The 55752-nt window shown below is 70.1% G+C and carries 56 protein-coding genes (2 of these 56 cut by a window edge); 27 read left to right on the plus strand and 29 right to left on the minus strand.

The genetic code is table 11. The annotated features are described in order from the left end of the window. Positions 1–270, minus strand: the 5' portion of a protein-coding gene (locus tag ACZ48Z_RS15125; RefSeq protein ID WP_468736270.1) for a type III secretion system chaperone family protein. It extends 222 nt beyond the left edge of the window; the window shows 270 of its 492 coding nt (coding positions 1–270); its start codon is at positions 268–270; its stop codon lies off the left edge, out of view. Beyond that, on the minus strand, positions 263–1600 hold the full coding sequence (mshA, locus tag ACZ48Z_RS15130; protein ID WP_468736271.1) for a D-inositol-3-phosphate glycosyltransferase: 1338 nt from the start codon (positions 1598–1600) through the stop codon (positions 263–265). The genes ACZ48Z_RS15125 and mshA overlap by 8 nt, the downstream gene beginning before the upstream one ends. Before the next feature lie 285 nt (positions 1601–1885). On the opposite strand from mshA, the gene ACZ48Z_RS15135 reads away from it, so the two are divergent. The 3 genes from ACZ48Z_RS15135 to ACZ48Z_RS15145 all read left to right on the plus strand — a co-directional run bounded on the left by ACZ48Z_RS15135 (position 1886) and on the right by ACZ48Z_RS15145 (position 5888). Next, the gene (locus ACZ48Z_RS15135) at positions 1886–2716 is read left to right on the plus strand and encodes a class I SAM-dependent methyltransferase (RefSeq protein ID WP_468736272.1); all 831 of its coding nucleotides are present in this window, start codon (positions 1886–1888) and stop codon (positions 2714–2716) included. Between the two features lie 278 nt (positions 2717–2994). After that, entirely contained in the window at positions 2995–4077 is a 1083-nt protein-coding gene (locus ACZ48Z_RS15140) for a C40 family peptidase (protein WP_468736273.1), read from the plus strand. Positions 4078–4589: 512 nt separating this feature from the next. After that, complete coding sequence (locus tag ACZ48Z_RS15145; protein ID WP_468736274.1) at positions 4590–5888, plus strand: PP2C family protein-serine/threonine phosphatase; 1299 nt, start codon at positions 4590–4592, stop codon at positions 5886–5888. 51 nt (positions 5889–5939) lie between these two features. On the opposite strand, the gene ACZ48Z_RS15150 is transcribed toward ACZ48Z_RS15145, so the two are convergent. The 3 genes from ACZ48Z_RS15150 to ACZ48Z_RS15160 all read right to left on the minus strand — a co-directional run bounded on the left by ACZ48Z_RS15150 (position 5940) and on the right by ACZ48Z_RS15160 (position 7737). Next, positions 5940–6293 (minus strand): DUF2516 family protein, encoded by a 354-nt coding sequence (locus tag ACZ48Z_RS15150; RefSeq protein WP_328753295.1) that lies wholly within the window; start codon positions 6291–6293, stop codon positions 5940–5942. Between the two features lie 137 nt (positions 6294–6430). Continuing rightward, entirely contained in the window at positions 6431–7090 is a 660-nt protein-coding gene (locus ACZ48Z_RS15155; RefSeq protein WP_468736275.1) for a hypothetical protein, read from the minus strand. Positions 7091–7182: 92 nt separating this feature from the next. Then, the gene (locus ACZ48Z_RS15160) at positions 7183–7737 is read right to left on the minus strand and encodes a helix-turn-helix domain-containing protein (RefSeq protein WP_468736276.1); all 555 of its coding nucleotides are present in this window, start codon (positions 7735–7737) and stop codon (positions 7183–7185) included. 418 nt (positions 7738–8155) lie between these two features. Between ACZ48Z_RS15160 and ACZ48Z_RS15165 the strand changes: the two genes are divergently transcribed. From ACZ48Z_RS15165 to ACZ48Z_RS15190, 6 genes are all read left to right on the plus strand, one after another. Next, complete coding sequence (locus ACZ48Z_RS15165) at positions 8156–8617, plus strand: GntR family transcriptional regulator (protein ID WP_468736277.1); 462 nt, start codon at positions 8156–8158, stop codon at positions 8615–8617. A gap of 4 nt (positions 8618–8621) precedes the next feature. Beyond that, positions 8622–9560, plus strand: coding sequence for an ABC transporter ATP-binding protein (locus ACZ48Z_RS15170; protein ID WP_468736345.1), 939 nt, complete (start codon positions 8622–8624; stop codon positions 9558–9560). After that, positions 9557–10636, plus strand: coding sequence for an ABC transporter (locus ACZ48Z_RS15175; RefSeq protein ID WP_468736278.1), 1080 nt, complete (start codon positions 9557–9559; stop codon positions 10634–10636). Before ACZ48Z_RS15170 ends, ACZ48Z_RS15175 begins: the two co-directional genes overlap by 4 nt. A 157-nt stretch (positions 10637–10793) precedes the next feature. Next, the gene (locus tag ACZ48Z_RS15180) at positions 10794–14114 is read left to right on the plus strand and encodes a S8 family peptidase (protein WP_468736279.1); all 3321 of its coding nucleotides are present in this window, start codon (positions 10794–10796) and stop codon (positions 14112–14114) included. Between the two features lie 161 nt (positions 14115–14275). Beyond that, on the plus strand, positions 14276–15139 hold the full coding sequence (locus tag ACZ48Z_RS15185) for an alpha/beta fold hydrolase (RefSeq protein ID WP_468736280.1): 864 nt from the start codon (positions 14276–14278) through the stop codon (positions 15137–15139). Between the two features lie 460 nt (positions 15140–15599). After that, complete coding sequence (locus tag ACZ48Z_RS15190; protein ID WP_468736281.1) at positions 15600–16127, plus strand: lamin tail domain-containing protein; 528 nt, start codon at positions 15600–15602, stop codon at positions 16125–16127. 183 nt (positions 16128–16310) lie between these two features. On the opposite strand, the gene ACZ48Z_RS15195 is transcribed toward ACZ48Z_RS15190, so the two are convergent. Genes ACZ48Z_RS15195 through ACZ48Z_RS15205 form a run of 3 tightly spaced genes read right to left on the minus strand, consistent with a single transcriptional unit; the run spans position 16311 to position 18199 of the window. Continuing rightward, positions 16311–17036, minus strand: a complete 726-nt coding sequence (locus ACZ48Z_RS15195) for a class I SAM-dependent methyltransferase (protein ID WP_468736282.1) — start codon at positions 17034–17036, stop codon at positions 16311–16313. Continuing rightward, entirely contained in the window at positions 17029–17574 is a 546-nt protein-coding gene (locus tag ACZ48Z_RS15200; protein WP_468736283.1) for an HAD domain-containing protein, read from the minus strand. The genes ACZ48Z_RS15195 and ACZ48Z_RS15200 overlap by 8 nt, the downstream gene beginning before the upstream one ends. A gap of 1 nt (position 17575) precedes the next feature. After that, positions 17576–18199 (minus strand): RraA family protein, encoded by a 624-nt coding sequence (locus ACZ48Z_RS15205; protein ID WP_468736284.1) that lies wholly within the window; start codon positions 18197–18199, stop codon positions 17576–17578. A gap of 157 nt (positions 18200–18356) precedes the next feature. Here ACZ48Z_RS15205 and ACZ48Z_RS15210 point away from each other — a divergent pair, with 157 nt between their 5' ends. Then, positions 18357–19208, plus strand: coding sequence for a nitroreductase/quinone reductase family protein (locus tag ACZ48Z_RS15210; RefSeq protein WP_468736285.1), 852 nt, complete (start codon positions 18357–18359; stop codon positions 19206–19208). A 25-nt stretch (positions 19209–19233) separates the two neighbouring features. Here the strand turns inward: ACZ48Z_RS15210 and ACZ48Z_RS15215 are convergent, their stop codons facing one another. The 7 genes from ACZ48Z_RS15215 to ACZ48Z_RS15245 all read right to left on the minus strand — a co-directional run bounded on the left by ACZ48Z_RS15215 (position 19234) and on the right by ACZ48Z_RS15245 (position 27843). Then, positions 19234–21255, minus strand: coding sequence for a HelD family protein (locus tag ACZ48Z_RS15215; protein ID WP_468736286.1), 2022 nt, complete (start codon positions 21253–21255; stop codon positions 19234–19236). A gap of 61 nt (positions 21256–21316) precedes the next feature. Further along, complete coding sequence (locus ACZ48Z_RS15220; protein WP_468736287.1) at positions 21317–21925, minus strand: TetR family transcriptional regulator; 609 nt, start codon at positions 21923–21925, stop codon at positions 21317–21319. A 35-nt stretch (positions 21926–21960) separates the two neighbouring features. Then, positions 21961–23814 carry an aminoglycoside phosphotransferase family protein gene (locus tag ACZ48Z_RS15225; RefSeq protein ID WP_468736288.1) on the minus strand — a complete coding sequence of 618 codons (1854 nt, stop codon included), beginning with the start codon at positions 23812–23814 and terminating at the stop codon, positions 21961–21963. 281 nt (positions 23815–24095) lie between these two features. Then, positions 24096–24965: a winged helix-turn-helix domain-containing protein gene (locus tag ACZ48Z_RS15230; RefSeq protein WP_468736289.1), complete on the minus strand. Its 870-nt coding sequence runs from the start codon at positions 24963–24965 to the stop codon at positions 24096–24098. A gap of 147 nt (positions 24966–25112) precedes the next feature. Then, positions 25113–25997 (minus strand): GntR family transcriptional regulator, encoded by an 885-nt coding sequence (locus ACZ48Z_RS15235; protein WP_468736290.1) that lies wholly within the window; start codon positions 25995–25997, stop codon positions 25113–25115. Positions 25998–26230: 233 nt separating this feature from the next. Beyond that, positions 26231–26935 (minus strand): HAD family hydrolase, encoded by a 705-nt coding sequence (locus tag ACZ48Z_RS15240; RefSeq protein WP_468736291.1) that lies wholly within the window; start codon positions 26933–26935, stop codon positions 26231–26233. A 29-nt stretch (positions 26936–26964) separates the two neighbouring features. After that, the gene (locus ACZ48Z_RS15245) at positions 26965–27843 is read right to left on the minus strand and encodes a winged helix-turn-helix domain-containing protein (protein ID WP_468736292.1); all 879 of its coding nucleotides are present in this window, start codon (positions 27841–27843) and stop codon (positions 26965–26967) included. A 166-nt stretch (positions 27844–28009) separates the two neighbouring features. Here ACZ48Z_RS15245 and ACZ48Z_RS15250 point away from each other — a divergent pair, with 166 nt between their 5' ends. After that, positions 28010–28198, plus strand: coding sequence for a hypothetical protein (locus ACZ48Z_RS15250; protein WP_053851924.1), 189 nt, complete (start codon positions 28010–28012; stop codon positions 28196–28198). A 35-nt stretch (positions 28199–28233) separates the two neighbouring features. On the opposite strand, the gene ACZ48Z_RS15255 is transcribed toward ACZ48Z_RS15250, so the two are convergent. Then, positions 28234–29151 carry a winged helix-turn-helix domain-containing protein gene (locus ACZ48Z_RS15255; RefSeq protein ID WP_468736293.1) on the minus strand — a complete coding sequence of 306 codons (918 nt, stop codon included), beginning with the start codon at positions 29149–29151 and terminating at the stop codon, positions 28234–28236. A 185-nt stretch (positions 29152–29336) separates the two neighbouring features. Between ACZ48Z_RS15255 and ACZ48Z_RS15260 the strand changes: the two genes are divergently transcribed. Beyond that, positions 29337–29522, plus strand: coding sequence for a hypothetical protein (locus ACZ48Z_RS15260; RefSeq protein WP_468736294.1), 186 nt, complete (start codon positions 29337–29339; stop codon positions 29520–29522). A 283-nt stretch (positions 29523–29805) separates the two neighbouring features. Here ACZ48Z_RS15260 and ACZ48Z_RS15265 read toward each other — a convergent pair whose 3' ends face one another. Both ACZ48Z_RS15265 and ACZ48Z_RS15270 read right to left on the minus strand, forming a co-directional pair. After that, a complete protein-coding gene (locus tag ACZ48Z_RS15265) occupies positions 29806–31059 on the minus strand; it encodes a GNAT family N-acetyltransferase (RefSeq protein ID WP_468736295.1) in 1254 nt (417 codons plus the stop codon). A gap of 147 nt (positions 31060–31206) precedes the next feature. Further along, entirely contained in the window at positions 31207–31866 is a 660-nt protein-coding gene (locus tag ACZ48Z_RS15270; protein ID WP_468736296.1) for an RsiG family protein, read from the minus strand. 168 nt (positions 31867–32034) lie between these two features. On the opposite strand from ACZ48Z_RS15270, the gene dtd reads away from it, so the two are divergent. Further along, positions 32035–32460, plus strand: coding sequence for a D-aminoacyl-tRNA deacylase (gene dtd / locus ACZ48Z_RS15275; RefSeq protein ID WP_468736297.1), 426 nt, complete (start codon positions 32035–32037; stop codon positions 32458–32460). Positions 32461–32506: 46 nt separating this feature from the next. On the opposite strand, the gene ygfZ is transcribed toward dtd, so the two are convergent. The 6 genes from ygfZ to ACZ48Z_RS15305 all read right to left on the minus strand — a co-directional run bounded on the left by ygfZ (position 32507) and on the right by ACZ48Z_RS15305 (position 37696). Next, complete coding sequence (gene ygfZ / locus ACZ48Z_RS15280) at positions 32507–33472, minus strand: CAF17-like 4Fe-4S cluster assembly/insertion protein YgfZ (protein WP_468736298.1); 966 nt, start codon at positions 33470–33472, stop codon at positions 32507–32509. 10 nt (positions 33473–33482) lie between these two features. Further along, positions 33483–33926, minus strand: a complete 444-nt coding sequence (locus ACZ48Z_RS15285) for a Fur family transcriptional regulator (protein WP_468736299.1) — start codon at positions 33924–33926, stop codon at positions 33483–33485. A 16-nt stretch (positions 33927–33942) separates the two neighbouring features. Continuing rightward, positions 33943–34518: a heme-binding beta-barrel domain-containing protein gene (locus tag ACZ48Z_RS15290; protein WP_468736300.1), complete on the minus strand. Its 576-nt coding sequence runs from the start codon at positions 34516–34518 to the stop codon at positions 33943–33945. A 225-nt stretch (positions 34519–34743) separates the two neighbouring features. Beyond that, positions 34744–36126: a hypothetical protein gene (locus tag ACZ48Z_RS15295; RefSeq protein ID WP_468736301.1), complete on the minus strand. Its 1383-nt coding sequence runs from the start codon at positions 36124–36126 to the stop codon at positions 34744–34746. Next, entirely contained in the window at positions 36123–36968 is an 846-nt protein-coding gene (locus tag ACZ48Z_RS15300; protein ID WP_468736302.1) for a hypothetical protein, read from the minus strand. The genes ACZ48Z_RS15295 and ACZ48Z_RS15300 overlap by 4 nt, the downstream gene beginning before the upstream one ends. Continuing rightward, entirely contained in the window at positions 36965–37696 is a 732-nt protein-coding gene (locus ACZ48Z_RS15305; protein ID WP_468736303.1) for a hypothetical protein, read from the minus strand. The genes ACZ48Z_RS15300 and ACZ48Z_RS15305 overlap by 4 nt, the downstream gene beginning before the upstream one ends. Before the next feature lie 193 nt (positions 37697–37889). Between ACZ48Z_RS15305 and ACZ48Z_RS15310 the strand changes: the two genes are divergently transcribed. From ACZ48Z_RS15310 to ACZ48Z_RS15335, 6 genes are all read left to right on the plus strand, one after another. Next, positions 37890–38252 carry a DsrE family protein gene (locus tag ACZ48Z_RS15310; protein ID WP_468736304.1) on the plus strand — a complete coding sequence of 121 codons (363 nt, stop codon included), beginning with the start codon at positions 37890–37892 and terminating at the stop codon, positions 38250–38252. A gap of 133 nt (positions 38253–38385) precedes the next feature. Further along, the gene (locus tag ACZ48Z_RS15315) at positions 38386–39114 is read left to right on the plus strand and encodes an LmeA family phospholipid-binding protein (protein ID WP_468736305.1); all 729 of its coding nucleotides are present in this window, start codon (positions 38386–38388) and stop codon (positions 39112–39114) included. 389 nt (positions 39115–39503) lie between these two features. After that, positions 39504–40343, plus strand: coding sequence for a sulfurtransferase (locus ACZ48Z_RS15320; RefSeq protein ID WP_468736306.1), 840 nt, complete (start codon positions 39504–39506; stop codon positions 40341–40343). A 60-nt stretch (positions 40344–40403) separates the two neighbouring features. Further along, positions 40404–40691: a DUF1416 domain-containing protein gene (locus ACZ48Z_RS15325; protein ID WP_007382995.1), complete on the plus strand. Its 288-nt coding sequence runs from the start codon at positions 40404–40406 to the stop codon at positions 40689–40691. A 78-nt stretch (positions 40692–40769) separates the two neighbouring features. Then, complete coding sequence (locus ACZ48Z_RS15330) at positions 40770–41030, plus strand: DUF3099 domain-containing protein (RefSeq protein ID WP_468736307.1); 261 nt, start codon at positions 40770–40772, stop codon at positions 41028–41030. Positions 41031–41040: 10 nt separating this feature from the next. Next, positions 41041–41427: a VOC family protein gene (locus ACZ48Z_RS15335; RefSeq protein WP_468736308.1), complete on the plus strand. Its 387-nt coding sequence runs from the start codon at positions 41041–41043 to the stop codon at positions 41425–41427. Here the strand turns inward: ACZ48Z_RS15335 and ACZ48Z_RS15340 are convergent. From ACZ48Z_RS15340 to ACZ48Z_RS15350, 3 genes are read right to left on the minus strand one after another with little or no spacing between them, the layout of a single operon-like run. Next, entirely contained in the window at positions 41424–42494 is a 1071-nt protein-coding gene (locus ACZ48Z_RS15340) for a hypothetical protein (RefSeq protein WP_468736309.1), read from the minus strand. The genes ACZ48Z_RS15335 and ACZ48Z_RS15340 overlap by 4 nt on opposite strands. 2 nt (positions 42495–42496) lie before the next feature. Next, positions 42497–42751 carry a MoaD/ThiS family protein gene (locus ACZ48Z_RS15345; RefSeq protein WP_468736310.1) on the minus strand — a complete coding sequence of 85 codons (255 nt, stop codon included), beginning with the start codon at positions 42749–42751 and terminating at the stop codon, positions 42497–42499. A gap of 38 nt (positions 42752–42789) precedes the next feature. Continuing rightward, complete coding sequence (locus ACZ48Z_RS15350; RefSeq protein ID WP_468736311.1) at positions 42790–43680, minus strand: alpha/beta hydrolase; 891 nt, start codon at positions 43678–43680, stop codon at positions 42790–42792. A 118-nt stretch (positions 43681–43798) separates the two neighbouring features. On the opposite strand from ACZ48Z_RS15350, the gene ACZ48Z_RS15355 reads away from it, so the two are divergent. The 8 genes from ACZ48Z_RS15355 to ACZ48Z_RS15390 all read left to right on the plus strand — a co-directional run bounded on the left by ACZ48Z_RS15355 (position 43799) and on the right by ACZ48Z_RS15390 (position 52780). Continuing rightward, a complete protein-coding gene (locus ACZ48Z_RS15355; RefSeq protein WP_468736312.1) occupies positions 43799–44599 on the plus strand; it encodes a response regulator transcription factor in 801 nt (266 codons plus the stop codon). Between the two features lie 118 nt (positions 44600–44717). Then, positions 44718–45740 (plus strand): LacI family DNA-binding transcriptional regulator, encoded by a 1023-nt coding sequence (locus ACZ48Z_RS15360; protein ID WP_468736313.1) that lies wholly within the window; start codon positions 44718–44720, stop codon positions 45738–45740. Between the two features lie 131 nt (positions 45741–45871). After that, on the plus strand, positions 45872–47095 hold the full coding sequence (locus tag ACZ48Z_RS15365) for a S1C family serine protease (protein WP_468736314.1): 1224 nt from the start codon (positions 45872–45874) through the stop codon (positions 47093–47095). Between the two features lie 28 nt (positions 47096–47123). Then, positions 47124–47306, plus strand: a complete 183-nt coding sequence (locus ACZ48Z_RS15370; protein ID WP_468736315.1) for a hypothetical protein — start codon at positions 47124–47126, stop codon at positions 47304–47306. A 102-nt stretch (positions 47307–47408) separates the two neighbouring features. Beyond that, the gene (locus tag ACZ48Z_RS15375) at positions 47409–48146 is read left to right on the plus strand and encodes a response regulator transcription factor (RefSeq protein WP_389111655.1); all 738 of its coding nucleotides are present in this window, start codon (positions 47409–47411) and stop codon (positions 48144–48146) included. Further along, positions 48143–49648, plus strand: a complete 1506-nt coding sequence (locus ACZ48Z_RS15380) for a sensor histidine kinase (protein ID WP_468736316.1) — start codon at positions 48143–48145, stop codon at positions 49646–49648. The genes ACZ48Z_RS15375 and ACZ48Z_RS15380 overlap by 4 nt, the downstream gene beginning before the upstream one ends. 156 nt (positions 49649–49804) lie before the next feature. Then, complete coding sequence (locus ACZ48Z_RS15385) at positions 49805–50662, plus strand: hypothetical protein (protein WP_468736317.1); 858 nt, start codon at positions 49805–49807, stop codon at positions 50660–50662. Between the two features lie 78 nt (positions 50663–50740). Then, positions 50741–52780, plus strand: coding sequence for a pectinesterase family protein (locus tag ACZ48Z_RS15390; protein WP_468736318.1), 2040 nt, complete (start codon positions 50741–50743; stop codon positions 52778–52780). Positions 52781–52887: 107 nt separating this feature from the next. Here ACZ48Z_RS15390 and ACZ48Z_RS15395 read toward each other — a convergent pair whose 3' ends face one another. Together ACZ48Z_RS15395 and ACZ48Z_RS15400 are read right to left on the minus strand one after the other, a co-directional pair. Beyond that, complete coding sequence (locus ACZ48Z_RS15395; RefSeq protein WP_468736319.1) at positions 52888–54672, minus strand: ABC transporter ATP-binding protein; 1785 nt, start codon at positions 54670–54672, stop codon at positions 52888–52890. A 595-nt stretch (positions 54673–55267) separates the two neighbouring features. Further along, positions 55268–55752 carry the 3' portion of an LmeA family phospholipid-binding protein gene (locus ACZ48Z_RS15400; RefSeq protein ID WP_468736320.1) on the minus strand. 634 nt of this gene lie beyond the right edge of the window, so 485 of the gene's 1119 nt are visible here — the last part of the coding sequence; the start codon falls outside the window, past its right edge; its stop codon occupies positions 55268–55270.

Raw genomic sequence — 55752 nt, forward strand, 5'->3', positions numbered from 1 at the left:
GTCGCCGAGCCGGTCGACGGCGTAACTCACGCCGTACAGCTTGAGGTTGCGCTCCAGGAGCCAGCGGTGGACGCCGGGTTCGTTCTCGTCGGGGTGGCGGATGACGAAGGCGTTCAGCGACAGGGAGTGGCGGCCGACGAGGAGGGACACCGTCGTCTTCAGCTTGCGGGTGCCGGGGAGCTGGACCACGTAGTTGCCGGGTGCCGGGCTCTCCCACTCCAGCTCGGCGTCCTCCAGGACCCCCTCGATGACCTTCCGCGCATCAGCCATGCTGCGAGCGTACGCGACGGCGGTACGCCTGGGCTGCGGCCACGTACACGTCCGCCGTCGCCGCGGCAGCGGTGTCCCAGCCGAAGGACTGGGCGTGGCGGGCGGCCGCCTCTCCCATGCGCGGTGTGAGCGCCGGGTTGTCCGCGAAATCGCGCAGCACACGCGCGTAGGCGGCCGGATCGTGTCCTCGTACGAGGAAACCGGTCCGTTCGTCGGCCACGGCCACCGGCAGCCCGCCGACCGCCGCAGCGAGCACCGGCGTGCCGGCCGCCTGGGCCTCTATGGCGACCAGGCCGAAGGACTCGCTGTAGGAGGGCATGACCAGCACGGAAGCGGCCCGGAACCAGTCGGCGAGCTGCTCCTGGCCGACGGGCGGGTGGAACCGCACGACATCCGCGATGCCGAGGCGGGAGGCCAGTTTCTGCAGGCCCTCGGGTTTGGCGAGGCCGCTGCCGCTGAGGCCGCCGACGACCGGGACGAGGAGGCGGGAGCGCAGGTCGGGGCGTTGGTCGAGCAGGACGGCGACCGCACGGAGCAGTACGTCGGGGGCTTTCAGGGGCTGGATGCGGCCCGCGAAGAGGGGGATCAGGGCGTCCTGCGGGAGGCCGAGGCGGGCGCGGGCGGCGGCGCGGCCGTCGGCGGGGCGGAAGCGGTCGAGGTTCACGCCGGGGTGGACGACGGCGACCTTGGCGGGGTCGGCGCCGTAGTGCCGGGCGAGTTCCTCGCGCTCCTCGGCGGTGTTCGCGATGAGGCGGTCGGCGGCGGCGACGATCTGGGTCTCGCCGATGACGCGGGCGGCGGGTTCGAGGGTGTCGCCGTCGGCCAGGTTGGCGTTCTTGACCTTGGCCATGGTGTGCATGGCGTGCACCAGGGGCGTGCCCCAGCGCTGGGCGGCGAGCCAGCCGACGTGGCCGGAGAGCCAGTAGTGCGAGTGGACCAGGTCGTAGTGGCCGGGGCGGTGGCCGGCCCAGGCCTGCATCACGCCGTGGGTGAAGGCACACAGCTGGGCGGGGAGGTCCTCCTTGTTGAGGCCCTCGTAGGGGCCCGCGTCCACGTGGCGGACCAGGACGCCGGGGGCCATCTCGACGGTGGGCGGGAGGCCGCCGGTCGTCGCGCGCGTGAAGATCTCGACCTCGATGTTGATCGCGGCGAGGCGCTGGGCGAGCTCCACGATGTAGACGTTCATGCCGCCCGCGTCGCCGGTGCCCGGCTGGTGGAGCGGTGAGGTGTGCACGGAGAGCATGGCGACGCGGCGGGGACGGCGGTGCAGGCGCAGCCGGTGGGGTGCGGCCTGGGAGCGACGCTGAAGCCTGCTGACGTACTGGCTCACGTGGCGCTCCTCCTTGCTGCGGGCATGCCGTTCGGAGGGTTCGGGGCCCTCCAAGGGGGTGCAACACCGGAGCAAGGCATTCCCATTCCGGACGGGGCCGTTTTTGCCGAGGTATTACCGGGTTTCGCTCAACCGTTCGAGGATGGAGTGCGTCGCGGGACTGCGGGGAGCGGTGCGGCGGGGAGCGGTGCGGCGGGGGCGCCACCTCGCCGTCTCCTGCCGCAGCACTGGCACTGGCACTGGCGCCGGCATCTGGCCCCGTAGCCGCCGCATACCCTCGTAGGCATGACGTCCCGTGCCGCCTCCCGCCCCGTGGGCACGGTCACGCGCGGGACGACCAACCCCAACCGGCTGCGCCGCATGGACCGCTGGATCGCGGCGACACACGGCGCCGAACTGCGCCGCGCCGCCGATCCCGTCGCCGTCGACCTCGGGTACGGCGCCGCGCCCTGGACCGCCGTCGAACTGCTGCACCGGCTCCGGACCGTGGCTCCCCACACGCGTGTGGTCGGCGTCGAGATCGAACCGGCCCGCGTGGCGGCGGCGAAGCCGTACGAACGGGACGGGCTCGCCTTCCGGCACGGCGGGTTCGAGATCCCGCTCTCCCGACGGCCCCTGCTGGTCCGGGCGGCCAACGTGCTGCGCCAGTACGACGAGGGCGAGGTGGCCGCCGTATGGGAAGGGCTGTGCGCCCGGCTGGCACCGGCCGACCCGGCACGGGGATCCCGCGGCGGGCTGCTCGTCGAGGGGACCTGCGACGAGATCGGGCGCCGGCACGTGTGGGTCGCGCTCGGCCCGGAGGGGCCGCGGACGGTCACCTTCGCGACCCGGCTGGGGTCGCTGGAGCGGCCTTCGGACCTCGCCGAGCGACTGCCGAAGGCACTGATCCACCGCAACGTGCCGGGCGAGCCGGTGCACGCCTTCCTGCGCGACTTCGACCGCGCGTGGGCCGCGGCCGCGCCCTACGCGTCGTACGGCGCCCGGCAGCGGTGGATCCGGACGGTACGGACCCTGACGGCCGACTGGCCGGTGGTGGACGGGCCTTCGCGGTGGCGGCAGGGGGAAGTCACGGTGGCGTGGGCGGCGTTGGCGCCGCGCGGGGTGCGGCTGTCGTGAACTCCGGTACGCCTCGCCGGTGAACCCGCTGCGACAGGTGGGCAGTCAGGTGGTCCGGCGGCTGCGGTCCGGCCTGCGGGAACGATCGGTGTGAGTCGTTCGTCACAGAGTCGGGGAGATCGTTTTCGGGGGACGGCGAGAGGGGGAGGCACCGACAAGCGCCGCGATGCGGAGGGATACGCCGGGAAGGCGTACCTCTGTCACTTTCGGCCCTGACGTGGCACGATCCCCCGAGCGCCGTAAGTTACTGACGGTAAATCAGCTTTGGGGGCAGGCGTATGAGGACGGGCAAGCGCGGTCTGATCGCTACGGCCATGACCGTGATCGGCGCGGTCGCCGTGCTCTCGGCACCGGGCACCGCCTTCGCCGCCCCGGATCCGACGTCCACGCCGTCCCCCACCGCCTCGCCGACGACTGCCGTGACCAACAAGGACATCGAAGCCGTACGCCGGCAGCTCGACGCGCTCTACCACGACGCGGCCGTCGCCACCGACGCCTACAACGCCGCCGAGGAGAAGGCCGAGCAGCAGTCGGCGCAGATCGTCGCGCTGGCCAAGAAGATCGTCAAGGGCCAGGAGAAGCTGAAGAAGCTCAAGGCCCGCGCGGGTGCCGCGGCCGCCGCCCAGTACCGCACGAACGGCCTGCCGGACGAGGCCAAGCTGATGCTGAGCGACGATCCGCAGCAGTTCCTGGACAGCACCGGACGCGTCCTGCAGGGCCAGCGCGCCACCAAGGGACTTATCGCGGAACTGACCCGGACCCAGCAGGACTTGAAGCAGTACGCCGACGACGCCTCGGCCCAGTGGACGAAGCTGGAGGCGGGCCGCAAGGCGAAGGCGGCCGCCAAGAAGCAGGTCGAGCAGCAGATCGCGGCGGCCGAGAAGCTCGAGTCCCAGCTGGAGACGGCGGAGAAGGAGCGTCTCGCCGAGCTGGAGGAACAGGCCTCCCACAAGGCGCAGTCCGCCTGGCTGGACTCCGGCATCCTCGACGAGATCGACGGCAGGGCGAGCGAGGCCGGGAAGATCGCCGTCGCGTACGCGACGACACAGATGGGCAAACCGTACGAATGGGGTGCGGAGGGCCCGGACTCGTACGACTGCTCCGGACTGACCTCGCAGGCCTGGGCGAGCGCCGGGAAGCCCATTCCGCGCACCTCGCAGGAGCAGTGGAAGCAGCTCAGGCATGTCGACATCAAGGACATGCGGCCCGGCGACCTGATCATCTACTTCGACGACGCCAGCCATGTGGCGATGTACCTCGGCGACGGCGCGATCGTGCACGCCCCGCGGCCGGGGCGGACGGTGACGATCACCGGGGCGGGGACGATGCCGATACTCGGGGTGGTCCGACCCGACGCGTGAGGCGTGCCGGGCGAGGGGTGAGGTGCGCCGAGCGAGGCGTGAGGTGCGCCGGGCGACGCATGAAGTGCGCCGGGTGACGCGTTAGATGCGGCTGCCGGACGTGTGAGATGCGACTTCCGAACCCGCGGGATGCGGCTGCCGGACGCATGAGGTGTGACCGCCGAACCCGCGAGGTGCGACTGCCGGACGCATGAGGTGTGACCGCCGAACCCGCGGGATGCGGCTGCTGGACGCGTGCGAGGTGCCGACCAGCCCCGTGAGAGCTGCGCCATGTGACGCGGGGCACGCCTGACGGCTCCGCAAACCTTCCGTGAACGTGACGTTCGTCATCCCGCCGACACCTGCCACCTGTCCAACTGCGGTACAGAAAGCGGCATATGACAGTGGCCACCGGCCGAACGGTGTGCCTCACGCCATTCCTTTCCCGGCCCGGCACCCGCTATGGTCCCCGTCGGTGGATCGAGACCCCTCGCTTCACCGTGCCCTCGGGGGGAGGGAAGGAATCCGAGACCATGCCCGTACCCATACCGCGGCAGCGAGCGATCCCGGCCGTGGAGAGTGGTCAGGCGCAGGCCGCACCCCAGGGCGGCCCCTCCAAGGAAGCCGCCCCGCACAAGGAAGCCACGGTCGACACCAACACCGCCACCCAACTGACGCTGCTGGTGATCGAGGACGATCCCCGCGGCTCCACGGTCGTCCCCGAGCTCCTGGACCCGACCGGCAGGCCCATGCGCGTCCGCACCGCCCGTAACCTCACCGAGGCGGAGCGGCTGCTCACGGACGACGTGCACTGCATCCTGCTCGACCTCGCGCTGCCCGCACCCGGCCGCGCGGCCGACGACGAGCTCGCCGTACTGCGCCACATCCTGGAGCTCGCACCCCGGCACGCCGTCCTCGCGCTCACCGCGTCCGGCGACTCCGAGCGCGGTGCGGAGGCGGTACGCGTGGGCGCCCAGGACTACCTCTTCCGGGACGAGCTGGACGGGCGACTGCTGAGCCGGGCCATCCGGTACGCGGTGGAGCGGAAACGTTCCGACACGGCGGAGCGCAGGCTCGCCGAGGGGCGACTGCGGGCCCAGGAGAACCGCCGTCTGGAGCGCGGGCTGCTGCCCACACCGCTGCTGGAGGGATCCTCGCTGCGGTTCGCCGCGCGTTACCGGCCGGGGCGGTCACGGGCCCTGCTCGGCGGTGACTTCTACGACGTCGTACGGACTCCCGACGGGACCGTCCACGCGATGATCGGCGACGTCTGCGGGCACGGGCCCGACGAGGCGGCGCTCGGCGTGGAGCTGCGGATCGCCTGGCGCGCGCTGACGCTGGCGGGACTGTGCGGGGACGAGCTGCTCGGCACGCTCCAGCAGGTGCTGGAGCACGAGCGCTCCGACGACGAGATCTTCGCGACCCTGTGCACGGTCGACATAGCGCCGGACGGGCGACGGGCGGGCCTGTGTCTCGCCGGCCATCCCTCGCCGCTGGTGGCCCGGCCTGGCCGGCCCGCGCGACTGCTGCCGTACGACAACAACGGCCCCGCGCTGGGCCTGCTGCCGGGAGCCCGGTGGCCCCGGATGCAGGTGGAGCTGGGGGCCGAGTGGAGTCTGATGCTCTACACCGACGGGCTCATCGAGGGGCATATCGGTCAGGGGCGGGAGCGGCTCGGACAGGACGGAATGGTGTCAATGATCCGTCGCCAGCTGTCCGAGGGGCTGCGCGGTGAGGAACTGCTGCGGGCTGCGGTGAACGAGGTGCGGTCGCTCAACGGCGGCGAGTTGGCGGACGACGTGGCGGTGCTGCTGCTCGACCGGGAGGGTTGATCGGGGTCTGCCCGTCGGGCCACCGCGCCGGATTCAGCCGGGTCGGTGCGGTCAGCGGCCGCCGTTGTAGGGGCCGTACGGGCCGTCGCTGCTGCTTCCGCCGCCACCACCGCGTCGGCCCCAGCCCTTGCCGCCTCCCGACACCTGCCTGAGGGCCGGACGGACGTCCACGAAGAAGACGATCGTGGCGATGAGGCCTGCGATCTGCAGGAAGAGCACCGGCACGAGGAAGTTCACCACGACCGCGATGCCGAGGATGATCAGCCAGAAACCCTTGTTCTGCTTGTCGGCGGCCCGGTAGGCGTCGCCGCGGAACAGCGCGGCCATGACCAGCGCCGCCACGGCGAGAACCAGCATGGCGAGGTAGAGAAGCCCCAGAAACCCTGCGAACCCCTGCATCAGCACAACGTCCACCGCCCGACTCGGCTCGTCAACACACGATTACGCGGTCACCGTACCGGTTCCCGTTCCCGCAAGCTCGCTACCCCGAGAACGGGCCGGGCACTCGGTAAGTGCCCGGCCCGTACAGCTCCCGCGATGCCTTACTTGACGGGCGGGGTCGTCTTCTTCGCCGTGGTCTTGCGCGGCGTGGCCTTCTTGGCGGTCGCGGCCTTCTTCGCCTCGGCGGGGGCGGCGGCCTCGGTGGGCTGCGCGACCGACGCCGGGGTGGCCACCTTGATCTCGCCCGGCTCGGCCTTCGGCTCGACGGCGATGGCCAGTTCCTCGATCTCCTCGGCGGCCTCGCCGCGCCACGTCTTCACGGTCTGCTCGCCGCGCTCGGCGACCTTCTCGTAGGTCTCGCGCGCCTTGACGGCGTACTCGGCGGCGACACCGACGCTGCGCAGGGCGAGGTCCTGGGCGGACTCACCGAGCTTCTTCAGGTCGGCGTCGAGGGTGGTGCCGAGCTTCTTGATGTCCCCGTCCAGGCTGCTGATGAACTCGCCGACCTTGGTCTGGAGGGTCTCCTGCGTCTCCTTGACCTTGGCGCCGGCCTCCTTGGCACGGGCCTGGGCCTTCTCCTGGACGGCCTTCGGGTCGGTGCCGCGCACCGCGTCGATACGGGCCGGCGCCTCGGCGCGCAGCTGCTCGACCAGGCCGGGCACCTTCTTGGCCTCCTGGAAGGCAAGGTCACCGGCGCCGGCGAGGAAGTAGAGGGGGGTCGGGTCGGTGACGGCCTTGCGGATGTCGTCGGTGATGGCCATGGTGATGGTCCTCCCGGGTCGCGTTCTGCTGAGGGTTCGGGGTCCCGCGATGCGTGTCGGCGCACTGTCGGACCAGGTCGTGGTGCCCTGGGTCAACTGGCCGTCTGCTGCGGGTCGGCGTCGCTGCCGTCGGTCCTGCGGGGCTTACGGGTCTTGCGGGGGCGGCGGGTCTCCGGTGCGGCGGCGTCGCCGTCCGGTGGGCCACTGTCCTGAACGCCGCTGTCCTGAAGGTCCTCGTGAGCGCCCGCGTCGCTCTGGGCGTCGTTCTGCGCGGGGGCCGCACCCGCCGGGGCGATCTCGAAGCCGTTCTCCTTGCGGAAGGACTCGTAGATCTGGAGCAGCACCTGCTTCTGCCGCTCGTTGAGCGTGGGATCGGCGAGGATGACCGCACGTGTCTCCACGTCGTCCCGGTCCCGCTCGGCGTCGAGGATGCCGGCCCGCACATACAGCGTCTCGGCGGAGATCCGCAGGGCCTTCGCGACCTGCTGCAGCACCTCCGCGCTCGGCTTGCGCAGCCCGCGCTCGATCTGGCTCAGATACGGATTGGACACCCCGGCGGCATCGGCGAGCTGCCTGAGCGACAGCTGCGCGGTGCGCCGCTGGTCACGCAGGTACTCACCGAGATTGCCGACGTTGAGCGATGCCATGCCTCTACCTTGCCCCACCCGCGCTAACTATTGCAAGCACCCGCTTGCAAAAGTGTGCCACGCCACGTGTGCCCGAGCGTGACTCCCGGGGTGCCCTGTCTCTGTGACGTCCGGGCCGTCTCGGCCTCCTCCGGGTACGCCGCTCCGGCTGTCCCTACGGTCGTTGCGGCTCGTCGGCGTCGCACCGGAGGCGGAGTTCCATCGACGTCTGCCTCAGGAACGCTCCCTTCGCATCACCGCAAGACACTGGTTTCCCACCGAGATGATCACGGCGCCAGGCGCACTCTCCTGGCGGCGCTCATCGGTCTCTCCGGCGCGCTCCGGGCGACCATCGGCGCCCCCGGTCGGCATTGACAACCGCCCTCGCACACCTCCATCATCATTCCACTAATCAAGTAGTGGAATGATGATGGAGGTGATGGTGACCGTGGAGTACCGCATCGACAGGCGGAGCGGGGTCCCTGCCTTCCAGCAGATCGTGCAGCAGACCAAGCAGGCCCTCCGGCTGGGCGTACTCGTGCCGGGTGACCGGCTGCCCACCGCCAAGGAGGTCGCCGCGACCAGCACGGTCAACCCGAACACCACCCTCAAGGCGTACCGCGAGCTGGAGCGCGAAGGCCTGGTCGAACCGCGACCGGGCCAGGGCACCTTCGTACGCCGCACGCTGGGCCGCCCCGAGACGGGCACCGACTCGCCGCTCTACGGGGAGCTGGTGGCGTGGATGTCGAAGGCGGCCGGGGCCGGGCTGGAGCAGGAGGACGTGGCCGCGCTGGTCGCGTCGGCGATGGAGAAGCAGTACGCCGCCGGGAACGTGGCGGCAATGGGGTCCACGACAACGGGGTCCACGGGGGCCACGACAACCAGGAGCACAGGTGAGTGAAGGTATGTACGCGGGGGAACCGGCGATCGAGGCGTACGGGCTGGGGATGCGCTACCGGCGGGGCTGGGCGTTGCGGGACTGCTCCTTCCGGCTCCCGGCGGGACGGATCTGCGGCCTGGTGGGACCCAACGGGGCGGGCAAGACCACGCTGCTGAGCATCGCGGCCCATGTCCTGCAGCCGACGAACGGCTCGATCAGCCTGTTCGGTGAGGCTCCGGGCTCGGTGGAGTCCGGTCGGCGCACAGCGTTCCTCGCCCAGGAGAAGCCCCTGTTCCGCCGCTTCACCGTGGCGGAGACCCTGCGTCTGGGCCGGGAGCTGAACCCCGGCTGGGACCAGCGTGCCGCCGAGGACATCATCCGCGCGGGCAACGTGCCCTTCGACGCGAAGATCAGCACCCTCTCCGGAGGCCAGCGCACCCGCGTCGCCATCGCCCTCGCCTTCGGAAAGCGCCCCGACCTGCTGATGCTCGACGAGCCGATGTCGGACCTCGACCCGGTCGTGCGCCACGAGATCATGGGCACCCTCCTCGCCGAGGCCGCCGAGCGCGGAACCACCGTGCTGATGTCCACCCACGTCCTGGCCGAACTGGAGAACGTGTGCGACTACCTCGTCGTCATCTCCGGCGGCGGAGTGCGCCTCGCCGGTGACGTGGACGAGCTGATGTCCGTGCACACCCTGGTCACGGGCGTGAAGGAGGGTGACGGCATGCCTCCCGCCCTCGCCCGCGGGCACCACACCCTCGTCGAGTCCCGGACCAGCGGCCGGCAGTTCACCGCGCTCATCCGCCCCGAGGGCCCGGTCACCGGCCCCTGGGACACGAACGCCCCGAACATGGAGGAACTCCTGCTCGCCTATCTCCGCTCCCCCGACGCACCACCGCTGATCACCCCCACCGCACAGGTCCATGGCCAGGGGTTCGGCACCGGGGCGGTGGCGGCATGAGCAGCTTCACCCGCAGCTCGACCAGCACCTCGACCGGCTCCACGAGCGACGGCAAGAACGGGACCATGAACGCGACCACCGACGGGACCTTGAACGCGACCACCACGGAGGCCAACCGGCGCCCCCGACTCAGCGGTATGACCTGGCTGGTCTGGCGCCAGCACCGGGCCGCGTTCTGGACGATCCTCGCCGCCACCGCGCTCTCCGTGGCCTGGATCGTCTACCAGCGCGGCCAGTTGGTCGACTTCCTCGACGGCTACGGCTATCCCGGCAAGAGCCTCGACGAGGCGGGCAGCAGGTTCCAGCAGTACAACGACGCGTTCTCCTTCGTCTCCATGGGTCTCCAGGCGATACCCATCCTGCTGGGTGTCTTCCTCGGCGCCCCGCTCATCGCGGGCGACTTGGAGAACGGCACCGCCAAGCTGGTCGCCGCCCAGTCCATGAGTCGGACCCGCTGGCTCGCCACCAAGCTGACGCTGGCCGGACTGGTGGTCGTGGTGAGCACGGGCGTGTTGTCGGCGGTGTTCGGCTGGTGGTGGAACCCCGTCAAGTCCGAGGTCACGGTCATGGACTGGACCTCGGGCGCCGCGTTCAACACGACGGGCCCGGTGCCTGTCGCCCTCACCCTCTTCTCCGTCTTCGGCGGGGTGGCGATCGGTGTGGTGCTGCGGCGCACGCTGATGACCATGGTCGTCACCTTCGGGTTCACCGTGGCCGTCCAGGTCGTCTGGTCCTACTCCATGGTGTCGCTCGGCAACGCTGTCACGATCACGACGAACAAGGGTGTCATGGGCGAGAACGGGTCCCCGTCGCTCCCCCGCGGCGCCTACGAGATCGACTACTCGTTCGTCACCGGCAGCGGCGATCTGGTGGGGTTCGGCACCTGTTCGGGGTCGCAGACCGACGCGGCACGGCAGGCGTGCCTCGACAAGGCCGATGTCGTGGGCTGGGCGGTGGAGTACCTCCCGATATCGCAGATGAACAGCATGCAGTGGTTCGGGGCGTCGATTCTGCTCGCCCTGACCGCCGGTGTCGTGACGTTCCTCTTCTTCTGGGGCCGTAAGCGGCTCGTCTGAGTCCCGTCCCCCGCGCCCCTTTCGGAGGGGCGCCTCTTCCCACCCTTTGATTCCTTGTCCCGTCGGACGGGCTGCTTCGCCGTGCCCGGAAGTCCGGAGAGAAAGGCATGCCTTGAATCACCGTAAGAGGCGAGCGAGTGAGGCTTCCGCTCTCGCCGTGCTCACCGCCGCCGCCCTTACCGCGGCCCTGCTCGGTGCCCCGGAATCCGGGGCCGCACAGTCCGCCGACGGTACGGCAGGTACGGCCGGCGCCCTCGGCAAGGCCAGGACCCTCACCCTCGTCACCGGTGACCGCGTCACCCTGGACGGCGCCGGACAGGTCACCGGCGTACGGCCCGCCAAGGGCCGGGAAGGCACCACCTTCCGCATAGCCCGGACCGACGACCGCACCTACGTCGTCCCGCGCGACGCCGAGCTGCTCCTCGCGAACGGCACCGCCGACCGGCGGCTGTTCGACGTGACGCAGCTGGTCAAGTGGGGTTACGACGACGCGGCCCGCCCCGACCTCCCGCTGATCGTGACGTACGCCAAGGGCCGCACCCTCGCGCCGAGCGCGCTGTCCGCCGCCGGCGCCCGGGTGAGCCGGGACCTGCCCAGCGTCAACGGGGACGCGCTGAAGGCCCGTAAGTCGGAGGGCGCCGACCTGTGGGAGACGCTCACCGGCAGCGGCGGGACGGCGCGGGCGAGATCGGCCGCCGCCGACCGGGTCGAGAAGATCTGGCTCGACGGCAAGGTCGAGGCGGCCCTCGACCGGAGCACCGCCCAGATCGGCGCGCCCGAGGCATGGGCGGCCGGGTACGACGGCAAGGGCGTCAAAGTCGCCGTGCTGGACACCGGGGTCGACGACACGCACCCGGACCTGAAGGGCCGTCTCGACGCGGCGAAGAACTTCTCCGAGTCCGCGGACACCGTCGACCGGGTGGGCCACGGCACGCATGTGGCGTCCACCGTCGCGGGGTCCGGCGCGCACTCCGGGGGCAAGTACAAGGGGGTCGCACCGGGCGCCCGGCTGATCAGCGCCAAGGTGCTCGACGACACCGGCTTCGGCGAGGACTCCGGCATCATCGCCGGTGCGCAGTGGGCCGTCGCGCAGGGCGCCAAGGTGATCAACCTCAGCCTCGGCAGCCCCGACAGCCCCGGCGACGACCCCCTCGAACAGGCGGTGAACCAGCTGTCCGCCTCCTCCGGCGCCCTCTTCGTGATCGCCGCCGGCAACGAGGGCCCCGACGCCGCCACCGTCGGATCACCGGGCAGCGCCGCCGCCGCGCTCACCGTGGGCGCGGTGGACCGCACCGACGCCATGGCCGACTTCTCCAGCCGCGGCCCGACGGCGGACGGTTCCCTCAAGCCCGACCTCACCGCCCCCGGCGTCGACATCGTCGCCGCGAAGGCCGCCGAGGGCACGGAGGGCGACCCGGCCGCCGACGGCTACGTCTCGATGAGCGGTACGTCGATGGCGACCCCGCATGTCGCGGGCGCCGCCGCGATCCTCGCCCAGCGCCACCCCGACTGGACCGGTGAGCGCATCAAGGCCGCGCTCACCGCATCCGCCAAACCCACCGCCGGTGTCTCGGCGTTCGCGCAGGGCACGGGTCGTACGGACATCGTCCGCGCCCTCGACCAGCAGCTCACCACCACGCCGACGACCGTCGGCTTCCCCGCCCAGCAGTGGCCGCACACCGACGACCAGCCGACCACGAAGACGGTCACCTACCGCAACGACGGCGACCGCCCCCTCACCCTCGACCTGAGCACCGAGGCGTACGGCGAGGACGGAAAGCCCGCCGCCGAGGGCATGTTCGAGGTCTCGCCGAAGCAACTCACCGTCCCGGCGGGCGCCACCGCGACCGCCCAGGTCACCGCCGACAGCGGCGCCGGCACGGCCGACGGTTCCTTCGGCGGCGCGGTCACCGCGACCGACGGCGCGGGTACGACCGTACGGACCGGCATCGGCGTACACCGCGAGGTCGAGTCGTACGACCTGACGGTCAAGCACCTCGACCTGAAGGGCAAGCCCGCCATCCGTTCCGAGACCGGGGTGCAGGGCCTGGACAATGAGATCTGGCGGGACTTCTCCGACGACACGGACGGCGAGTTCACCGTACGGCTGCCCAGGGGCCGTTACAGCCTCGAAGGCCGGATCGACACGGGCGCGAACCCCGAAGACCGCTCCGGGGAGCTGGCCCTCCTCCTCAACCCGAAGTTCTCGCTCACCCGTGACACCACCCTCGTCCTGGACGCCCGCAAGGCCGAGCCGGTCCGGATCACCGTGCCGGACAGCCACGCGAAGCAGACCGACGCCACCCTCAACTACGGGTTCGACATCGGCGGGCACCGGAGCATCTCGACGTACCTGATGGGCAGCTTCGCCAAGTTGCGCGTCGGTCAGTTCGGCGGCCGGCTTCCGGCGGGCGAGGCGTTCGCGCAGTACAACGGCACCTGGACGCACGGCAGTACGCGCTACCGGCCGGTCTGGAACCGTACCGGCGACCTGTCGGGCTTCACCGCGAACCCGAAGCGCGGGCAGTTCGCCAAGGTCACGCTCGCCGCCGGTGCGCCCGCCAGGGGCAAGACGGCGACGCTCGTCGCCGCGCCGATGACTCCGGGCGGCTCGTCGTTCGACCTCTACCCCGACACGGGCTCGCTGCCGGGCGTCTTCACCGAGTACGTCCTGCCGGGCGTGCGGTGGCGGTACTCCGTCTCGCAGGACGGAGGCAAGGACGCGGACGGCGAACCGGTGTGGGACGCCGGCCAGTGGATCGCGAAGCCCCGCTCGTACAGCGCGGGCAAGCAGTACACCGAGCGCTTCAACACCGGCGTCTTCGGCCCGCACCTCACCGGCCCGCTGACCGACGGCGAGGACCGCCCCGGCGCGGTCCGCGTCGGCGACACCTTCCTCGCCTACCTCCCCCTGTTCTCCGACGGCGCCGGCCACATCGGCGACTCCCGGTACAGCAAGGCCAGGAGCGCCCTGTACGCGGACGGCGGCACACGAGTCTTCGCCATTGACGAGCCCTTGAACGGCGTCTCGTACGAACTCCCCGCCGCCAAGCGCGCGTTCCGTCTCACCACGGACGTCTCCCGTCCCACCACGCTGTCCTCGGTCAGCACCCGGGTCACCGCCGAGTGGACCTTCACCTCCGCGCACGTCACCGGTGTCGGGCAGCGGCTGCCGCTGTCGGTGGTCCGCTTCACGCCCCGGCTGTCAACGGAAAGCACGGCCAAGGCGGGTACGCGTTTCTCCGTCCCGTTCACGGTCGAGGGGGCGGCCACCGCGCGCACCGCCCGCAAGTTGGCCTTCTCCGTCTCGTACGACGACGGCCGGACCTGGCACCCGGCGAAGGCGGTCGACGGCAAGCGCCTCGACCTGCGTCACCCGGCGAAGGCGGGCACGGTCTCCCTGCGCGCGACCCTCACGGACGCGGACGGCAACACCCTGAAGCAGACGATCCACCGGGCCTATCGGACCGTCAAGTAGAGCCTCTGTACAGGTGCGTTGGTTGGACGCCCGGGTCGACTTCGGCCGGCTCGGGCGCTCTTGCCGTGAACGGGACCCCTGACCGTTCGGAAAGTGAGAGGGGCCGGAGGGGAGCAGCTCTGCGGCCTTGTTGCGAAGATCGTTCTGTTGGAGGCTGAGGCATGCAGAATCTGCCGACCTTCGTCCTTGTTCACGGGGCCTTCGCGAACTCGTTCTCGTTCGCGCCGCTCCAGGCCGAACTCGCTTTACACGGGCACCGCTCGGTCGCGGTCGACCTTCCGGGGCACGGATTCGAGGCGACCTTCCCCGTGGCCTACCAGGCTCCCCAGGACCTCGACGCCCTCGCCGCGGAACCGGGGCGCATCAAGGGAGTCACACTCGCCGACAACGCCTCCCGCGTGATCGAAGTCCTCGAACGGGCCAAGCAGAACGGTCCCACCGTCCTCGTCGGCCACAGCAGGGGCGGCATCACGGTCACCGCCGTAGCCAACGCACGGCCCGATCTGATCGACCGGATCGTTTACGTCTCCGCCTGGTGCCCCGTCGATCTGGACGTGAGCGGCTACTACGCCCAGCCGGAGATGGCCGACGTCGACGCCGGAGGCTTCGCCGCCACGCTCGTCGGGAACCCGGCCGAACTCGGTCTGCTCCGGATCAACTTCCGCACCGCCGACCCGGCCGCCCTCGCCGCATTCAAGCGAGCCTTCGCCGCCGACCTCACCGACGACGAGTTCCGCACCCTCCTGAACACCTTCCAGCCCGACGAGAACCTCGACGCCGGTACGGCCGCCGACCGGGCCCAGGCCTCGACCTGGGGCCGCATCCCCAGGACCTATGTGCGCCTGGCCGCCGACGCCGCCCTTCCGCTCGCCATGCAGGACCGCATGATCCGCGAAGCGGACGCGCTCACACCCGACACTCCCTTCGACGTCCGGACACTCGGGGGAAGCCACCTGCGCTGGCTCGTCCACCCGAAGCCCGCCGCGGAACTGCTCGCGAGTCTCGCAGCGCACCGACAGCGGTAGCGGCGAGCCGACTGCCTGCGGTCAGGACCGCCCCGCCCGCCTACGGACCACCCACAGGCCGCTCGCCGAGGCCTGCTCAGAGCCCGTGTCCCGCTCCAGCCGCGTCGCCGCGCACGCGAGATCGCCACCCTCCTGTTACTCACTTTCGGGTGACGATCTCGCCCGCACCTGGGTGGCGCGGCCTGGCGGTCGGGGACTCCGGATCAGCGCCCATAAGGGTCGTCAGGCCGCAGGAGCGTCAACCTGGTGCATTCGCCGCATGAATGGACGTTACACACGAGAATTACAGCGACGTGGGCGAACGGTAACGGAGCGCCCGTATTGCTTTCACAACCTGCACGGGACGGACATGGTGTGAGTGCGCGGCCAACCGGCCGCCACCCGCACACCGCACCAGCCCGTTCCACCCGGCCCGATCAGGGCCCGGAACAGGTGGGTGCTCGTACAGCCAGGGGGCTTTGTGTCTTCTTCCACTGTGACCGCCCGTCGTATCTCCGCCGCGGCTCTCGCCGCCGCCGCCATCGTCGGGGCCGTGGCGCTGCCGGCGTCGGCGGCCGACCACGCCCGGCCCGAGCGGGCGAGGGTGGAGATCAGCGCGGTGCAGTACGAATCTCCCGGGCGCCACGACCGCTCGCGGCGTTCGCTGAACAAGGAGTGGGTGGAGCTCACCAACACCTCGCGCCGGGAGGTCAACCTCGACGGCTGGACCCTGCGGAACAAGGACGGCCAGACCTACACCTTCCACCACTACCGCCTCGACGGCCGCGCCACGGTCCGTGTCCACACCGGTGAGGGCCGCGACACCGCCACCGACCTGTTCCAGGACCGCCGCGACTACGTGTGGGACGACCGCTCCGACACCGCCACCCTGCGCAACGACCACGGCCGATTCGTCGACGACGAGTCCTGGGGCCGCCACCACGGCGGTCACGGAGGTCCCGGCGGCCACGGCCACGGCGGTCACGACCGCGGCGACTTCCGTCGCTGACCCAGCCGCGCGCATCCACCCCGCCGGGTGATGCCTGCTGAACAACCGCGCATGGCCCCGACCGGTTCGCCCGGCCGGGGCCATGCGCCGTCGCGCCGTCGTCGGTGAGCACCCGGATCACCGGGGATCGGGCACCGAGCTGCCGTCGGGCGTGAGGACCAACCGCCCCCGCCGCCCACGCCGTTACGGGCGCCGCGCCACGAAGACGAACTCCCGGCCCGGCCGGTCCGGAGCCTCGCGCACGTCCTCGACGACGAACCCGCGCGCGGTCAGTTCCGCCTCGACCTCCTCCCGCTCCCGGAAGCGCAACGTCGAGTCCGAGGTCAGCACCTGTCCGTCCGCCGCGAACACATAGGTCCACCGAAACGACACCAACTGGCCTTCCACCGCGGTGACTTCGACCCAGCTCTCCACCACCCCGGCCCCGGACACCTCCGTCACGGCGTACGACGCCTCCCGGGTCCACTCCTCCCAGGCCCGCCGGGCCGGGTTCCGCGTCTCGAACACCAGCCGCCCACCGGGCCGCAGCGCCGCGCGGGCGCCCCGCAGCGTCTCCCGCCAGGCGTCCGCTCCCACGATCTGCTGGGCGACATTGGCCGTCATGGTCACCAGGTCGACGCGCAGCGGCGGAAGTCCGGTCGCGTCACCGTGGATCCACCGCACGCCTTCGGCACCCGGCTTCCCACGGGCCACGTCGAGCGAGGCCAGGGCCGGGTCGGCACCCACGACCTCGATCCCCCGTGCGGCCAGCAGCAGCGCGAACACCCCTGTCCCGCACCCGATGTCCAGCACCCGGCTCGCCCCGAACTCCTCCGCCATCCGGAGATAGGGGTCCAGGTCGCTGCGATCGGGGTCGAGCGGATCGTAGATCGCGGCAAGCCGCGGATGGGTGAAGCCCTCGTCAGCCATGCGGGCGACGGTAGGGGGAGCGGGCCCGGGCCGGCCACTCCATATCGCCCGGCGGCTCCTCGTGCTGGAGCCACTCCTCCAGCACGGTGAAGTCCCCGTCGGTGAGGCCCCGTTGGGGATTCACTCGGTGCAGGAGAGCATGTGCGGGGTGGTGGGCCGCCACCCAGGTCCGGTCCGCCCCGGTGATCTCGTCGTCGACCCGGACGAAGGGCCGGCCGGCCGCCCAGGAGACGAGGGGCCGGGTCTTCCAGTGCAGGCCGGGCGGCTCCGGCTCGTCCGGTTCGGGCCAGTCCACCACGGGGAGCGGGGGCAGCCCGAGCCAGGGCGCCAGGCAGGTGTTGGCGTCGTCCGTCCAGGTCGTGGCCCACACCGGTTCACAGCCGAGCGACGTCAGGCGCGCGCCGAGCGCGGGGTCCACGCGCGTCAGCAACGGGTGCCCGGCGGCGGCCTCGGGCAGCGAAACGACCCCGTCGTACACCGGGTACGGCCCCGCCCCGAACGGCAGCAGCACCCCGTCGACATCCAGGAAGAGCAGCATCTCAGCCCTGGAACCCGCCCTCGGCGAGGATCTCGTCGATACGGGCCCGGTGTGCCGCCTCCCAGTCGTCGAGCGTCTCGGCGGCCTCCCGGGCCAGCTTGGCGTGGGCGGCGGCAAGGACGTCGGCCCGCCGCGCGGCGGGGACGGCCACGACCCCCTCCTCGTCGGCGACCACCACGTCACCCGCCTCCACGAGCACCCCACCGCACCGCACCGGCGCACCCAGCGGCCCAACGGCCTTCTTGGCGGCGGGAATCGGGATGACACCCCGGGCGAACACGGGGAAGCCGGCTTCGCGCACCTCGGCGAGGTCGCGGATCAGCCCGTCGGCGACGAACGCGACGATGCCCCGGCGCTGGGCCACCGCACAGACGTTGCCGCCCGCCAGCGCGTAGTCGAGGTCCCCCGACTCCACCACGATCACCGTGCCGGGCTCCGCCCGGTGGATCGCCGCGTGCAGCATCAGGTTGTCGCCGGGTGGGCACCGTACGGTGAACGCCGGCCCCGCGACGCGCGGCACCGGCCCCCACAGCGGCCGGATCCCGATGTCCATGACGCGCTCTCGGCCCAGCAGATCGGCCAGAGTGGTCGTGGGGATGTCCGCGAACTCGGTGGTCTCGGTCACGCCCCGGACGTTACCGTGTCCGCATGACTGCCGGGTCGGCCTTGTGCCGTGAGCGAGTTGGGTGCCCGGCCTCCGAGTGAGGCCGGGGCGGGCCAGGAGCCCGCCCCTTTCTCTGAGTCGTCCAGGACATCACCGGAGACCAGAGAGAGAAGAGAGAGTGCCCCACCCCATCCACGACTTCAACCGCCAGATCATCGAGGAGTTCCGCGCGAACCACGGCCTGGTCGGCGGCCCCTTCGAGGGCGGCCGCCTGATCCTGCTCACCACCACCGGCGCCCGCACCGGTACCCCGCACACCACTCCCGTCGGCTACCTCCCCGACGGCGGCGACCGCATCCTCGTGATCGCCTCGGCGGGCGGCTCGCCCCGCCACCCCGACTGGTACCGCAACCTCATCGCGCACCCCCAAGTCACCGTCGAGAGCGGGGTGTTCACCTATGAGGCGAACGCCGTCCCGCTCGCCGGCGAGGAACGGGCCCAGGCGTTCGCACGGGCAGTGGAGGCGGACCGCGGCTGGGCGTCGTACCAGGAGAAGACGGACCGGATCATCCCCGTGGTCGCCCTGCACGAGATCGCCCGCCCCGGTCCACCGAACATCAACGCCTCATCGCCGGGCGAGGCGATCAAGCTCGTCCACGACGCCTTCCGTCGCGAACTCGCGCTGATCCGCAAGGAGATGGCGGCGTACGAGAAGGGCGGATCGACCCTGGGCGCCCAACTCCGCGTGAACTGCCTGACGTTCTGCCAGGGCCTGCACAACCACCACACCGGCGAGGACCTGGCCATGTTCCCGTTCCTCGCCGACCGCCACCCCGGAACGGCCCCGGTCCTCGACCGCCTGCGCGCCGAGCACGAGCGGATCGCGGCCCTGGTGGAGAAGCTGCGCGCGGCGCTCGCCGACCCGGACCCCGCATCCGTACGCACGGAGGTCGACCGCCTCACGACCGAGCTGGAAGCCCATCTGGCGTATGAGGAAGAGCAGTTGATCCCGCTCCTCACCGGCGTCTGACACGGAGCCACGGGCGGCCGTCGCGCTAGAACGGCAACGGCCGCCCGTGCACCACCTCCAGCCGTGACACCGCCCGGGTCAGCACGACGTACAGCCGGTGCAGCCCGCGTTCCTCCGCCTCCGCGATCGCGGCCGGTTCGACGGCCACCACATGGTCGTACTCAAGTCCCTTGACGACACCGGCCGGTACGACGCTCACCCGCGCACCGAGCTCGTCCGGCCCGGCGAAGGCGATCCCGGCCGCGTCGAGGGCCCGCCGCACCCCTTCCACGTCCGCGTCGGCCGCGACGACCCCGACGGACCCCTCGTACGCGAGCGAGTCCCGTACGGCGGCCACCACCGCGTCCGCCAGCGCCCCCGGGTCCGTCTCCCGCACCCTCAACTCGCCGTCCCCGCGCAGGGACCGCCCCGCCGGCACCTCCACGTCCAGCCTCTGCAGGAGCCGGTTGGCGAGCCCCACGACGGCCTGCGGCACCCGGAACCCGATGGTCAGCGGCACGACGGCCGCGTCCGGCTTGCCGAGATGGCGCAGGACGGGATGCCAGGAACGGGCCGCCCACGGCGTGGTCCCCTGCGCCAGGTCGCCGAGCACGGTGAGCGAGCCGAAACGGGCCCGGCGGGCGATCGCACGGCACTCCATCGGCGACAGATCCTGCGCCTCGTCGACGACGAGATGGCCGTACCCCTCGGGATGTGCGATCAGCCCGGAGATCTCGTCGAGCAGCACGAGGTCGGCGGCCGACCAGCGCGCCGACTTCCACGACCGCGGCGGCTTGGCCCACAGCAGGGCCTGTTGCTCATCGCGGTCGAGGATCCCGTCGGCGGCGGTCGCCAAGGCACCCTGGTCGGTGAGGAGTTCGGCCAGAAGCTCCTCGGGCCGCACCTTCGGCCACACGCCGTCGAGAAACGCCCCGACCGCCCGGGACCGCGAGACCCGCTGCACCCACGCACCACTCTGCGGCCCGGCCCGCCGCTCGGCCTGCAACTGCACACCGCGCACCACACGACTGCGCACCCGCTCCCGCCCGGTCCCGTACGGCGGTTCCTCGCCCCGTACGTCCGCCACGATCCGCGCGAGTTCCCCGGCCCCGACCCGCCAGCTGTACGAATCGTCCTTGATCGCCAGGGAGTTGACCGGTGTGGTCGACACGCGCGCGAAGAGCGCCCTGCGCAACACCTCGGCCATCCGGGGATCGTGCTTGAGGACGGCGGCCGGGTGGGCGTCGGTGGCGGTGACCGGGTGTCGGCCGATCTCGTCCTGGAGCGTGGACTGCCGTACGCCGGTCTCGCCGAGCGCGGGCAGGACCTGGGAGATGTAGGAGAGGAAGGTCCGGTTGGGCCCGAGGACGAGGAGCCCACCGCGCCGGATCCGCTGCGGGTGGGTGTACAGGAGATAGGCGGCCCGGTGCAGCCCGACGGCGGTCTTGCCGGTCCCGGGAGCCCCCTGGACGCACACGGAGACGGCGAGGTCCTCTCGTACGAGGGTGTCCTGCTCGGGCTGGATGGTCGCCGCGATGTCCCGCATGGGTCCGACCCTGGGCCGTTCGATCTCCTGGGTGACGATGCCGCTGACCTGCGGAGTCTCCCCGTTCACGAGATGCTCGTCCTCAAGCCCGGTGAGGTCGGCGGACTCCCCCGTACTGCCCGGCGCCCACCCGAACCTGCGCCGCACGGCGACGCCCTGCGGATCGCGGGCGCCGGCCTGATAGAAGGCGCGGGAGACCGGGGCGCGCCAGTCCACGACGAGGGGCGGGGCGGCGGGATGCTCGGTGATCCGCAGCCGCCCGAGGTGATACGCCTGCCCGGCGTGGTCACCGTGGTCGAACTCCAACTTACCGAAGAACAAGGGCCCTTCGGGCAGTTCCCGCATCTCCTTCGCCTTGCTGCGCAGCTGGTACCCGAGCACCTCGGCGTCGGCCCCGGAGGCGGAGACGTCCTCGCCGGTGACCGTGTGCTCCTGGGCGCCTTCGACCATGGCGGTGAGTGCGGCACGGCAGCGGTCGTGGTGGAGGCGTTCCAGGCGGAGCTCGTGATCGAGGGACGTCATTCCAGCAAACATACCGGAATAACGTAACCGAGTTAAATTTATTACCGAGCTTCACCAGGCCTCAGGCGAGGTGCGGGAGCCCCACCGCCAGCAACCCGAACGCCCGCTCCGCCGCGGCCACCGCGTCCCCCCGCACGTCCCCGACCCGCTCCCCCGCCGCGATCCGCCGCCAGTTCTCCATGGCGAGCACCCGCCGCACGGCGATGATCTGCCCGGCCGCCAGCCGCGCGTCCAGGTCCCCGCCGAGCGCCTCCGCGAGCGCGGCCTCCTGCCGCTCCAGGTGCCCGTGGGCGCGGGCGACCAGGGCGGGGGTGCCGTAGAGCAGCGAGTGGAAGGCGAGAACGTTCGGGTGATCATTGAGCCCGGTGACGGGATCCTCCCGCTCCAGCCCGTCGAGGAAGTGCCGCCGCAGGGCGACGAGGGGCGCCTCGTCCGACTGGGTCACCACCCGCGCGGCCTCGTCCTCATGATCGGCGATCCGGTACAGGACGAGGTCCTCCTTCGCCGGGAAGTACCGGAACAGGGTCGGCTTGGAGATCTCCGCGGCGGCGGCGACCTCGGCGACGGAGACGGCGTCGAAGCCCTTCTCCAGGAACAGGCCGACGGCGATCCCCGACACCGACTCGTACATCCGCTGCTTCTTGCGCTCACGCAGGCCGGGCTCGGTCATGGGGTCGAGCGTACGCACCGCCGCGCGGACCGACGTCAGGACTCCTTGAGCGGCGCGGGCATCTTCGGCACCCTGCGCCTGCACAGTCCCAGAGAACCCCTGGCGGTGGTCAGGGTCATCTCGTACGCGTCTACGGCCCGCCGCACGTTCGGTGTGTCCAGAGCGACCCCTGTCGTCATCCGGTCCAGATCGACGTAGGCCGAACGGATCTGCTCGATCCAGCGGTAGACGCGCCAGTCCTGCTCCCAGCCCACGACACACGAAGGAGGAAGCTTCCTGCTCCAGCGCTCGAACATGCGCGTCCGCATCTCGGTCGGCGTCGGCGTCAGATGCAGATGGCGGACGAGGTCGTACAGGGGATCGCCGATCATCCCCATCTCCCAGTCGATGATGGTCAGTCCGCCCCGGCGCCCGGCCCGCACCAGATTCCAGGGATTGAGGTCGCCGTGCAGCAGAACGGGGGTGCGCTCGGTCACCTGGTAACGGCCGAGGATCCGCCGGAGCACGCCGCCGTCCGGCAGGCCCCGTTGGTCGGCGGCGAACAGGGTCTCCGCGGGAAGTTCCTCGACGAAAGCAACGAGCCGTGCGGTCAGCCAACGGAAGAAGTCCGCCTTCGACTCGTCGGAGGGCAAGGACGAGTGATCCACCTCCGCGAGCGCGGCGAGTTCGTCGACCAGTTCGTCCGCCTCGGCGGGCCGCAGCCCGTGCACAGGGTGCTGCGGGGCCTGGCCGCCGGGACCCTCGTAGGTGTGGATCGCGAAGTGGCGCCCGCGGTCGTCGTGGCCCAGCGCCAGGATCCGCGGTGCCCGTACCTGTGCGCCGGACCGCTCGATGACCTGCAGGACGGCGTGCTCCGGGAGGAACCCCTTCTCCCGCCGAGGGGCCGCCGCGGTCTCACGACGGACCACCACGGGATCCGCACAACACTCCAGATGGACAACGGAGTTGAGATGAGCCGTGCCGCGGAAGACCCGGCCGGCCGGGGCGACGCCCTCCATCGCCAACGCGCGGCGCACCAGGTCCGGCGGGAAGTCGTCGCGCTCGCGTACCCGGATATCGCGCCGCCACTGGAACAGAGTGTCCGGTACCTCCCCGGCCTCCCGGGCGATACGCGCCGCCTGCCACCGGTACAGGGCGTCCGCGATCTCCTTCTCGGGCGGGACCTCCGACATTCCCAGTACGTCGGCCGCGCGCTCCAGAGCCGTACCGATGTCGCCGGCCGCGGCCGCCAGCCGACGCTCCTCGACCGAGTCGCCGAGAGACTTCGCCACCCGGATCACATCGTCGTAACCGGCGTGGACGCGCTCGAAATCGACGTAGCACCCGAGGTCCCGGCCGAGACCGTTGACCGCCAGGGGCCTCGTGTGCCGCATCTCGCGCGCCCACTCCTGGACGACCTCGTCCACCTGGTCCTCGGGGTAACGCATCCGCACCACGTGACCGGCCAGCCCGTGCAGCGGGTCCCCGTACGACGCCGAGGTCCAGTCGAGACGGGCCACCGAGAGCTTGGGGCCCTCCAGGACGATGGTGTTGTCCCGGCTGAGGTTTGTGAGCAGGAGACCGTAGGGACGGCGGGCCATCGCGGGAACCCGTGCGGCGAACCGGTCCAGAGCGTCACCGGGCACGCCCAGCACGGCGAACAGCCCGCCAATAGCAGTCCAGTTGGGATCGAGCATCCGCCGCTTGGCACGCCGGACGAGCGTGTCCAGATAGTCCCGGCTGTCCCTCTCGTTGCGCGGCCACTCGGCCGGCAGCGCGGGCAGCGCCTCCTTGCGCACGAGGGTCAACTGGGCGAGAAACCGGGTCAGCACACCGACGACCAGTGAGTCGACGGGCTTGTCGGCGGGACAGACCTTGGCCAGGACGTCGGCGGCTGGACCGGGGGGCACCACCGGCACTCCCACGGAGATCTCGGAGAGATATCCGTTCCGGCGAAACGCCGAAAGAACGGCACTCCGGACTTCGCCCCCGCGGTCAGGCCAAGCCCCGATCGGCACCCGTGCTCCTGAAAGGCTAGTTCTAAACATCCAAAGTGATGCGCATCCAAGAAAATTGATGCACACGATAGCGGGACACGCCCCTCGGTATGGCCTTCATTCGGCCTTTGGGACGATGCCTGCCGGACATGTCCGGGACGTGCCGGAGATTTAACGTCCCCGCACCCACTTCGTTACGTCGCCAGCAGCCGCCACGTCGAGTCGAACCAGCTCTGCCAGCTGCTCACGATCAGTGAGTCCTGGGACTCGGGGTCGTCGTCCTTGGCGCAGTGGGTCAACGTGGAGTCGAAGCCCATGACGTCGACGACGTCCAAGGTGGTTCCGTCATCGAGGGTTATGGGCCGCTCGGTCGGCATGTACGGCCCTGTCACCACCTCGGCCCCATTGAAGAGGTAGAGCTTCGAGTAGGGAGCGAGAGGAACCCGGCGGATCTCCACCGTGGCTGACAACCCGTCGATGTCCCTGTCCAGCTCCTGAAGGCGGCGGACGAGGTTGTCCGTGTGGTACTTCCTGATGCCCCGAAGGTGCCGCCGCGGCCTGTCGTCGGCCCGGTCGGCCGGTGCGTAGGGGAAGGGCAGCGGCTGGTCGTTCGACGGCACCAGCATGCGAATGGTGATGCTGGCCGGCCTGATCTCTCGCGCCCGGATGAGCTCCTCCTGGGCGCGCACGTGGGTGTAGAGCACTTCCGAAGTGAGGGTGAACACGTCCAGCGCGACATCGCGCGCCGTGAACGCGGACGCGATCAGCGGCCCGAGCGTCACCCGCCGCGCGCCGGTGTCCCTGCGTGCGCTCGACCTCATCGTCTGCGTACGCAGCACCACCGCGCCTCTGCCCTGGCGCGGCTCGATCCAGCCTTCACGGGCCAGGACCAGGAACACCCGCTGGACGGTGTCGCGAGACACACGATGCTTCGCGGCGAGATCGCGCTGCGACGGCAGAAGGGCGCCTTCGTCGTACTCGCCTTCTGTGATGTCCGCGAGCAGGGCGCTCTTCAGTTCCTGGAACTTCCGGCCGCCTTCGTCAGCCACACTCCCGGTACTCACACGCCGACCCTACCGCCGTCCGCCACGCACCAAACCAGTTCCAGGCAACCAGGGTGCCTGCAGGCCGAGTTGATTAGGGATCAGTTCGGCCGGGGACAACCACTTTGCGGTAACCAGTCCACTGGACTGAAGGGGGGCGTCATGGCGTCAGGACGGGTCATAGCGGTGCCAGCAGGAGTCGAACCAGTCCTGCCAGCTCTGCATGAACACCGAGCCGGTGGCATTGGGGTCACCCTCGTCGTTGACGAGACGGACCAGGGTCGAGCCCAGCCCCAGGACGTCCCAGGCATCGATCTCGGTGTCGTCGTCCAACAGGATCGTGCGCTCCACGATCTTGTAAGGACCGAGAAGTCCCTCGACACCGCGCCGCAGATACAGCTTGTGGGTCGGAACGAGCGGGACCTCACGGACCGCCACATCCACGTCGGCCACGAGCCCGTCCGTCTTGAGGTTGCGCAGGGCATTGCGGAGCGAGGAGGCGTGGCGCCGGATGATCTCCCGAGTGCGAACCTGGAGCATCCGGTCCAGTTCCTTCACGTCGGCCGTGGAGTCCTTCGGCACCCTGGCCCGCGGATACGGCAGCGTGATCTCGTCCGAAGGCAGCAGTATCCGGAGCGCGATGCGTTCAGGGGCGGGGATCTGCCTGGTGCTGATCAACTCAGCCTGCATGCGCATGTGGGTGTCGAAACTTTCCGAAGTGAACGTGTAGACGTCCAGTTCCACAACTGGTTGAGCGAAGGCTCGGGCGACAAAAGGTCCGAGTGCTATGCGGCCAGGAGGCACCTTCAGTTGCGTCGCCCCATAGATGGGAAGCGCCTCTCGGACCTTCGAGCCGCTGCCCCGACGGGATTCGATCCAGCCTTCGGTCCTCAGCTCGTGCAGAACACGCTGGATCGTGTCGCGCGAGACGTCGAACTCGTCGGCCAGAGCACGCTGCGGGGGCAGGTTAGAGCCCGGCCGGTACTCACCGTCGGAGATACGGGACCGCAGCGTTGCCAGGATGGTGGCTACCTTGCCGCGTTCTTCGCTCACACCGCGACGGTACCTCCCGCACCGTCCATGCAAACCACCTTCAGTCCACAAGCAGTCAAACCGACCGCCCAACAGGCCAACATTTGAAGGCCGGTTAGTCGATCAGACCGACAGGGAACAACCAATTCTGAGGCAACCAGTCCAATTGGACCGCTGACTGATCAGCCCCATCTAAGTGGAGGGGAGTGGACAGCAAGGTGGACCGGTTACGTGCGCACGGCTCAACCGACGGCTCAGGGGAAGGTCCGCAGGACGTTCAGTACCTGCTCCATCGAGCCCACGACGACCTCGGCGCCCGCGTCCCTCAGGATCCGCTCCTTGTGCGCGTTACGCGCGTAGCCGAGGAACGAGACCCCGGCCTGCCGTGCGGCTTGGAAGTCGGTCGCGGTGTCGCCGATCATCAGCGTGGCCGAGGGATCGGCCCCCATGGCCTTGATGGCCTCTTGCAGGCAGTACGGGTTGGGCTTCATCAGGTCGAGGTCCTGCGTGCGGCCGTAGACGTACGGGAAGCAGTCCTTCAGCCCGCGGATCTCGATGTACGCCTCTGCCGCGCGGGCGGAGTTGTTGGTCGTGACCGCGAACCTGGCTCCGAGCGACCACCATGTCCTGATCAGTCGATCCACATACGCGGTCGGCATCGCTTTGCGGACGGCATCCAGTTCTCGCCCGGTCAGCCATTCCTCCAGCTCAAGGATCAGGTCGCTTCCCCTGCGCTGTGCGTGCACGCTCCTCAGGATGTCCTGAGGGTCGACGCTGGATCGTTCCTGCCGGCTCAGCAAGGAACCCAGGCCCAACGCATCGATCTTTCCGACCAGTTGCCCGGCTATCTGATGCGCCGGATACCCCGCGAACAGCCGGCACATCGGCCCGTCCATGTCCCAGAGCACGTGCCGGGCGGAGGTGACCAGTGATGCGAGTCGTGCTGTCTCTGCTGTCACTGGTTCAGTGTGCGTCGTCTCAGGAGTCACTAGGAGAGTGTCAGGTCCGTCGTGATGGTTTCCCAGAGGGCGTTGAACCACTTCTGCGACTGCACGACGAACGCGGCGTCGCGGTCGCCGACCCCCTTCTCGAAGGAGAAGAGCAGGGAGGCCGAGCCGAGGACGTCGTACATGTCGAGGATTCCGTCGTCGGACATCTCCTCACGGCGGGTCACCATGTAGTACGCGATCAACGCTTCCGAGTCGTTGAGCAGATACAGCTTCACCGGCGGCGTGAACGGCAGTGCCCGGAATCTGACCTTGACGTCGATGCCGTGGGACGAGCGCAGGGCCTGGAGGTTGTGGCGCAGGACGTGGCCCTGGGCGTTGCGCTGGGTCAGCCAGCGCTCGTGGACGGGGTTGTCGTCCTCGGGGACCTCGACCGGGACGGGGAAGGCGAGGGTGATCTCCCGGGACGGCAGCAGGATGCGGACGTCGATCGACTCGGGGTGGATGGTGCCCTCGTGGATGAGGCGCAGCGGTTCGCCCAGGGCCACCATCAGGGTCTCGGCGGTCAGGCAGGCGGCGTCGATACGGACGTTCGGGGCGGTGAAGGCTTCCGACAGGCGGGGGGCCAGGGCGACCATCGTGGGCTGGGGCTCGCCGGTCACCGGCACCCGCTCCGCGATCCGCGGCGGGCTCCCCTTGCTCACGTTGCTGAGCAACCCGTCCTCCTGCAGCGCGCGCAGTGCCTGACGGACCGCGCCCCGTTCCACGCCGAACTCGTCCGCCAGTTCGGCCTGGGTGGGCAGGCGGTCGCCCGCCTTGAGGTCACCCGCACGGATGCGATCCCGCAGGGTGTCGGCGATTTCCTGGGGCGAGAGCCTTCTGCTGCCGTTCACTGCCACGTTCTCCTGAGTCACGACCAAACGTTACAACTCCAATCCATCTATGGGGAGTTGTACGGAAGTTGTTTATCAACCATGACCAAGTGGGGACAACATAGTAAGAGTTGGTTACCAACTTCGTTGAGTTGGTGGAAGTTTTGCCTCCGCGCCCGCCCTGTCCGCCCGAAAGCCCGAAGGGGGAACCAACATGCCGGCCCTCGCCCTCCTCTCCGCCGTCTTCGTAGTCGGCGTCGAGCAGACCTTGCAGTGGAAGTACGGCGCCAGCGGCATCATCGGGATGCTGCTGCTGACCATCGGCATCAAGGCCAAGAACCCCGCGATCAGCTCGACAGGGGCGGTCGTGCTCGCCCTGCTGGTCGCGGGACCGGCCCTGTGAGTGAAGAGAGCCACCGTCAGCCTGCGTGGGAGACGTCAGTTCGTGAGTGCCAACTCCGAACTGATCGTCTCCCACAGTGCGTTGAACCACAGGTGGGACTGTTCCACGAAGGTCGTGTCCCGCAGGTCGGTGCCCTGCTCGAAGGCGAACAGCATCGTCTGCGTGCCCGCGGAGTCGTACAGCTCCATGTGCTCATGGTCGATCTCCGCCTTCCGGCGCGACAGCGTGTAGTACGCGAACAGCGCTTCCTCGCCGTTGAGCAGGTACAGCTTCACCGGCGGTGTGAAGGGCAGGGCGCGGAAGGAGACGTGGACATCGATGCCGTGCGTGGCACGCAGGGCCAGGAGGTTGTGCTGGAGGACCTGGCCCTGGGCGTTGCGCTGGGCCAGCCAGCCGTCGTGGACCGGGTCGCCGTCACCGCGGCCGTCGACCAGGACCGGGAAGGCGAGGTCGATGTCCCCGCCCGGCAGCAGGACACGGACGTCGATCTTGGCCGGATTCAGCCGCCCGGCGTGGATCTGGCGCAGCCCCTCACCGATGGCGAGGTTGAGGGACACCGACGTCAGGCACAGGGCGTCTATCTCGACGTGCGGGGCCGCGAAGGCGGAGGCGATCCGGGGTCCGAGGGAGACCGTCGTGGGCTGCGGTGTGGCCGCCGGGCCGGTGAGCGCCCGGCCGACGCCCAGGTCGGGGGCGACGGTCGCCGGGCTCCCCTTGGAGACGTTGGTGAGCAGGTGCTCCGTCTGGAGCAGGTGCAGCGCCTGCCGTACGACCCCGCGCTCGACGCCGAACTCGTCGGCCAGCCGCGCCTGCGTGGGCATCCGCTGACCTGCCCGCAGCGTGCCGGACCTGATCCGGGCGCGGAGCTCGTCGGCCACCTCGTGATGTGACGTCTGTGGCCGCTGTGACCTCTTCCGTCCATTGACGGAGGCGTGTTTCGGGTCCACGACCAAACACTACAACTTCCCGCCATCTTTTGGCAGTTCAGTGAAAGGTGGTTATGAGCCGCATCCAAGCGGAGATAAGTACAGTGAAGTTGGTCGCCAACTTGAGCAACCTTGAGAAACATGGTCAAAACTTCACAAGGTTGGCCAACTCGGAGGCCGACAGGGGCCACCGTCCCGAAGGAGGGACCGTCATGCCGTTCGTCGCTGTCGCCATCGCCGCCCTCGCAGTCGGCTTCGAGGCACTCGTCCAGTGGAAGTGGGGCGCGATGGGCATCGTCGCGTTCGTCGCGCTGACCATCGGCGTCAAGTCCAAGAACCTCGCGATCGGTGGCATCGGGGCGGTCATCCTCGTGATGCTGCTCGCCCAGTCCGGATGACGCCCGCCCCGTCGGGCCCAGGATCCGGCTGACCGGGCTCCCTTCCGGAGGGGAGCCGGGAGCTCGGTCGGTCTGCACAGCCACAACTGAACACCGACAACTGAACAGCAGCGACAGCTGCACCCACCCGCACAGCCACAACTGCACGACGAGAACCGAACACCGATAACTGAACACCGATAACTGAACCACCGACAACTGAAGATCGACAACTGAACACTTCGCTACGGATGCGAAAGCACAACCAGGAACACAGCCCACCCGTCCCCGCCAGAAGGGAGCGTCAGAACATGTCCGGGCACCAAGGCCGCCTGGACGTACGCAGCAGGGCGTCGGCCCCCCGGCCGGCGCCCGCTTGTTCTTCCTGCACCCGGCCGAGCGCCACGAGCCGCACCGCCGACTCGTCACCGAGCCACAGTGCCGCCAACTCCCCCACGTCCAGAGTGAGATCGGCGCTCTCCGTCGTCGCCGTGCAGGAGGCCCCGGCAGGTGAGACGTCCAGCCGGTACCGGCCGCCGGCCAGTCCGGCCCGGTCCACGACCTCCAGCACCAGCGAGCCCTCACCCTCGTAGGTTCGTGCCTCCAGGGCCCGTACGACGTCCAGGATCCGCACCCACAGCCAGTCCGACTGCGTGGAGATCCCGGCCGCGCGCGGGTCGGGCAGCAAGTGTGGGAGCAGGTCATCGGGGGCGCGCGGGCCGCTCTTGACCTGCGTGACCCAGTCGACCGAGCACAGGTAGTGCCACAGGGCGCGCTCGGCGGCCGGAGTCGAGGCGAGCAACGCCCGCACACTCGCCGTGTTCAAGGGCTGCTTGGCGTCACCCCACCTGTCGTCCACCTCGTACGCCAGGAGCCCCTCGACCGTGCCGTCCGCCGCCCGGTACACCGCGAAGAACGGCTCGGTCCACTTCGGGTCGAAACGCAGGGCCCCCGTCTTGAGCCGCCACAGCCAGTCACTGCGGCTGACGGCACCGGGCGTGACGCGGCGCACCCGGTCGTGCAGTTCGGGGCCGAGCTTGCGTACCTCGTCGGGGTCCACCAGGTCGATACGGCCGCCGGCGCCCAGGTCCGGCCCACGGGAGTCGAGGCCGGTGCGCGGGAGGTCGATGGTCCACTCGGCGGCCGAGGTGGCGGGGCCGAATCCGTAGCGGCCGTAGATCCGGTACTCGGCGGCGATCAGCGTGGCCACGACGTCCCCGCGTTCCTTCGCGACGGCGAGGTCGTCGCTCATCATGCGGGTGAGCAGACCGCGCCGGCGATGGGTGGCGGTCACGGTGACGGCGGTTATCCCGTCGGCGGCCACGAACTCGCCCCCGACCGCCGTGACCTCCTGCGCGAAGGACCGGAAGGTCGCCACGCACCGGTCCCCCTCGAAGGCCCCGAGGTACCGACCTGGCTCGAACTGACTCCTCCGGGCCTCCAGCTCCGCCTCCGCCACGACCGGCTCCCGCAGAAACCCTGCGTTCACGGCTCGAAGCCACTCGGGAAACTCGGCCTCGGTGATCGGACGGACGTCTGTGCCGGTTCGGTCGCTCATGGGATCACGGTAGGTCGGCGGGCATGAGGTGTCGCCTCGTTTTCCACACCACGTCCGCCTTGAATCCCGCGCCACAGCCGCCCTGATCACCCACCCCGCGCCACGGCCGGCTCGCTTCCCGGCGGCCGGGCGCCGTCAGCTCCCGCACTACGTCAGCAGGTCCTCCACCTGCGCCTCACCCTCCCGGTATCTCCGGGTGATCTCCCCGCTGCACTCGTCCGCCGTCCGCTGCAGCCGCTGGCGCCGTCCGGACACCTGCTGCTCGTACCGCACGAGTCGGCCCATCGCGGTGTTCAGCTCCAGGTCGGTGCGGGCGTCCAGGTCCGAGAGTTCGACCTCGGCGAGCATCTCCGCGGCCAGCAGCCGGTACTTCTCGCTGTACGGCGTGCCCAGCGTGACGTGGCGGGCCGAGGAGCGGTGGCGGGCCGGGGCGTCGGTGAGGATCTCCGGGAGGCGCTCGAAGACCGACCCCTCGCCGGCGTCCTCGAAGGCTCCGGCGCCCGACGGGGACCGGCGTGCCAGTTCCGCGCGGAGGATGTCGATACGGCCCTGCAGCAGCCGTCGGACATAGCTGAGGTCCGCTTCGTCGCGCTGGGCGTCCCGGCGCAGGGTGCGCAGTTCGGGCAGGCTCAGCGCGGGGAGTTCATGCTCGGGCGGCTCCGAGGACAGCAGGCGTCCGTCCGTTCGCTGCGCGGGTGGACGGGGTCCCTCCGGGGTCGCCCTGCGGGCAGCGCCCTGCGATCGCGGTGTCTCGGGGCCTGCCCCGCGGACAGGCCCGGAATGATGCCCGGTGCTCGGTGTGCTCATGCGCCTCTATCGTCCCCTCGACCGGCGTGTGGAAGCATCGTGCCACCCCAAGTGGCCGCTATGTGACCGAGTGCCCCCGAACGGCCCTGAACGGCACCAGATGGGGGGTTAAGGATCGGAGACAAGCCCGCGCACGGTCCCGTCCGCGGGGCCCGGCATGATGGTCCTATGCGTGCAGTGGTGCAGAGAGTGGACGGCGCGAGCGTCGTCGTCGACGGTGAGACGGTCGGGGAGATCAGCGGCGAAGGGCTGTGTGTCCTCGTCGGGGTCACCCACGAGGACACCAAGGAGAAGGCGGCCCAACTGGCTCGCAAACTCTGGTCGGTTCGCATGCTGCAGGACGAGAGGTCGTGCAGCGACATCGACGCCCCGCTGCTCGTGATCAGCCAGTTCACCCTGTACGGCGACGCCCGCAAGGGCCGCCGTCCCACCTGGAACGCCGCCGCTCCCGGCGACGTGGCCGAGCCGCTCGTCGAGGAGGTCGTCGCGCAACTGCGCGCGCTGGGCGCGACGGTGGCCACCGGCCGCTTCGGCGCGCAGATGCGGGTGTCCCTGACGAACGACGGCCCCTTCACGGTCCTGCTGGAGATGTGAGCCGCACGCCCCGGGGGCCCGCCACGGTCCACCGGCTGGCGCGGGGTTACGGCTCCACGACGACTTCCTGGGCCGCGGCCGTCGTGTCGACGACGAGCCGCGCGTCCAGCGGTACGTTCCGCTTGACCAGGGCGAGCGCCACCGGGCCGAGTTCGTGGTGCCGTACGGACGTCGTCACGAAACCGATCTTGCGGCCGTCGGGCCCGTCGTCCGCGAGGCGGATGTCCGAGCCGGCGGGCGGCAGGTACACCTCGCTGCCGTCCAGGTGGAGGAAGACCAGGCGCCGCGGCGGCTTGCCCAGGTTCTGGACGCGGGCAACGGTCTCCTGCCCCCGGTAGCACCCCTTCTGCAGGTGAACCGCCGTGCTGATCCAGCCCAGTTCGTGCGGGATGGTGCGGTGGTCGGTCTCGAAGCCGAGGCGCGGGCGGTGCTGCTCGACCCGCAGCGCCTCGTAGGCGAGCAGGCCGGCCACGGGCCCGGACTTCTCGGCGTACGACTCCAGGTCCGCGCGTGGCAGGAAGAGATCACGGCCGTACGGCGTCTCGCGTACGACGGCCCCCTCGGGCACCTCCGCGATGGAGCCGGCGGGCAGGTGGACGACCGCGAACTCGTCCGTGCGGTCGGCGACTTCGACCCGGTAGAAGAACTTCATCGACTCCAGGTAGGCGATCAGCGCGCCCTGGGTGCCGGGTTCGACGTGCGCCCAGACCGTGGTGCCGTCGTCGACCAGGTACAGGGCGTGCTCGATGTGGCCGTGCGCGGAGAGGACCAGCGCCTCGGTGGCCTGGCCCGTGGGGAGGTCGCTGACGTGCTGGGTGAGCAGCAGGTGCAGCCAGCTGAGACGGTCGTCTCCGCTGACGGACACGACCCCGCGGTGCGAGAGGTCGACGAAACCGGTGCCGCCGGCGAGGGCGCGCTGTTCGCGGAACAGGTCGCCGTAGTGCGCGGCCACGCCTTCGTCCACGCCCTCGGCGGGGACGGCGCCGGGCAGGGTCAGCAGGGGGCTTTTCATATGCACAAGCCTACGACTCGGTAGTTGAATTCTTGAGCTTGAGGGAACAGTCCTTGCAGCGGCCGAAGATCGCGAAGTGCTTCATGTCGGTCTCGAACCCGAAGGTGTCGCGCAGCTTCGCGGTGAACTCGGCGGCCACCGCGATGTCCGCCTCGATGACGTTCTCACAGTCACGGCAGACCAGGTGGATGTGGTGATGGCGGTCGGCCAGGTGGTACGTCGGCGCGCCGTGCCCGAGATGGGCGTGGCTGACGAGATCGAGCTCCTCAAGCAGCTCCAGGGTCCGGTAGACCGTGGAGATGTTGACCCCCGACGCCGTCTTCTTCACTTCCGTGAGGATGTCGTCGGGGGTCGCGTGTTCCAGGGTGTCCACAGCTTCGAGGACAAGCTGACGCTGCGGCGTCAGCCGGTAGCCGCGCTGCCTGAGGTCGCTCTTCCAATCGGTGCTCACCACACCGGGAAGTCTAGAACTACTTGAAGAAAGCGATCCCGTCGTCCGGCATGTCGTCCGGGAGGGCCTTGGCCCAGCGTTCGACCTCCTCCGGGGTGACGACCTTCTTCAGGTGCGCCGACATGTAGGGGCGCAGCTCGACCTCGGGGGTCTGCTTCTCGCCGACCCACATGAGGTCGCTCTTGACGTAGCCGTACAGGCGCTTGCCGCCGGTGTACGCGCCGGAGGCGGCCGTACGGGCGACCGCGTCCGTCACCAGGTCGATCTGCGGCTTCTGCTTGGCCAGCTCGCCGTACCAGATCTCGACGACGCCGTCGTCGCGGACCATCGTCACCTCGACCTTGCGGTCGGCGTCGATGCGCCAGAAGCCGTGCTCGGTCTCCAGCGGACGGACCTTGTTGCCGTCGTTGTCCAGCACCCAGGTGTGGGAGCGGTACTCCAGGAAGTCCCGGCCGTCGTGGCCGAAGGTCACCTCCTGGCCGAAGTTGCACTTCTCCGAGCCCGGGAAGTCGTGCACGCCCGCGCCGGCCCAGTTACCGAGCAGGAAAACGAGCGGGACGAGGTCCTTGTGGAGGTCGGACGGGATCTCGATCATGAGTGGCAGTTCCTAGACGGGGGTCAGCGCTGGCCCTGGTACAGCTTCTTCACGGTCAGTCCGGCGAAGGCGAGAACGCCGACGCAGACCAGGACCAGCAGGGCTTCGAAGAAGATCTCCACGGGGTGCTCCTCGGATGAGCGTGGTGCGGTGCATGTACACGGGGCCGGGCCCCAGCTTACGCGGCCGGGGCCCGGGGGACTGTGCGAGGTTCCCTTACGGGGTTCAGCCCAGCAGCTGGCTCTGCAGGGTCACCGTCTGGTGGAAGGGGACACGGTTGGCGACGCCCTTGCGGGACTGGACGACCAGCGCGAGGACGTCACCGGCACTCAGGTACGCGTGGCGGACCTGTTCGGCGCCGTACGGCTTGGACTCGACGTAGACGGAGGCCGAGATGTCCTGGATCCGGGCCGCGTCCGGGAAGTCGTCGTCCGAGCCGGACTCGGGGGCGCCGCGCAGTGCGTAGCCGGGGCTGCCGTACGGCGCGATGTCCTTCGCGAACAGGTCGTCCACGACGGCCGCCGTGTCGAACTGCAGCAGGTAGATCCGGGTGTGCGTGCCGTCCGGGGTGGTCCAGCCGCGGGCCGCGATGTGTCGCAGACTGTTGTCGGAGAACTTCTGCCCCAGCTCCTCGCGGTCCGTCTTCAGCGCGTACTCCGCGAGGAGGTCCTTCGTCGGCAGCCAGCCGTCGGTTCCGCGCAGCGCCTTGTCGACGGTCGCCCCCTTGGGTGCGGGCAGCACCAGGGCACGCAGGTCGGCGTAGTGGCTGCCCGCCTTGTTGTCCGCGGCGAGCGGTCCCGGGCTGCCGGAGGGCAACGGCGGCTTCGTCAGCGTCGGGTACTCCCACCGCCCGTCCGACACCGTCGACAGCCCCGGTACGTCCGTCCGCGCCATCCCCGTGATCCCGTACGCCGTGCCCGCCCCGACCACCGCGAAGGTGAGCAGAGCGGCCGTCCAGCGAAGGGTCGCCCGGAGGACGCGGCGGTCCTTGGGGGTGGCGGGGACGCTTTCGCCTTCCGGCGCGGATGCAGATGCGGATGCGAGCGCGGGCGCGGCTTCCGGCACGGGGGCCGACTCGGGGGCGGGCGCGGGTGCCGTCCCGGGCCCGGGGACGGGCGCCGGCTCTTGCTCGGATGCGAGCGCGGGCGCGGCTTCCGGCACGGGGGCCGACTCGGGGGCGGGCGCGGGTGCCGTCCCGGGCCCGGGGGCGCTCGCAGGCTCCGGCGCCGGGGCGGGCGTATCCGCCGGCTCCGACTCGAGGAGGGCTGCGGGCGAGGCCTCGGCCGGCCGGGGCGGCGGTACGGCGTCCTGCGGCTCGCTCCGCTCGGGCTGGTCGACGCGCTCGGTTCCGCCGGTCGGCTTCGGCGTCTCGGCGCCGTCGGCCGGCGCCGCCACCTCGATCTGCCCGACCTCGACGAGCGGACCCGTCGCCTCGGCCTTCTCGGGTCCCGTGGCCGGCGCCGCCACCTCGATCTGCCCGACCTCGACGAGCGGACCCGTCGCCTCGGCCTTCTCGGGTCCCGTGGCCGGTTCCGTCGCCTCGACCGGCCCGGCCTCTCCAGCGACCGGCTCCGGGCGGCCGGTCTTCTCTTCCGTCTGCTCGGTCATACCGACTCCCCCGGTTCCGCTATGCGGTCGAGCTGCTCGCGCAGGAGCATCGCGATCGACGTCTGCCGCAGTGGTTTCGCGCTGTCCGCGGTGACGCTGACCAGGACGTTGCCCTGCAGGGCTGAGCAGAACATCGTGTCCAGCTTCACGTCGGCGTCCGGCGGCAGCAGATAGCAGCGGGCGTCCTTGTGGCCCTCGATCCGGGGCCCGTCACGCAGGGCGTCGCCGAGCGCGTCGAAGAACTCGTCCTCGAACTTCGCGATCCCCCGCACCGCCGCCTTGTTGTCCAGCTGCACCAGCTCGATGGTCACCGCGGAGGCCTTGTCCGTGTAGACGGAGGAGAGCTCGTCGGTGCTGACGTAACTGCGCATCGCGATACCCGTGAGGCGCTGCTTGTCGATCTGCTTCTCCAGCGCCTTGCGCTGTGTGCGGGGCAGCCCGCTCAGCGATTCCTTGCGCAGGGCGGTGGCCTGGTCACCGTTGAGCTGCACGTCGTTTCCGTACTTCCCGATGTCGGGCCCGCGGCTCCACCCGTCGGCGCCGTACGGCACGAGCATCCCGAACAGCCCCGTCTCCGACGCCGCCTTCGCCTTGTCGGCCCGCCCCTTCGGGAACGTCCACACAGGGGCGCCCGCGTCGCGGTCGGCTCCGTCGACGGTGATCACGGTCCAGCCGACCCCCGCGACGACCGCCACGGCCAGCGCCACGGAACCGGCCACCGCGGCGATGCGGCCACGACGGACCGGCTTCTTCGCAGGCGCCACGGGCTCGACAGGCTCGCTGGAGGCGGTGAGCTCGGCCGGGCCGACCTCACCGACCTGCTGGTTCTCGTTCTCGCTCACAGCTTCCTCATCTGCCGCTCGGCGAGATCCATGATCTTCGCCTTCGGGATGGGCTTGGTATCGAAGACGAAGATCATCATGAAGATGTCCCCACGCCAGGCGACGGCCTCCGCGTTGTACTGCGGCAGATAGCCCGGTTTGGTGTCCGGTTCGGTGTGGACGTACGCCATGGCGTTGCCGCTCCCCGGCACCGACCAGCTCTTGGTGCCGTGCTCGGAGTCCTCGAAGTAGTTCTCGTTGTCGGCCGCGTCGGAGGCCTGCAGCGCTTCCTCCTGCCGGTACTGGACGAGTCGGATCTCGACGCCGTAGGTGCTGCCGACGTTCCAGCCCGTCTGGGCCCCGCGGCGGAACTGCTCCGAGACGAGGTCGCCGAACGCCCCGGCCGGCTTGTCGTACGTCTCCGCCAGCCCGGCCAGCGTCATCCAGCCGTCATCGCTCACCCAGTCGCCGTCCTTGGCGCCGGCCGGCTTCTTCAGCAGCAGTTTCCGCAGGTCGCCGTCGGTCTTCACCCGGCGGTCCTGGGAGGCGGGCAGGGGCTCGGGTGCCGGGCCCCTGGCCTGGGTGAGCGTCGGCTGGGAGAGCGAGGCCAGCTTCGTCGGCTTCCGGTCGGCCTGGATCAGGTAACCGGTACAGCTCCCGGCGACGACACCGAGTACGGCCGCGGCGGCGATCAACAGTGTCGTACGACCCCTGCGGCGCACACCGGCCGTCTCTTCGGGCACTTCCATGGGTCCCTCACAAAGCGCGAAGCGCGCATTCCGTATGCGCGCTTCACAGGAGACTCCTGGTCAACACCCAGAGTTGTACGGAAGGTTGATCACGATCCGGCCACATCGGCAACGGACGCGGCCCGGCCCGCATCAGAACAGACCGTCAGCGCGGACGCGGGGTGGCGACGGCCGTACGCACTACGCTGCCCGCATGGCGAAGAAGCTCGTGATCAAGGTGACCGCCGGGGCCGACGCCCCCGAGCGCTGTTCGCAGGCGTTCACGGTGGCGGCGGTGGCCGTGGCCAGCGGGGTGGACGTCTCGCTGTGGCTGACCGGGGAGTCCGCGTGGTTCGCCCTGCCGGGCCGGGCCGCCGAGTTCGAACTGCCGCACGCAGCCGCGCTGCCCGACCTGCTCGACTCGGTCCTCGCGGGCGGCCGGCTCACCCTGTGCACCCAGTGCGCGGCCCGCCGGGACATCACGGAGAAGGACGTCATCGAGGGCGTACGGATCGCGGGGGCGCAGGTGTTCGTACAGGAGGCACTCGCCGACGGGACGCAGGCGCTCGTCTACTGAGCGGACCCGCGGCCTGTCACAGCTGATCGACAATCCGCGGGATCCCTTACCCGGCGGGGTTAGTCTCACGCTCGACGGCCACCCGTCCGTCGACCGGACCAGACAAGACCGCCGCTCCTGGGGGATCCACCGCATGCGCGCCCTGCGAATACTTCTGATCATCACCGTGATTCTCGGCGGCCTGTTCGTCGCCGCCGACCGTCTGGCGGTCCACTTCGCCGAGGGCGAGGTCGCGGACCGGCTGAAGACGCAGGAGGGGCTGACCACGACGCCGAGCGTGGACATCAAGGGGTTCCCGTTCCTGACCCAGGTCGCGGGCGGGGAGCTCGACGACGTCGAGGTCGGCATGAAGGACTACGACGCGGACACCGGCACCAGCGGGGGCTCGATCCGCATCGACGACCTGAACGCCGCCATGAAGGGTGTCGCGTTCTCCGGCGACTACAGCTCCGCCACCGCCTCCACCGCCGACGGCACCGCGAGCATCGACTACTCCCAGCTGCTGAAGGCCGCGGGGGCCGAGAAAGCTCAGCTCCCGCTGGGCGTCACCGCCCAGGTCGTCGGCCTCTCCGACGGCGGGAACGGCAAGATCAAGGTCGACATCAAGATCAGCGCCCTGGAGAAGCCCGTCTCCGTGCTCAGCACCGTCAGCGTCGTCGACGGCGACACCGTGCGGGTGCACGCCGACTCGATCCCGAGCTTCGGCAACATCACCCTCGCCGACTCCGACGTCCGTTCGATCGCCGACTTCGACCAGAAGATCGAGGGTCTGCCGGGCGGTATCAAGCTCGACAAGGTCGAGGCGGGTGCGGACGGTGTGGAGATCACGGTGCGGGGTTCGAACGTCAAGCTGGCCGGGTAGAACGAGCGTCGGGCCGGACGCCGTAGGTCCGACAGGCGAGACGGTGACGTCCGCACCGTAGATGTGATGACGACTACATCCGCCCGGGAACCGTGGGAACACGGCCCGGGCGGCTTTTTGATCCCACATCCCGGACGATCGCGTCTCAGCATGCGACACACCGGTGACATGCCGGTATGTCCGTCCCTACGATCGACCACTATGAAGCGACAGGCGGATCTCACGAAGCGGCGGGCAGTAGACCTGTGCCGCGTCGCCGCCATGCTCTGTCGCCCCTTCTGAGCGGACGGCACCGACCTCCGCGTCCCCGGCCTGGCACTCCCAGGCATCCGTGCGCCCCGCGCACACTTCCGCACGCCCCGCCGCAACTGCCCCGGAGGAGAAAGAGCATGAGCCGCAGCGACGTCCTGGTCGACGCTGACTGGGTCGAGGCCAACCTCGACAACGCCGACATCGCGATCGTGGAGGTGGACGAGGACACGTCCGCCTACGAGAAGAACCACATTCGCAACGCGATCCGCATCGACTGGACCAAGGACCTGCAGGACCCGGTCCGCCGCGACTTCATCGACCAGGAGGGCTTCGAGAAGCTCCTCTCGGCGAAGGGCATCGCCAACGACACGCTGGTGGTCCTCTACGGCGGCAACAACAACTGGTTCGCGTCCTACGCCTACTGGTACTTCAAGCTGTACGGCCACGAGAACGTGAAGCTTCTCGACGGCGGCCGCAAGAAGTGGGAGCTGGACGCCCGCGAGCTGGTCGAGGACGTGCCCGAGCGCGCCACGACCGAGTACAAGGCCAAGCCGCAGAACAAGTCCATCCGCGCCTTCCGCGACGACGTGGTGGCGGCCATCGGTTCGCAGAACCTGGTCGACGTCCGGTCCCCCGACGAGTTCAGCGGGAAGCTCCTGGCCCCCGCCCACCTGCCGCAGGAGCAGTCGCAGCGTCCGGGTCACGTCCCGTCCGCGCGCAACATCCCGTGGTCGAAGAACGCCAACGACGACGGCACCTTCAAGTCGGACGACGAGCTCAAGGAGCTCTACGCCGAGGAGCAGGTCGACCTCGCCAAGGACACCATCGCGTACTGCCGCATCGGTGAGCGCTCGGCCCTGACCTGGTTCGTCCTGCACGAGCTGCTCGGTGTCGAGAACGTCAAGAACTACGACGGCTCCTGGACCGAGTACGGCTCCCTCGTCGGCGTTCCGATCGAGCTCGGCGCCAACAAGTAAGACAGTCCGCATCATCCCGACCGGCCTTCCTTCCGGTCAGACCCCTCTTTGGAGAACGACATGTGTGGAGCGAAGGCCGGCGGCCCGGACGCCTCGACGATCAAGCCCGGCGAGACCACCATCCAGGGCCAGGTGACGCGTGACGGCGAGCCCGTGGTGGGCTACGTCCGACTTCTGGACTCGACCGGCGAGTTCACGGCGGAGGTCCCGACCTCCGCGACGGGCCAGTTCCGCTTCTACGCGGCCGAGGGCACCTGGACCGTTCGCGCCCTGGTCCCGGGCGGCACCGCGGACCGCACGGTCGTCGCGCAGCAGGGCGGACTGGCCGAGGTCGCGATCGCGGTCTGAGGCATCCGGCTCGACCGGTGGGCCGTACCCCTGTCCCGGGGTACGGCCCACCGGGCTTTCCGGGCCTACGCTGGACACATGCTGGGACGACGGCGTCATCTCTACTTCGCCATGATGGGCACCTGCATCGGGTTGTTCGTCCTGGCCTGGGGCGTCGTACGGCTCTGGTCGATGCCGGTGGCCGTCGGCATGTGCGTGGTCGCCATGGTCATCCCCCCGCTCGCCGCGATGGTCGCCAACCGGCGCGGCCCCGACGACCGCTGGTGGGACGACCCCTCCGGCGACCCGAAGTCCGACGAGTGGTGGGACGAACTGGACGGGAAGAAGCGGCGGCAGTAGGAGGGCCCCCATGTCTGCTTCCGCGAGGCTGTCCACCGTCGTCCTCGACGCACACGACGCGCACGAACTCGCCGCCTTCTACCAGCGCCTCCTCGGGTACGTGGTGCGCGCCGAGGAACCCGACTGGGTGCTCACCGGGCCACCGCCCGGAACCGAGGGCACGTCCCTCGCCTTCCAGACCGAACCCGGGTACGTCCCGCCCGTCTGGCCCACCCGCGATCCCGGCGACCAGCAGATGATGCTGCACCTGGACATCGAGGTCGACGACCTGGAGGCCGAGACCGCGCGGGCGGTGGCGGAAGGGGCACGGCTGGACGACCACCAGCCGCAGGACGACGTACGGGTGCTCCACGACCCCTCAGGGCACCCCTTCTGCCTCTGGGTCGAGACGCCCTAGCCGATCGCCCGCCCCAGCACGTACACCGCCGGAGCCGCCGCTGCCAGGGGCAGGGCCACGCCTGCTGTGAAGTGGACGAAGCGTGACGGGTAGTCGTAGCTCGCGACCCGGTGACCGATCAGTGCGCACACCGCCGCGCCCGCGCCGAGCAGCGCACCCTTCGCGCCGAGGCCCGTCATCCCGCCGACCGCGATGCCCGCGCCCGCCGAGGCGAGCAGCGCGACGACCACGGAGGCCGGGGTCGGCAGGGGCAGCGCGCGGGCCAGGACGGCGACGCCGACCGCGGCCGCGCCGACGGAGACCGCGTCGGGGTCGGCCGCGAGGTACCCGGTCGCGACGATGGCGAGTGCCGCCGAGGCGACGGTGGCCATCAGGCCGTACATCCGCTCGTCGGCGTCGGCGTGCGAGCGGAGCTGGAGGACCAGGCTGAGCAGAACCCAGACACCGAGGGTGCCGAGGATCGCCGCGGGCGCGTTCGACCGGCCCGCGGCGAGCAGCGCGACGTCCGCCGCCAGCGCCCCGAGGAACGCCAGCGCGATGCCCTGCCGGGCGGGCCACATGCCGTTCAGCCGGAACCAGCCGGCCGCGGTGACGGCCTGGAGGACGACGAGGGGGATCAGCAGGGCGTACGACCCGACGGCGGCCGTCCCTGAGAGCAGCAGGCCGAGGAGTGCGGTGAGCGCCGCGGGCTGTGCACCGGGCTCTATGACCGGCGAACGGCCTTCGAGGCGGGCCCGCTGGGCGTCCGTGACGCGGGCGTTCCCGGCGACGGTGGCGGGGCCGTAGCCCTCAGCGGGCGTGGGCGCGGGCTCGGGGGCCTGCGGTTGCTGCTGTGGCTGCGGGGCGTACGCGGCCGGCTGGTATCCGGCGTCGTGGCTCCGCGGGGGCGGGTACGCCGGGTCCGTGGGGGCCGGGAGCGGTGTGTGGACCTGGGTGTCCCAGGTCTGGCCCTGCCACTGCTGGGTGTGCTGCTGGGCGGCCTGCTGCTCGTCGTACCCCTGCTGGGCGTGGGCCGGCCAGCCCTGCTGCGGGTACTGGTCGTAGCCCTCGTACGGCTGGTTCGTCATCGTCACCCTCCTGCGAACGGCGGGAGCACCTCGACCGTGCCGCCGTCGGCCAGCCGTACCGTCTCATGTCCGCGGGTGCCCACGGGGTCACCGTCGATGAGGAACGAGCATCGCCGCAGGACGCGCACGAGTTCGCCGGGGTGTCGCTCGCGCGCCGCGTCCAGCGCCTCGGCGAGCGTGGCCGCGTCGAACGGCTCCTCGGCGAGACCGGCCGCGGCCTTCGCGGCGGCCCAGTAGCGCACCGTGACCTTTGGCATCCGCTTCCTCACTCGATCGGTGGTGTACAGGGGCCAGGCTAACCGGCCGCTGTGACAGCCCAGTCCCCGATCCGGCCCAGCAGCTCGTCGTCGGCCGCGTGCTCGGCGTGGCCCATGGGCTCGATCCACAGCTCGGCGTGGCCGTCGGCGGCTTCCACGAGCGTTCTGGGGTGGTCGAGGGGGAAGTAGCCGTCACGGTCGCCGTGCACGATCAGCAGGGGGGCGGGGGCGATCCTCGGGACCGCCTCCACCGGGGAGAGCGGGACGGGGTCCCAGTCGCGGTCGTGGATGCGGGTACGGAATCCGTAGCGGCTCACCAGGCGGCCTGCGGGGCGGGTCACCAGCCAGTGGAGCTTTCGCATGGGGGCCGTGCCCCGGTAGTACCAGCGGGCCGGTGCACTGACCGACACCACGACGTCCGAGTGCGCGTCCGTGCGCCCCTCGCGCCCCGGCCCGTCCGGGTCGTCCGGGTCGCCGTCCGGGCGGTACAGCGCCGCGTGCCGCAGCACCACCGAACCGCCCATGGAGAAGCCGACGGTCGCCACACGCGTGTGGCCGAGTTCGCGCGCCCACGCCACCGCGGCGGCCAGATCCAGCACCTCGCGGTCGCCGACCGTGGAGCGCCCGCCGGAGGCTCCGTGGCCGCGGAAGGAGAACGTGACCACGGCCCCGTACCGCGTGAACGCCTCGGCCACCCGGCGAACATGAGGACGATCCACATCGCCGGTGAAACCGTGCGCGACCACGAACACCGGGATACGGGAAGGTGACAGGGAAGCGTCGTATACGGCGGTCGGCGGATCGTATACGGAATCGATCGTCACGCCATCGGCAGTGCGCAGAAACGTCCGTATAGGTGCACTTCTGCGCGTCTCAGAGTGCGGACGCTCCGTGGAACGCACCACACGACCTGCCGGATCCATGCTCATGTGGGCTATTCTCCTCGGAAGAGGACTCGGGCAACGCAGCCCCCGGGTCCTTTTGTGCTTTCGGATCCCCGGTATACGAAAGCTACGACCCTCGCGGGACCGAGGAGGAACCAGACTTATGAGTTCTCTGCTGCTCCTGACCAACGCCCTCCAGCCGTCGACGGAGGTGCTTCCGGCCCTCGGCCTGCTCCTGCACAACGTGCGTGTGGCCCCGGCGGAGGGCCCCGCCCTCGTCGACACCCCCGGCGCGGACGTCATCCTCATCGACGGACGCCGTGATCTGCCCCAGGTCCGCAGCCTGTGCCAGCTCCTGCGCTCCACCGGACCCGGGTGCCCGCTCATCCTCGTCGTGACCGAGGGCGGCCTCGCCGCCGTCACCGCCGACTGGGGCATCGACGACGTCCTTCTCGACACCGCCGGTCCGGCCGAGGTCGAGGCGCGCCTGCGGCTCGCCATGGGCCGCCAGCAGATCGTCAACGACGACTCCCCCATGGAGATCCGCAACGGCGACCTGTCGGTCGACGAGGCGACGTACTCCGCGAAGCTCAAGGGCCGGGTCCTCGACCTCACCTTCAAGGAGTTCGAGCTCCTCAAGTACCTCGCCCAGCACCCGGGCCGCGTCTTCACGCGCGCGCAGCTGCTGCAGGAGGTCTGGGGCTACGACTACTTCGGCGGTACCCGCACGGTCGACGTCCACGTACGACGGCTGCGCGCGAAGCTCGGAGTGGAGCACGAGTCGCTGATCGGGACCGTCCGGAACGTCGGTTATCGATTCGTTACGCCCGAGAAGGGCGGGGCCGCCGGGAGCGAGGAGGCCAAGGCGAAGGCCGCCGCTTCCGGTGCCGCGATCCCGGCAAAGCCGGACGAGGTGGACGAGAGCGCCGCCCTGGACGCCTCCGAGGTACCGGCAGAGGCTTAGCGGGTCTCCCGCCTGGGCATGGCTCCCGCACCGGCGTACTTCCCGGTAGGCCTTCGCGGGGGCACAGGGCGTCCTTCACGCCCTGCCCAGAGCCGGTCCATCCGCGTAGACTCCGCGCGTGGCCAAGGTAACCAGGGACGACGTGGCGCGACTGGCGGGAACGTCCACCGCCGTAGTCAGTTATGTCATCAACAACGGACCCCGGCCGGTCGCCCCGGCCACGCGCGAGCGTGTCCTCGCCGCGATCAAGGAGCTGTCCTACCGTCCCGACCGGGTCGCCCAGGCGATGGCGTCCCGGCGTACGGATCTCATAGGCCTGATCGTGCCGGACGCCCGCCAGCCGTTCTTCGCGGAGATGGCGCACGCGGTCGAACAGGCCGCGTCCGAGCGCGGGAAGATGGTGCTGGTCGGGAACTCCGACTACATCGGCGAGCGCGAGGTCCACTATCTGCGGGCGTTCCTCGGCATGCGGGTGTCGGGGCTGATCCTGGTCTCCCACGCCCTGAACGACAACGCGGCCGCCGAGATCGACGCGTGGGACGCGCGGGTCGTACTGCTGCACGAGCGGCCGGAGGCGATCGACGACGTGGCCGTCGTGCTCGACGACCTCACCGGCGCGAAGGCCGCGGTCGAGCATCTGCTGGGGCACGGCTACGCGTACGTCGCCTGTATGGGCGGCACCGCCAACACCCCCGCGGTCGGTGACCCGGTCTCCGACCACGTCGAGGGCTGGCGGCGGGCCATGGACGAGGCCGGGATCTCCACCGTGGGGCGGCTCTTCGAGGCGCCGTACAACCGTTACGACGCGTATCAGGTGGCACTCGGGGTGCTGGCCGGGCCCCAGCGGCCGCCGGCGTTCTTCTGCTCCACCGACGACCAGGCGATCGGCCTGCTGCGGGCCGCGCGTGAGCTGCGGATCGACGTGCCGGGGGAACTGGCCGTCATCGGGTTCGACGACATCAAGGAAGCAGCGCTGGCGGACCCGCCGATGACGACGATGGGGTCGGACCGCTCGGCGATGGCCCGGGCCGCGGTGGATCTGGTGCTGGACGACGGCCTGCGGGTCGCGGGGTCCCGTCGGGAGCGTCTGAAGGTGTTCCCGTCGAAGCTGGTCGTGCGGCGCTCCTGCGGCTGCGAGTGAGTTCTCTTAAGGGCGCCTGAGAAGACGGCGCCGGAGGCCAGCGGCGGCTTTATATCGGGCATACGAGGTTCTGCCGGGCTTCTCAGCAAGCACTCAGGGAGCTCTCATGGTCGCGGGACAAGCTTCTTGTCATGACCGAGAGCTTCCGCCGCGACGGCGAGTACGAGCAGTACGAGAACCCCCTCCAGGGCGCCCAGCAGCACGCTTCGTCGCCCGTGAACCCCGAGTGGCCGCCCCCGCCGGCCCAGCCGCCCGCGCAGCCCGTGCAGCCGGCGGCCCCGGTCGAGCCGGTCGCCGTGGAGCCGGGTACGACGGTGTGGCCGTCGCAGCCCGCCGCTCCCGCCCCGGCCCCGCAGGCCGCGTACGGCGCCGGCGGCAACGCCTACGGCGGCTCGTACGGCGGTTCCCACGGCGGTGACGGCAACGGCGGCGGTACGGCGCTCCTCACCGCGATCCCGGCGGCGCCCGCGCCGAAGAAGCGCACCCGTGGCCCCCTCGCCCTTCTCGCCGCCGTCGCGATCGTCGCCGCGGCCATAGGCGGCGGCACCGCCTACGGCATCCAGGAGCTGACCGGCAGCGACACCGTCGCCACGAGCAGCAGCACCAGCACCAACGTGGTGCCGTCCTCCGCCAAGGGCACGGTCTCCGGGGTCGCCAAGGCGGTCAGCCCGAGCATCGTCGAGATCAACGCCACCTCGAACGCCGGTGAGTCCACCGGATCCGGCGTGATCATCACCAGCGACGGCGAGATCATCACCAACAACCACGTCATCTCCGGCGCCACCTCCGTCAAGGTCAGCACCAGCGACGGCAAGACCTACACCGCGAAGGTCGTCGGCACCGACAGCAAGAAGGACCTGGCCCTCATCAAGCTGGAGAACGCCTCCGGCCTGAGGGTGGCCACCCTCGGCAACTCCGACGGCGTCCAGGTCGGCGACGAGGTCGTGGCGATCGGCTCCCCCGAGGGCCTGACCGGCACCGTCACCAGCGGCATCGTCTCGGCCCTGAACCGGGACGTGACCGTCGCGACCGAGGAGAGCCAGGGGCAGAGCCAGGGTCAGGGCGGCGGCAGCGGCCAGTGGCCGTTCGAGTTCGGCGGCCAGCAGTTCAACGGCGACACCGGCTCGTCGACGACGACGTACAAGGCGATCCAGACCGACGCCTCCCTCAACCCGGGCAACTCCGGCGGCGCGCTCATCGACATGAACGGCAACATCATCGGCATCAACTCGGCGATGTACTCGGCCAGTTCGGACTCCTCCACGGCCGGCAGCGCGGGCCTCGGCTTCTCCATCCCGATCAACACCGTCAAGTCCGACCTGGCCACGCTGCGGGCCGGCGGCGCCGACAGCTGACACCCCCGACCCTCGTAAGGAGTACGTCATGATCAAGCAGGTTTCGCACACGGTGGCCGGCACCGACGCGGCCGGGTTCGCCCTGGCTCTTGAGGTGGCGTACGCACTGCACCCGCCGGTGACGCGGGCGCCCGAGGTGGCCTCCGTGGCGGTGGCCCGCCGCGGGGTGACCGCCGCCCGCAGCCGTCGGCGTACCGCCGCCCGCGGCTGAACCCCTTCGCCCATCACGCACCGGCCGGGAACCGTGCGAGGCTGAAAACGCTCAGACCGTTCAGCCCCCTGTCGTCCCACCGCATCCGAGGAATCCGAAGCCATGAGCCCCGCCGAAGGCGACCGTGACCCCCAGCGCATCCTGATCGTCGACGACGAGCCGGCGGTGCGTGAAGCACTCCAGCGCAGCCTCGCCTTCGAGGGCTACGACACGGAGGTCGCCGTGGACGGCGCGGACGCCCTCGACAAGGCGACCGCCTACCAGCCCGACCTGGTCGTCCTCGACATCCAGATGCCCCGCATGGACGGGCTGACGGCCGCCCGGCGCATCCGCGGCGCCGGCGACACGACCCCCATCCTGATGCTGACGGCCCGCGACACGGTCGGCGACCGGGTCACCGGGCTCGACGCGGGCGCCGACGACTACCTGGTCAAGCCGTTCGAGCTGGACGAGCTGTTCGCCCGGGTCCGGGCGCTGCTGCGACGCAGCTCGTACGCGGCGGCGGCCGGTGCGGGCTCCGCCGAGGACGACGAGGCACTCACCTTCGCCGACCTGCGGATGGATCTCGCGACGCGCGAGGTCACCCGGGCGGGGCGGCCGGTGGAGCTGACCCGCACCGAGTTCACCCTGCTTGAGATGTTCATGGCCCACCCGCGCCAGGTCCTCACCCGTGAGCAGATCCTGAAGGCGGTGTGGGGCTTCGACTTCGAGCCCTCGTCCAACTCTCTGGACGTCTACGTCATGTACCTCCGCCGCAAGACCGAGGCGGGCGGCGAACCGCGGCTCGTGCACACGGTGCGGGGCGTCGGGTACGTGCTGCGGCAGGGCGGCGCGGAGTGAAGAGGGTCGTACGGCGGTACCGGTCCCTTCCGATCCGGTCACGGCTGGCGCTGCTCGTGGCGGCGGCGGTGGCGTTCGCGGTGGCGGCGGTGTCGGTGACCTGCTGGTTCATCGTGCAGGGGAAGTTGTACGACCAGGTCGACGGCGACCTGCGGAAGATGGCGCAGCAGCCGCAGAACGCCGACCGGGTCGGCGACCTGCTCGCCAGCTGTCCCCAGACCGCGCAGACCGAGCAGACCAACCGGACCGACTCGGCGTTCCAGGCCGACATCAATGACCTGCGGGCCCGGAGCACCTACGTCCAACTGATCAGGTCGGACGGCAAGGGCTGTGTCTCGGCGAACTCGGCCGGCACCGTCAAGGTCACCGGCTCCGACAAGAACGTCATAAAGACCGCGCCCGTCACCGGCGAGGGGATCATCCGCAACGGCACCGACTCCGACGGCAACGCCGTACGCGTGATCACCCTGCCCCTGATGGTCAACCAGGGCCCCGGCACCCCCGTGCAGCTGTACCCCGACACCGCGATCAGCATGGCGGTCTCCCTCAAGAGCACCCAGTCCACGCTCAACGATCTCGCCCTCATCCTCCTCCTCGTCTCCGGCATCGGAGTCCTGGGTGCCGGTGTCGCCGGGCTCGCCGTCGCCCGGGCCGGGCTGCGTCCCGTAGACAAGCTCACCGAGGCCGTCGAACACGTGGCCCGCACCGAGGATCTGAGCGTGCGCATCCCCGTCGAGGAGGACGCCGAGGACGAGGTCGCCCGCCTGTCGCGGTCCTTCAACTCGATGACGACCTCCCTCGCCAACTCCCACGAGCTCCAGCAGCAGCTCATCGCCGACGCCGGTCACGAGCTGCGCACCCCGCTGACCAGCCTCCGCACCAACGTCGAACTCCTCACCCGCAGCGAGGAGACCGGCCGCCCCCTCCCCGAGGCCGACCGCAAGGCGCTGCTCGCCTCCGTGAAGGCGCAGATGACCGAACTGGCCTCCCTGATCGGCGACTTGCAGGAGCTGTCACGGTCCGAGGGACAGCGCGGTGAGCGCGTGCAGGTGGTGTCCCTGGAGGACACCGTCGAGTCGGCCCTGCGCAGGGCACGGCTGCGCGGACCGGAGCTGACCATCAACGCCTCGCTGGAGCCCTGGTACACGCGAGCCGAACCGGCCGCGCTGGAGCGCGCCGTGGTCAACATCCTCGACAACGCGGTGAAGTTCAGCCCCGAGAGCGGCACCGTCGAGGTGCGGCTCAGCGACGGTGTGCTGACCGTCCGGGACCACGGCCCCGGCATCCCCGCCGACGAACTCCCGCACGTCTTCGACCGCTTCTGGCGCTCCCCGTCGGCCCGCGCCCTGCCCGGCTCCGGCCTCGGTCTGTCCATCGTCGCCCGCACCGTCCAGCAGAGCGGGGGCGAGGTCACCCTCGGCCACGCCACAGGCGGCGGCACGATCGCGACCGTACGGCTGCCGGGGGCGCCGACTCCGCCGCCGGGGACGCCGACGCCGTAGAACGGGCAAAGGATGACAACGACACCCTGCTTTCTGTCGATGTCCTGTCATCCCTCACGCGATTCCGACCCTACTCACGGGTTCTCTGCCATCTTCCAGGGCTGTCAGACAGGTGCCCCACGCAGCTGTCCCAGAACACGGGAGTGAGCCACCCCCATGCGATTCATCCGTACGTCAACTCTGAAGAGAACAGCCCTCGTTGCCGCCTCCGCCGCCCTCGCCCTGGCCGGTGTGCTGGCCGGCTCGGGGACCGCTCAGGCCGCCGGTCCCGGCGGGGCGCAGAACGTCCGGGGCGTGGACCCCGGGAACACCGATGTGATGCTGGACCGGCTGTGCAGCCAGGAGACCAGCCTGACCGGTGTCTACGGCGCGTACAACGTCGACACCGGCGAGTTCAAGACCCGGGACGAGTACCTGCGGGACGTCATCGGGCTGTGGATGCCCGCCGGGCCGTGGGAGGTGTTCCGCGGCTGGTGCGGGTACGCGCAGTCCTCGACCTGGTCCGTGAAGGGCGAGCCCGTCCGCACCTCCGAGTGGACCGGCAATCACGGCACGACCGAGGACAAGGTGACCTTCGTCAGCGGCTACAGCACCAAGACGTTCGCCAAGAAGAGCGTCGGCGCCAGCATCAGCCTCTCCCTCGCCAAGAGCATCTTCTCCGGCACCGTCGGCGGCAGCGCGGGCTACGAGTGGGGCTGGGAGAAGAGCTCGTCCTTCGAGCGGCGCAGCGAGAAGTCGATACCGCCCTGCACCCAGGTGGCGACGACCTGGACGCCGTACCAGCGGGTGGTCCGCGTGAACCCGGTGTTCTACGTCGAGGACTACCAGTGGAACAAGGGCGACGGCGAGACCACCACGCACACCTGGCGCGGCCGGGACGCGAGCTGGAAGACGGTCTACTCGTACGGCTACTACATCGACGGCGTCTCCGACAAGCTCCTGCCGAACGGTCAGCCGGACGGCCGTGAGGACAAGTGGCAGGAGAACCTCGACCCGAAGTCCTGCGCCAAGTAGCCGACTTCGCGGCAACCTTCCGTGCGGGGGCGACGACTGCTCTGCGGTCCCTACCCCCGCACGGAACGGATGCCCCCCATGGCCCAGCATCGCCGACGCCGCACAACCGCTCTCGCCCTCGGTGTTCCACTCGTCCTGACGGCCGCCGGAGGGCTGGCCTACGGGCTGCTCCCGGGCGGCCAGCCCCAGGCCTCCGCCGCCACCACCGCCGCCCCCGCCTGGGCCACCGCCACAGCGGACGGCTTCGCCTCCGTCAACGCCCTTGGACAGAAAGGGACTTACGGCGGGCGCGACGGGCAGATCGTCACGGTGAAGACGCTCGCGGACCTGGAGAGGTACGCGACGGCGAGCGAGCCTTACGTGATCGTCGTCGCGGCCACCATCGACATGGACCCCGTCGGGAAGGAGATCAAGGTCCAGAGCAACAAGACCATCGTCGGGTCCGGGACCTCCGGGCAGATCGTCGGCGGCGGGTTCTTCCTCGGAGCCGGCGTGCACAACGTGATCATCCGGAACCTCACCATCCGGGACGCGTACCAGGGCGTGTGGAACGACAAGGAACACGACTTCGACGCCATCCAGATGGACGGCGCCCACCACGTGTGGATCGACCACAACGACCTGCGGCACATGGCCGACGGACTCATCGACGTCCGCAAGGACAGCACCTATGTGACGGTGTCCTGGAACAAGCTCAGCCAGGACAACAAGGCGTTCGGCATCGGCTGGACGGAGAACGTCGTCACCGACATCACCATCCACCACAACTGGATCCGCGAGACCGAGCAGCGCAACCCCTCCACCGACAACGCGGCCCACGCCCACCTCTACAACAACTTCCTTGAGGACGTGGCCGGGACGGACATCAACTCCTCCTACGGCAACTACTCGCGCGGCGCGACGAAGATGGTCCTGGAGAACTCCTTCTTCCAGGGCATCAAGAACCCCGTCATCAAGGACAGCACCGCGACCGTCGTCCAGAAGGGCAACACGTTCGTCGGGACGAGCGGACGCAACGAGAGCGGGGGTACAGCCTTCGATCCGAAGACGTACTACGCCTACACGCTCGACGCCACCGCCGATGTGCCCTCGCTCCTCAAGTCCGGCGCGGGGCCCCGCGGTTCCATCGGTACGACGGCCACGGCCACCACCAAAGCGGCCGCCACCACCCTCACCGTCGCCAAGGACGGCAGCGGGCAGTACTCGACCGTGCAGGCCGCCGTGAACGCCGTACCGGCGGGCAACCCGTCGCGCGTGGTGATTTCCGTGAAGCCGGGGACGTACCGGGAGCTGGTCAAGGTCCCGTCCAACAAGCCGCATGTCACCATCCAGGGCACGGGCGGCAGCCGCAACGACACGGTCATCGTCTACAACAACGCGTCCGGCACACAGAAGCCCGACGGCTCGGGCACCTACGGCACGGGCGGCAGCGCCACCGTCGCCGTCGAGGCCGACGACTTCCAGGCCCGCAACCTGACGATCTCCAACGACTTCGACGAGGCCGCTCACCAGGACATCGCCGGCCAGGCGGTGGCCCTGCGCACCGCAGCCGACAAGGTGTTCCTCGACGGGATCATCGTCAGCGGCGACCAGGACACTCTGCTCGTGGACACCGCGGCCAAGGAGAAGCTGGGCCGGGTCTACATGACGAACTCCTACGTCATCGGCAACGTCGACTTCATCTTCGGACGGGCCACCGCGGTGATCGACAAGTCCGTCATCACGCTGAAGAAGCGCTGGAACGGCACCTCCGCCGGGTACATCACCGCGCCCAGCACGGCCGCGAACCGCAAGGGCATCCTCATCGCCAACTCGACCGTGAACGGTGACGTCTCGTCCGCGAGCTTCTACCTGGGCCGTCCCTGGCACGCAGGCGGCGACACGACGCTCGATCCGCAGGCGACGGTCCGCAACACGTCGTTGAGTGCCGCGGTCAAGTCCACGCCGTGGACCGACATGAGCGGTTTCTCGTGGAAGGACGACCGGTTCGCGGAGTACAGGAACACCGGTGCGGGCTCGGGTGCGGCCTCCACGAACCGGCCGCAGCTGACCGACGCGCAGGCCGCCGGCCAGGAGGTCGCGGACTGGCTGGGCGACTGGACGCCGACCGCGTCCTGATGTGACCCGCTCCCTTGTCAGTGCCTCGCTCCAGGCTGGTTCCCAGATCAGGTCTGACACGGCCTTCCGCTCGGGGCACGGGGCACAGTCCGCGCGGCCGGTGGGGCTCAGCGGCGCAATGTCATCGTGTCGTCCGACAGCTTCCGCAGGATCATCGTGTCCTCCGGGAGCGGGCCGAGGAGCCGGGCGTAGGCGCCCCGGCGGGCGACCAGTTCCGCGTGGGTGCCCGCTTCCACCAGGTGTCCGCCGTCCACGACCAGGATCCGGTCCGCGTCCGGGGCCAGGCTCAGATCGTGGGTGATCATGATGGTCGTGCGGCCGGACATCAGCCGGCGCAGGGGCTGTACGACCTGGCGCGCGGCGACCGAGTCGAGGCCCGCGGTGGGTTCGTCGAGGATCAGGACGGGCGCGGCCCGGAGCATGGCCCGGGCGATGGTGATCCGCTTGAGCTGGCCGCCGGACAGGGCCGCCGTGCCGGGGGCGATCTGGGTGTCGTAGCCCTCGGGGAGAGCGGCGACGAAGTCGTGGGCGGCTGCCGCGCGGGCCGCCTGCTCGATCTCCTCGTCGCTCGCTCCCGGCCGGCCCGTCCCGATGTTCTCGCGGATCGTGCCGTTGAGGATCAGCGTCTCCTGGGGCAGCAGCGCGACCTGCTCGCGCAGGAACTCCAGGTTCAGGTGGGTGAGCGGGACGCCGTCCAGGGTGATCACGCCCGCGGAGGGGTCGTAGAAGCGGGTGAGGAGCTTGGACAGGGTGGACTTTCCGGCGCCGCTCGGGCCCGTGATGATCACCAGCTCGCCGGGCGCGGCCGCGAAGGACACGTCGGTGAGGGAGTCGCGGTGCGCGGTCGGGTACCGGAAGTGCACGCCGTGGAAGCCGACCCAGCCGCGGACCGGCCAGGCGGGGACGGGTTCGGCCGGGTCGCCGACCGACGGTTGTGCGTCGAGGATCTCGTTCAGGCGCTGGGCGCCCGCGGTGGCGGCAGTGAGGGTCAGACCGAGCTGACCGAGGTTGCGGACCGGCGGGTACAGGTAGCCGATGAAGGCGGCGAAGGCGAGGAGTTGACCGAGGGTCATACGGTCGGCGGAGATCTCCCAGACGCCCAGGCCGATCACGGCCAGCACGCAGAGCGTCTCGACGACCTCGACGAACTGCTCGTACATCTCGCTGAGCCGGGCACCGCGCACCGACGCCCTCATCCAGGCGCGGGCCTCGCGGTCCAGGCGCCGCTCCTCGTCGCGGTGGCGGTTGTACGCCTGGGTGAGCACGACGTTGCCCAGTGCCTCCTCGACCACGGAGGTGATCGCGCCGTCGGCGACCCGCTCGTCCTGTGAGGCCTCCTTGATGCGGCCGGAGAAGCGGCGGGCGGCGACCAGGAACAGGGGGGCGAGGACGAAGGTGGCAAGGGCCAGGTCCCAGCGCAGGTACAGGGCGGCCGCCGAGTAGAAGACGGCCGAGAAGGCCGCGGCGACCGTGCCCACGACGCCGGACACGACCATCTGCTCTATGGCCTCGACGTCCCCGGTGAGGCGTTCGACCAGGTCGCCGTGGCGGTGCTTCTGGAAGAAGTGCGGGGGCAGGTCCTGGATGTGCCGGAAGACCTTCGCGCGCAGTCTGAGGACGAATCTCTCCGCGGTCCAGGTCGCGAGCGAGTTGCCGAAGTAGCCGACCAGCGCGCCGAGGACGGCCACGCCCAACCAGGCTCCGGCCGGGCCCCAGAAGGCGGAGATCGAGCCGGCTTTCAGGGCGGTGTCGGTGAGCTCCGCGAACAGCAGGATCGCGGCGGTCTCGGCGAGCGCGGACACCACTACGCACGCGACGATCGCCGCCAGCCACTTGCGGTCGCCGCGGGTCAGCGGCCAGAAACGGCGGAAGGCCTCGCGGACTTCCCTCATGACGACTCCCTCTCGAAGGCGGCGGTAGTGGGCGGCGGACGGGCCGAGGCGGGGCCCCCGGCGCGAGACGCACTCGCTGACCGGTGGCCCCGCCTCGCGGCGTGCTGCCTCAGCCCTTGTGGTCCACCGGGCGGCGCTTCGGCGTGTGCTTCTTCGGCTGGGGCTTCTTGGGCGCCGGGGCGGGCTTGCGGGTCTTCTTCACCGGGGCGATCTTGTGGAAGCTCATGTCTGAATCCCTCACTGTCCTGGTTCTGCAACAGTTCCTCTACCGATCTGCTGCAATTACTTATGAATGAATTTGATTTACTTCAGTGAATTCTTTGTCAGCCCTTGTGGGCGACCGGGCGGCGCTTCGGCGTGTGCTTCTTCGGCTGGGGCTTCTTCGGCGCCGGGGCAGGCTTGCGGGTCTTCTTCACCGGGGCGATCTTGTGGAAGCTCATCGTATTGTCCTTTGCGTTTGTGTCGTTCGCTTTCGACATGGAAAACACTACGGCATTCCTGCGGCCGAAAAAGCCATTCCGCCTTAGACCTCAATAAGACTGGATGTGTATCGCCTGAGAATCGAAAGGCTGACACAGAATTTAAGGGCGGACATCTACGGACCGACCGCCAGTTCGGAGCCCTCGACGCGCACCCGGATGCCGTCCTTCACCACGCGCACGTCCCGCAACCGCAGATCACCGCTCGGCGGTTCGGGCAGCTGGAAGCCGAGGGAGAGCCGGTCGGCGAGGACCGGACGGGTCAGCCGGGAGAGGGCGTCCAGGAGAGCGGGGTCCAGGCCCAGGCGGTCCAGGAGTTCGGGGTGGGCCAGGGCGAGGTCGAGGAGGTTGAGGCGCATGGCCTGCCGTACGAACTCCGGGCGGCCGGTCAGGCGGGACAGCGCGGTGTCGGAGCGCTGCGCCTCACGCACGGTGGAGTCGGGCACGCCCAGCGCCCGCACGACGGACGGGACCGCCAGCACCGCCCGCGCCCTGCGCGTCTCGCGGGCCACGGCAGCGGCCGAACCGCGCGTCAGATGCAGGCCCTGCGAGGCACGGCTGCCCGGCCGGTAGGTCGCCAGGTCCCCGATGTCCAGGCGCA

The organism is Streptomyces sp. NPDC031225 (assembly GCF_055570355.1).

Excerpts from the sequence above, each read along its gene's own strand:
- ACZ48Z_RS15135 (WP_468736272.1), top strand. The coding sequence starts at position 1,886 with ATGACGTCCCGTGCCGCCTCCCGCCCCGTGGGCACGGTCACGCGCGGG.
- ACZ48Z_RS15140 (WP_468736273.1), top strand. The coding sequence starts at position 2,995 with ATGAGGACGGGCAAGCGCGGTCTGATCGCTACGGCCATGACCGTGATC.
- ACZ48Z_RS15145 (WP_468736274.1), top strand. The coding sequence starts at position 4,590 with ATGCCCGTACCCATACCGCGGCAGCGAGCGATCCCGGCCGTGGAGAGT.
- ACZ48Z_RS15155 (WP_468736275.1), bottom strand. The coding sequence starts at position 7,090 with ATGGCCATCACCGACGACATCCGCAAGGCCGTCACCGACCCGACCCCC.
- ACZ48Z_RS15160 (WP_468736276.1), bottom strand. The coding sequence starts at position 7,737 with ATGGCATCGCTCAACGTCGGCAATCTCGGTGAGTACCTGCGTGACCAG.
- ACZ48Z_RS15165 (WP_468736277.1), top strand. The coding sequence starts at position 8,156 with ATGGTGACCGTGGAGTACCGCATCGACAGGCGGAGCGGGGTCCCTGCC.
- ACZ48Z_RS15170 (WP_468736345.1), top strand. The coding sequence starts at position 8,622 with ATGTACGCGGGGGAACCGGCGATCGAGGCGTACGGGCTGGGGATGCGC.
- ACZ48Z_RS15175 (WP_468736278.1), top strand. The coding sequence starts at position 9,557 with ATGAGCAGCTTCACCCGCAGCTCGACCAGCACCTCGACCGGCTCCACG.
- ACZ48Z_RS15185 (WP_468736280.1), top strand. The coding sequence starts at position 14,276 with ATGCAGAATCTGCCGACCTTCGTCCTTGTTCACGGGGCCTTCGCGAAC.
- ACZ48Z_RS15195 (WP_468736282.1), bottom strand. The coding sequence starts at position 17,036 with ATGGCTGACGAGGGCTTCACCCATCCGCGGCTTGCCGCGATCTACGAT.
- ACZ48Z_RS15200 (WP_468736283.1), bottom strand. The coding sequence starts at position 17,574 with ATGCTGCTCTTCCTGGATGTCGACGGGGTGCTGCTGCCGTTCGGGGCG.
- ACZ48Z_RS15215 (WP_468736286.1), bottom strand. The coding sequence starts at position 21,255 with ATGACGTCCCTCGATCACGAGCTCCGCCTGGAACGCCTCCACCACGAC.
- ACZ48Z_RS15220 (WP_468736287.1), bottom strand. The coding sequence starts at position 21,925 with ATGACCGAGCCCGGCCTGCGTGAGCGCAAGAAGCAGCGGATGTACGAG.
- ACZ48Z_RS15250 (WP_053851924.1), top strand. The coding sequence starts at position 28,010 with ATGCCGGCCCTCGCCCTCCTCTCCGCCGTCTTCGTAGTCGGCGTCGAG.
- ACZ48Z_RS15260 (WP_468736294.1), top strand. The coding sequence starts at position 29,337 with ATGCCGTTCGTCGCTGTCGCCATCGCCGCCCTCGCAGTCGGCTTCGAG.
- ACZ48Z_RS15265 (WP_468736295.1), bottom strand. The coding sequence starts at position 31,059 with ATGAGCGACCGAACCGGCACAGACGTCCGTCCGATCACCGAGGCCGAG.
- ACZ48Z_RS15270 (WP_468736296.1), bottom strand. The coding sequence starts at position 31,866 with ATGAGCACACCGAGCACCGGGCATCATTCCGGGCCTGTCCGCGGGGCA.
- dtd (WP_468736297.1), top strand. The coding sequence starts at position 32,035 with ATGCGTGCAGTGGTGCAGAGAGTGGACGGCGCGAGCGTCGTCGTCGAC.
- ygfZ (WP_468736298.1), bottom strand. The coding sequence starts at position 33,472 with ATGAAAAGCCCCCTGCTGACCCTGCCCGGCGCCGTCCCCGCCGAGGGC.
- ACZ48Z_RS15290 (WP_468736300.1), bottom strand. The coding sequence starts at position 34,518 with ATGATCGAGATCCCGTCCGACCTCCACAAGGACCTCGTCCCGCTCGTT.
- ACZ48Z_RS15295 (WP_468736301.1), bottom strand. The coding sequence starts at position 36,126 with ATGACCGAGCAGACGGAAGAGAAGACCGGCCGCCCGGAGCCGGTCGCT.
- ACZ48Z_RS15305 (WP_468736303.1), bottom strand. The coding sequence starts at position 37,696 with ATGGAAGTGCCCGAAGAGACGGCCGGTGTGCGCCGCAGGGGTCGTACG.
- ACZ48Z_RS15310 (WP_468736304.1), top strand. The coding sequence starts at position 37,890 with ATGGCGAAGAAGCTCGTGATCAAGGTGACCGCCGGGGCCGACGCCCCC.
- ACZ48Z_RS15315 (WP_468736305.1), top strand. The coding sequence starts at position 38,386 with ATGCGCGCCCTGCGAATACTTCTGATCATCACCGTGATTCTCGGCGGC.
- ACZ48Z_RS15320 (WP_468736306.1), top strand. The coding sequence starts at position 39,504 with ATGAGCCGCAGCGACGTCCTGGTCGACGCTGACTGGGTCGAGGCCAAC.
- ACZ48Z_RS15325 (WP_007382995.1), top strand. The coding sequence starts at position 40,404 with ATGTGTGGAGCGAAGGCCGGCGGCCCGGACGCCTCGACGATCAAGCCC.
- ACZ48Z_RS15330 (WP_468736307.1), top strand. The coding sequence starts at position 40,770 with ATGCTGGGACGACGGCGTCATCTCTACTTCGCCATGATGGGCACCTGC.
- ACZ48Z_RS15335 (WP_468736308.1), top strand. The coding sequence starts at position 41,041 with ATGTCTGCTTCCGCGAGGCTGTCCACCGTCGTCCTCGACGCACACGAC.
- ACZ48Z_RS15340 (WP_468736309.1), bottom strand. The coding sequence starts at position 42,494 with ATGACGAACCAGCCGTACGAGGGCTACGACCAGTACCCGCAGCAGGGC.
- ACZ48Z_RS15345 (WP_468736310.1), bottom strand. The coding sequence starts at position 42,751 with ATGCCAAAGGTCACGGTGCGCTACTGGGCCGCCGCGAAGGCCGCGGCC.
- ACZ48Z_RS15350 (WP_468736311.1), bottom strand. The coding sequence starts at position 43,680 with ATGAGCATGGATCCGGCAGGTCGTGTGGTGCGTTCCACGGAGCGTCCG.
- ACZ48Z_RS15355 (WP_468736312.1), top strand. The coding sequence starts at position 43,799 with ATGAGTTCTCTGCTGCTCCTGACCAACGCCCTCCAGCCGTCGACGGAG.
- ACZ48Z_RS15365 (WP_468736314.1), top strand. The coding sequence starts at position 45,872 with ATGACCGAGAGCTTCCGCCGCGACGGCGAGTACGAGCAGTACGAGAAC.
- ACZ48Z_RS15370 (WP_468736315.1), top strand. The coding sequence starts at position 47,124 with ATGATCAAGCAGGTTTCGCACACGGTGGCCGGCACCGACGCGGCCGGG.
- ACZ48Z_RS15375 (WP_389111655.1), top strand. The coding sequence starts at position 47,409 with ATGAGCCCCGCCGAAGGCGACCGTGACCCCCAGCGCATCCTGATCGTC.
- ACZ48Z_RS15385 (WP_468736317.1), top strand. The coding sequence starts at position 49,805 with ATGCGATTCATCCGTACGTCAACTCTGAAGAGAACAGCCCTCGTTGCC.
- ACZ48Z_RS15390 (WP_468736318.1), top strand. The coding sequence starts at position 50,741 with ATGGCCCAGCATCGCCGACGCCGCACAACCGCTCTCGCCCTCGGTGTT.
- ACZ48Z_RS15395 (WP_468736319.1), bottom strand. The coding sequence starts at position 54,672 with ATGAGGGAAGTCCGCGAGGCCTTCCGCCGTTTCTGGCCGCTGACCCGC.